Consider the following 53,753-nt stretch of genomic DNA (forward strand, 5'->3'; position numbering starts at 1 on the left):
CTTGTGGGCGGCGGGTCTGGATGTGTTCGCCACCGAACCCCTGCCATTGGACTCGCCCCTGCGCGGCCACCCGCGCATCACCGCCTTGCCCCACATCGGCTCGGCCACCCTGGAAACCCGGCATGCCATGGCCGAGTTGGCCACCACCAACCTGCTGCAGGCCTTGGCGGGTGAGCGACCGCAGGCGGTCTTTGAGGGATCGGGCGAAAGCCCGGGCTGAGCCCCGGCTCAGCCGGTGCGCAGGCCTTCGCTTTGCACGTAGGGCTTGAACATCGAGAACTTCTCGGCCTGCATGCGTTGGGTGGCGATGTTTTCCAGCGCTTCCAGCGTCTGACCATCGGTGGGCCACATGGCCATGCCCAGGCTGATGTCGAGCTGGACGGGCGTGTTGCGAACCTCCAGGGGTTGGGCCAGCAGGTTGCGCAAGCGGGCCACCGCGCCCCGCAGGTGCTCCTGGGTGGGGGTGTGGTGCAAGACCACTCCGAAAAGGTCTTCACCCAGCGGGCTGGCAAAGTCGGCATCACGGGCGTATTCGTCCAGGCGTTTGCTCAGCGCCACCAGCACTTCGTCTCGCAGGGCGCTGTCGTTGTGTCGGCCGGGGCGGTGGAACTCGTTCAGATCGACGAGCAGGTAGCTGAAACGAATTCCCGATCGCTCGCTTCGGGCGATCTCGCGTTGGATGAAATCGACCATGCGCTGGCGGCCGCTCAAGCCGGTGACGGGGTCCTTGTTCAGCATGAGCCGCAGCGAGGCCTGGGAGCGCACATAGCAGGCCATGTGCACGCTGTAGGTCCAGCCCATGATGCTCAGCACCACCACGGCCAGCGTCAGGGAGTGGATGGGGTGGTTCTGCAAGGCCTCGGGGCTGGCCACCTGGGCGGCCACCAGGCTGCGGGCTGCCATGGCGCCCGCAATGCCCATCAGGAAGAAGGCGACCAGGCTGTTGATCATCCGATCATCACCCTTCACCGGCCGCAGCATCGTGAAGGCCGCGACCAGCACCACCACCGAGTAGGCCGCATCGTGGAAGATGCGTTGCGCCAGCATCTCATCTTCGTACCACCAGTTCAGCAGCACGAACACGGGTACCAGCACCAGCCCAGCCTGCCAGCGCAGTTTGGACGGCCGTTGCATGAAGCGCAGCGATCCTTCCAGCACCATCAGCAGGGCGGCAAACACAAAGCCCCCGTTGATCAGCAGGGGCCAATCAGGGCCGTCCGTGCGGGGTGGGGGCAGGGTGGCCAGAAAGAAGCCGACTGCACCCGTGGCCCCTGCACCTGCAAACCACCGCACCCCGGCCATGTGCCGATTGGCCCGCCAGGTCGTGAACAGGAGCACGGCGGCGATGGACGCGGCCGTGACCATCAGAAAGGCGATGATCGATTGGTTCAGGAATCGCATGAGGTGAACGAGGCCATGACGGCAATGCCAGCGAAAAACGCGCCAGGGTCGGCGTGATTTTCATATCCATCAAGTTTACCGTCTTTCTCTGGATAAATGGTTAAATTGATAGGATTGCTCGTGAGCGGCGCGGGATGTGCGGCTGTCGATGCGTGGCCGATTTTTTGATGAATGCATCAATATGGTGCATTCTAGGGCCCCCGCAGGGCCCGTCAGGGCACTTCAGCGTTCGCGGTTCCGGCGCTGCCAGAGGTATTGGCCCACGAAGGCCAGGCCCAGCACCAGGCTGAACCAGCCCACCAACGATGAGCCGCCCACCGCCTGCTGCAGGGCCGGTGACTGGATGAAATGCGGAGAGATCAGCACGGCCAGGCCAATCAGCGCGCACAACACGCCCTTGTGGAGCAGCAGCTTGTTGGCCGCAGGCTGGCGACGCGACGTGGCATTGGTGGGCGCCGGGGTGGCGCGGGCAGGGGTCTTGGATTTCTTGGACATGGCGGGCGACATTGTGCGCGTCAATTCACGGGCCAGCCAGCAAGGCGGGATCGCTTTGTCACCCACGTGCACGACGGGGCCTGGGTGGGCTCTTAAACTGGCCGGTTACAGATAGATTTTTGCCGATCCACTCCAAGACAAGGAAGACATCTCATGAGCAAGCTCGATTTCACCGGCCGCGTGGCCATCGTGACCGGCGCCGGTGGCGGCCTGGGCAAACAGCACGCCCTGGCCCTGGCCCGGCGGGGCGCCAAGGTGGTGGTCAACGACCTGGGGGGCGCTCTGGACGGTGCCGGTGGTTCGGAGACGGCCGCGCAAGCTGTGGTGGATGAGATCCGTGCCGCAGGTGGCGAGGCCATCGCCAACGGGGCCTCGGTGACTGACTTCGCCGCCGTTGAGGCCATGGTGCAGCAGGCCATCGACGCCTGGGGCCGGATCGACATCCTGGTCAACAACGCCGGCATCCTGCGTGACAAGAGCTTCTCCAAGATGGAGCTGGCCGACTTCCGCCTGGTGGTCGATGTGCACCTGATGGGCGCCGTCAACTGCACCAAGGCGGTCTGGCCGCACATGAACGCCCAGAAATATGGCCGCATCGTGATGACCACCTCGTCCAGTGGCCTGTATGGCAACTTCGGCCAGAGCAACTATGGCGCTGCCAAGCTGGCACTGGTGGGCCTGATGCAGACCCTGAGCCTCGAAGGTGCCAAGAACAACATCCACGTCAATTGCCTGGCCCCCACCGCGGCCACGCGCATGACCGAAGGCCTGATGCCCGCCGAGGTGCTGGCCGCCCTCCGACCCGAGGCCGTGGTGCCCGCCATGCTGGTGCTGGCTGCCGAGACCGCCCCCACCCGCACCATCCTGTGCGCCGGTGCCGGCACCTACGAGGCCGCCCACATCACCCTGACCGAGGGCGTGCACCTGGGCCTGACCGAAGACACCCCCGAACGCCTCGCCGCCCGCCTGGCCGAGGTGACCGACCGCCACGGCGAGCAAGTGCCCCAAAGCGGCGCTGCCCAGGGCACCAACGAAGTCGGCAAGGCCATGGCCGCCCAACGCTGAGCCCTGCGGCTCCAGGCCTGCTGGCGCAGGGCTGGACAGGGCGAAGAGCGTCCGCGTCTCGCGGCCGCACGTGGGAGTGACACGAAGTGCACGACCGTGGGGGCCCCATCAGCCCGGCGCCCGGCCGCCCGAAGGCGGGCTGCGGCCCCCTTGGGGGGCAGGGAGTGACACGAAGTGCACGACCGTGGGGGCCTAATCAATCCTCATCGCCGCCACCGAGGATGCCACCCAGCAGGCTGCCGCCGGCCAGGCCACCCAGCAGCGAGCCTTCCTCCTTGGAGCCCCCGCGCTGCGGCGCAGCGGCAAAGATCCGCGAGGCCAGGCGCGAGAACGGCAGGCTTTGCAGCCACACGGTGCCCGGCCCGGTCATCTTGGCCAGGAACAGCCCTTCGCCGCCGAACAGCGCCGTCTTGATCTTGCCCACGTACTGGATCTCAAACGCCACGCTGGGCGTGTAGGCCACCACGCAGCCGGTGTCCACCAGCAGGGTCTGGCCGGCTTGCAGTTCGCGCCGAACCACGGTACCGCCCGCGTGCACAAAGGCCAGGCCGTCGCCGTCCAGCCTTTGCATGATGAAACCCTCGCCGCCAAAAAAGCCCGTGCTCAGTTTCTGCTGCACCGCGATGCCCAGCGACACGCCGCGCGCCGCGCACAGAAAGGCATCTTTCTGGCAGATCAGGGTGCCACCCAGCTGGCGCAGGTCCATCGGCAGGATCTTGCCGGGGTAGGGCGCGGCAAAGGCCACGCGCAGCTTTTGCGTGGCCTGGTTGGTGTAGATGGTGGTAAACAGCGATTCACCGGTGACCAGGCGCTTGCCGGCCCCCAGCAGCTTGCCAAAAAAACCGCCTTGCTGGGCACTGCCGTCGCCGAACACGGTGTCCATGGAGATGCCGGCGTCCATGAACATCATGCTGCCGGCTTCGCCGATGGCGGCTTCGCCAGGGTCGAGCTCGACCTCGACAAACTGCATTTCAGAGCCGCGAATTTCGTAATCGATGACGTCCATGGCCATGGCCAGATCTCCAGGTGGGTGGGGCATTGGGGCCCGGATGGGCCGACGCGCGGGGTGTTCGGCCCTGTGCGCGTGGCGATGGTACCCAAGTTGTGTGCCGCTTCCCGGGCTCAGTCACCATCCCAGAATCGACTTTCCTGCAGGCCGGGCCATTTTTGCCCCGCGGCGCGGGCTGGCTTGAGGCAGGTGGCTGCAACTGTCAGCAGACCGTGATAAGTTCCGCCGCAACACAAAGACAAGGTCCCCCGACATGAGCTCATTGCAGGCCCGCCTCAACGCCCTGACCCCCGCACGACTGGGCGGCATCCGCCGTGGCATTGAAAAAGAAAGCCTGCGGGCCCTGCCCGAAGGCGGTCTGGCCCTGACGCCGCACCCCCAGGCTCTGGGCTCGGCGCTCACCCACCCGTCCATCACCACCGATTACAGCGAGTCGCAGGTCGAACTGATCACCAGCGCCCACGCCCGGGTGGAGGACTGCCTGGATGAACTCACCCAGGTGCACCAGTTTGTGTACCGCGTGCTGCGCGAGCAGGGCGACGAGATGCTGTGGGTTTCCAGCATGCCCTGCGGCCTGCCCACCGATGAAACCATCCCGCTGGCGCGTTACGGCTCTTCCAACGTGGGCCGCGCCAAGAGCGTGTACCGAATGGGCCTGGGCCACCGCTACGGGCGGCGCATGCAGACCATCTCGGGCATCCATTACAACTGGTCGCTGCCCGGGGTGAGCAGCGAGCAGTATTTCGGCCTGATCCGCAATTTCCGCCGTCAGGCCTTTTTGCTGCTGTACCTGTTCGGGGCTTCACCGGCGCTGTGTCCCACCTTTGTGAGCGGGCGCGAGCACGAACTGCAGACCCTCAGCGACAGCGCCTTGTACATGCCGCATGGCACCTCGTTGCGCATGGGCCGACTGGGCTACCAAAGCGATGCCCAGGCCACGCTGGCCGTCAGTTACAACAGTCTGGAGGGCTATGCCGCCTCGCTGCACGAGGCCCTGACCCGCCCCTACCCGGCCTACGAGACGGTGGGCATCCGCAACCCGGGGGGTGACTACAACCAACTCTCGACTACCTTGCTGCAGATCGAGAACGAGTTCTACGGCACCATCCGCCCCAAGCGCACCATCTTCCCGGGTGAGCGCCCGCTGCATGCGCTGCGCGAGCGCGGTGTCGAGTATGTGGAAGTGCGCCTGATGGATCTCGACCCCTTTGTGCCGGTGGGCATCACGGCGCAGACCATGCGCTTCCTGGATGTGTTCCTGCTGCAGTGCTTGCTGGCCGACAGCCCGCCGGACACCCCGGCCGAGATCGCCGAACTCAAGCACAACCAGCACCACACCGCTGCCCGCGGCCGCGAGCCCGGCCTGACCCTGCGCCGGGCCGGTGGTGAGCAGTCGTTGGTCGACTGGGGGCGCGAGATCCTGGCCCAGTGCGAGCCCATGGCCGCGGCCCTGGATGCGGCGCACCGCAGCACGGATTACAGCCAGGCCGTGGCGGCTGCGCACGCCTTGCTGGCCGATCCCACGCAAACCCCGTCGGCCCGTGTGCTGCAAAGCATGGCCGCCTGCGACAACAGCTTTGTGCGCTTTGTGCGTGAACGATCGCTGGCCACCCGCGACACCTTGCTGGCCCAGCCCTGGTCGTTCGAGCAGCAGGCCCGCTTCCTGGCCTTGAGCCAGAAGTCGGTGGCCGACCAGCGCGCCATCGAGGCGGCCGATGTGCTGAGCTTCGAGGCCTACCGCGAGCAATACGTGTCGCCAGACCGGCTGGGCCTGCAGCTGCCGGCTGCGGCGGTGCTTGGGTAGGTTCTTGGGGCGGTGCCTGGTTAGAATTGCGCCCCCGTTCGTCCCGTTCGCACAGCAAGAAAGCCCTCTCATGGCCATCCAGTGGTTTCCCGGTCACATGCACCTCACGCGCAAGGCGATCGGGGAGCGCATCAAGGAAATCGATGTGGTGATCGAGATGCTGGATGCCCGCCTGCCGGGCTCCAGTGCCAACCCCATGCTGGTGGGGCTGACGGCGGTCAAGCCCGCTCTCAAGGTGCTCAACAAGAGCGACCTGGCCGACCCGGTGCACACCGAGGCTTGGCTGGCCCATTACAACGCCCAGCCGGGCACCCGGGCCATCGCCCTGGACAAGCAGAACGCGGCCCCGGCGCGTGCGCTGGTTGAGGCCTGTCGCGTGCTGGCGCCCACCCGGGGCATCAGTCTCGCCAAGCCGATGCGGGTGCTGATCTGCGGCATCCCCAACGTGGGCAAATCGACCCTGATCAACACCCTGGTGGGCAAGAAGTCGGCCAAGGCGGCCGACGAGGCCGGCGTCACCAAGACCGAGCAGCGCTATGTGCTTGAAGACGGCTTCTACTTGTATGACACGCCAGGCGTGCTGTGGCCGCGCATCATCGTGGCCCAGAGTGGCTACAACCTGGCCGCCAGTGGCGCGGTGGGGCGCAATGCCTTTGATGATGCCGAGGTGGCGCTGGAGCTGCTGAGCTACCTGAAACAGCACTATGCGCCCGCACTCGAGGCCCGCTACCAATTGGGCCTGCCCCCCGGCAGCGTGGCCGGGATGTCGGACGAAGACCTGCTGGTGGCCATCGGGCGCAAGCGGGGTGCCTTGCTGGCGGGCGGTCGCATCAACGAGCAGAAAGCTGCCGAGATCGTGATCACCGACTTCCGCACCGGCATCCTGGGCCGGATCAGCCTGGAAAATCCTGAGGAATTTGCGCGTTGGCTGGCCGAGGGCAAGCAACTGGACGCCGAACGCACGGCCCGCAAAGAGGCCTTTGACGTGGCCCGCAAGGCGCCCGGGCGCAAGACCCGCCAGCAGCGCTGGTGAGTCGTCCTGGGCTCAGCGACGCTGCGCCAGCCGCTGGTCCAGTCCCAGCGCGGCCCAGGTGCTGAGGGCCAACCCGGCGCCCAGGGTGCAGGTGCTGTGCCAGCCGCCGTGCTGCCAGGCCAGCGAGCCCAGGGCCGAGCCCGAGGCGGCTCCGATGAAATAGCTGGTCATGTAGACCGCGTTCAGGCGGGAGCGTGACGGGGGCTCCAGGCCATACACCACGTTCTGGTTGCTGATGTGCATGCCCTGCAAGGCCAGGTCGACCAGCAGCAGACCGGCCAGGAACCAGGGCAGGCTGGCTTCACCCAGCCACAGACAGCCCCAACCCAGCAGCAACAGCGCGGCTGCCACCGCCGTGGTGGCCTCCGCCCAGCCCCGGTCCGACAGCTTGCCCACCACGCTGGCCATCAGAGCGCCGGCCACAGCCACCAGGCCGCACAGCCCGATGGCGCTGTCACTCAGGCCGTGGGCGGGGCCCGACAGCAGCAGCGCCATGGTCGAGAACAGCACGCTGACCGACGCAAAGGCCAGGCCGCCGATCAGCGAGCGGCTGCGCAGGCGCGGGTGGCGGGCCAGCAAGGTGCCCAGCGAGCGCAGCACCTGGGTGTAGCTCACCTGCCCCTCGTTGCGCGACGTGGGCAACTGGCGCCACAGGGCCAGCGCCACGACCAGCATCAACCCCCCTGCCACCTTGTAGACCGTGCTCCAGCCGCCCAGCGCAGACAGCAGGCCTGCCGCACTGCGGGCGCCGAGGATGCCCGTGAGCAGGCCGCTCATGACCACGCCCACCGCCCAGCCACTGCGCCCGGGGGCGGCCAGTGTGGCCGCCATGGGCACCAGCACCTGGGCCGCCACCGAAAACAGGCCGGCCATCACCGTGCCCGCCGCCAGCCAGGGCAGGCTGGGGGCCCAGCCACTGATGAACTGGCCGGCGGCCGCCAGCAGCATCAGCGTGACGGCCAGACGCCGCCGCTCCAGCATGTCGCCCAGAGGCACCAGCAGCAACAGGCCCAGGGCATACGACACCTGGGCCAGGGTGACGGTCAGGGCCGCCTGCGCCTCGCTCACCTGCAGGCCCAGAGCGATCGAATGCAGCAGGGGTTGGTTGAAGTAATTGCCGCCCGCGCACAGCCCTGCGGCCACTGACATCAGCAGCAGCACGGGCAGGCTCAGGGGAGAGGGCGTTTTCGGGATCAAGGCAGGCATCCAGGGCAGGCATTCAGGGTTGAACCCACTGCCAGGCCGCAGGGGGGATGCCCGGGCCTTTCAAGAATCAGGCCACATAGGCCGCCACGCTGATGAACTGGCAGGCGCTGCCGGCCAGCACGAACAGGTGCCAGATGCCGTGACCGTGGCGGATCTTCTCGTCATGGATGAACCAGTAGATGCCCACGCTGTAGCAGACACCGCCCAGGGCGAGCCAGATCAGCCCACCCAGCGGCAGGGCCGCCACCAGGGGCTGGGCCGCGACCAGCACCAGCCAGCCCATCACCACGTACAGCAGCATGGACAGCACGCGGGTGCGCCGGCCCAGGGTCAGTTCCTGCACGATGCCGAACAGGGCCAGGCCCCAGCTGATGCCGAACAGGCTCCAGCCCCAGGGCCCGCGCAGGGTGACCAATGAAAATGGCGTGTAGCTGCCGGCAATCAGCAGGTAGATGGCCGAGTGGTCACATTTCTGCAGCCAGGCTTTGGCCCGCCCGCGCACGCTGTGGTACAGGGTGGACACGCCGTACAGCAGCACCAGGGTGGCGCCGTACAGGCTGAAGCTCACGATCTTCCAGGGGTCGGCCTGCAGGCTGGCCATGACCACCAGCGCCACCAGGCCGGCGATGGCCAGCACGGTGCCGATCAGGTGGGTGCTGCTGTTGAGGCGCTCTCCGGGGTACATCGTCTGTCGGGCAGGGCTTATTTGTCCTTGACCTTGCCGCGCGGAATCACGGTGGTGACCGGAGGCATGGGCCGGTCAGAAACCGAGGGTTTGCTGGTGGTCGAAGTGTCCTTCTTGGGCTTCTTCGCCATCTTGTTGCTGCGTTGCTCGCCTTTGGCCATGGTGCCTCCGTGGCAGGCATCGGAGTGACGCCTGAGGCTGCATGGTAAGGCATGGCGAAAGGGCATCCGCGCCGTGGGGCTGCCTTTCGGCCTTTGTTTGCGCAGGATCAGGCGCGGGATCCGGGCAGGGTTGCGGCGCGGATTGGGGCATGATCGGGCCTGCTTCGCCTGTTCTCAGTGCTTCCGGTCCCGCCATGAACCTGTCCTCACCCTCCCCATCGCGTCGTCGTCTGTTGACCCGCCTGTCACTCATGGTGCGGGTGCGGCCCAGGCTGTTCAGCTCGATCGGGCTGGGCCTGGTGGTGGCCGCTGCGCTGGCGTTGTTCATGCCCATGCGCACCTTGACGGCCTGTGTGATGGGCTGGAACGCGGGGGCCATTCTGTACCTGCTGCTGGCCCTGCACATGATGAGTGGGGCACAGCCGGAGCAGATCCGCCATCGGGCGTTGCGCCAGGACGAGGGCGAGATGACCATCCTGGCCCTGGTGGTGCTGTCGGCGGTGGTGTGCCTGCTGTCCATCGTGGCCGAGTTGTCGGTGGCCAAGGGCTTGGAGGGGGCCACCCGGGCCTGGCACATCGGCCTGTCGGTGCTGACGATTCTGAGCAGTTGGCTGTTCACCCAGACGATGTTTGCGCTGCATTACGCGCACCAGTTCCATGCGGCCCAGTGGCGGGGCGATCCGCCCGGGCTGCTGTTTCCGGGCGACGAAGCTCCGGCGTACAGCGATTTCTTCTATTTCGCGGCGGTCATCGGCACTTCGGGGCAGACGGCCGATGTGAGCTTCAGCTCACGGGCCATGCGCCGCATTGGTACCGTGCACTGCATTTTGTCGTTTCTGTTCAACACCACCGTGCTGGCGATGATGATCAACATCGCGGCGGGGCTGTTCTAGCCCCGCCTGCCAGCGGCGGTGGGAGCCGACTTATTCGGTCTCGGCCGAGACCACGCGGGTCTTGCGGTTGTAGCGCAGGGTGATCTTGTGCACTTCGCACAGGTCGATGTCTTCCCACACCACTTCAGAGCCATCGTCTTCGAACACCACTTTGATGTCCTGCACGCAGTTGGCGGCATCCGAGAAACGGAACAGCTTGGCCTTGCTGTTGTCCAGCGTGCCGTCGCCCATGCGGTCCTTGCCCCAGGCGTCTTTGTTGGCAGCCGAGACGTAGACCTCAGAGATCGAGTAGCCGGTGCGGTTGACCAGCGTGAAGTCGGCAGCCCCGGCGTGGGCGCCCATCGAGGCGGTGGCACCAGCCAACAGCAGGGCAGACAGAGCGAGGGTTTTGAAAGTGGAGATCATGATCGAGTTGGTAACAAAAATTTACAAACCCGATCATCCGGGGCAAACCCGGGCCTGTCCATTGACCTGACTCAAGAGTGTCGGGAAAAACGGACAAGCCGGTGTATGTTTATTTGCCCCAGCTGTCTTTCAGGCCGACGGCGCGGTTGAACACGGGCTTGCCAGCCTGGTGGTCCACCCGGTCGGCCACAAAGTAGCCATGGCGCTCAAACTGGAACTGGGTGCCTGCGGCGCAGGCCGCCAGGGCGGGCTCCACAAAGCCTTGCACCACGCTCAGGCTGTTGGGGTTGAGGCTGGCCAGGAAGTCTTTGCCGCCGGCGTCGGGCTGGGCTTCGCTGAACAGGCGGTCGTACAGCCGGATTTCGGCGGCCACGCCATCGGCGGCCCCCACCCAGGTGATCACGCCCTTGACCTTGATCGCGTCGGCGCCAGGGGTGCCGCTCTTGGTGTCGGGCACCAGCTCGGCCTGCACCTCGGTGATGCGGCCTTCGGCGTCACGCAGGGCACCCTTGCATTCGATCACATGGCCGTACTTCAGGCGCACCTTGTTGCCGGGGTACAGGCGGTGGTAGCCCTTGGGCGGGGTGTCTTCGTAGTCGCCGCGCTCGATCCAGAGTTCGCGGCCGAACTGGAATTCGCGGCGGCCCAACTCGGGGTGATGCGGGTGGACCGGCGCGCTGCAGGCGTCCAGCGTGCCGGCGCCCATCAGGGCATCCCAGTTGGTGATGACCAGCTTCACCGGGTCGAGCACAGCCATGGCGCGGGCCGCCTTGTGGTCCAGGTCGTCGCGCAGGGCGCCTTCAAGCGTGCTGTAGTCGATCCAGCTGTAGTCCTTGGTCACGCCGATGCGTTCGCAGAACAGCTGGATGGCCTCGGGCGTGTAGCCGCGGCGGCGCAGGCCCACGATGGTGGGCATGCGCGGGTCGTCCCAGCCGCTGACGTGGTGTTCGTTGACCAGTTGGGCCAGCTTGCGCTTGCTGGTGATCACATAGGTCAGGTTCAGGCGCGAGAACTCGTATTGGCGCGGCGGCGGCGAGACCAGCAGGCCGCTTTCAATCAGGCGCTCCATCAACCAGTCGTAGAACGGGCGCTGGTCTTCGAACTCGAGCGTGCAGATGCTGTGGGTGATGTTTTCCAGAGCGTCCTCGATCGGGTGCGCAAAGGTGTACATCGGGTAGATGCACCAGGTGTTGCCGGTGTTGTGGTGCTCGGCATGCTTGATGCGGTAGATGGCCGGGTCGCGCAGGTTGATGTTGGGCGAGGCCATGTTGATCTTGGCGCGCAGCACGGCAGCACCGTCAGGCAGTTGGCCATCGCGCATCTCGCGGAAGCGCGCCAGGTTTTCAGCGGGCGTGCGGCTGCGGAAGGGGCTGTCCACCCCTGGCTTGCTGAAGTCGCCCCGGTTGGCGCGCATGTCCTCGGCGCTTTGCTCGTCCACATAGGCGTGACCGGCCTCGATCAGGGCCTCGGCGGCCCGGTACATGAAGCCGAAGTAGTCGCTGGCCTGGTACAGGTGCGAGGTCGTCTTGCCGTCGATCGCGCTGTCCCAGCCGAAGCCCAGCCATTTCACGGCATCAAGGATGGAGTCAACGTACTCCTGGTCTTCCTTTTCCGGGTTGGTGTCGTCAAAGCGCATGTGGCACACGCCACCGTAGTCGCGGGCCAGACCGAAGTTCAGGCAGATGCTCTTGGCATGGCCCACGTGCAGGTAGCCATTGGGTTCGGGCGGAAAGCGCAGCCGCACCGGTGCCGGGTCCAGCGGGCCGGCGGCGTGGTGCGCCCCGTCACCCGGCGTACCGCCCCAATGACGCTGGGCATAGGTTTTTTGGGCCAGATCGTGTTCGATGATCTGGCGCAGGAAATGGCTGGGCTTGGCGGACTCTGGGGAATCGGAGGTGGGGGTGTTCGAACTCATCCGTCCATTTTAGGCGGGCGCGCCCACGGGGCTTGGTTAACGCCTGGAAACAAATAGAGGGCGATGACCTGACAACGAAGCCGGCACATGCCGCGTTGTGGGGTTCAGGGCCGCCTTTGGTCGCCCCGAATCGCTATTTGATCTGAAGGAGAGACTGCCATGCAAAACCTCAATGTCCGCCCGGATGTCCGCTCGGTGACGCGCAACTTCAGTCGCTGCGCGCGTGCCCTGGCCGGAGGCTGCAGCCTGGCCGCCCTGGCTTTCCTGGCCATGGCCACGCCTGCCCAGGCCCACGGCGTCAATTGGGCGGTGGGCGTGGGTGTTCCAGGTGTGAGCGTCGGGGTGTCCAACGGCGGGGCCCTGTATGTGGGGGCACAACCGGTCTATGCGGCGCCGGTGGCCTATGCCGCCCCCCCGGTGGTCTATGCTCCCCCGCCCGTGGCCTATGCGCCGCCGCCTGTAACCTACGCCCCGGCGCCGGTCTACTACGGCGGCGGCAGCTATTACCGCCCGGCCCCGGTCTACATGCCCCCAGTGGTGTATGGCGGCGGCTGGGGTCATTTCCACCACCACCACGGCTGGCGCTGAACCGGGCGCAGTGAGTCGGTCGAGGGGGCTGAGCGGCGGGGTGGGCCGGGTCCCCCGGCCCGGGGCAAAGCCCGGCAAAATAGGAGATGAGAGGGGCCTGCACTCTATTGGCCGGCCCCTGAACCTGTTTTTGCGAGCCCCTGATGATGGATCAACTGTTCCCCAACGCTGCCAGCCCCGATCAACCCCTGCACGAGCTGGTGCGTCGCCTGGGGGCCCAGGCGCGGCGTTGCGTCACCCCCTGCGGCCAGGGGGAGCTGGTCTGGCATGTCTGGGGTGAACCCCGTGCGGGCGTGGCGCCCCTGGTGCTGTTCCACGGCGGCAGCGGCAGTTGGACCCACTTTGTGCGCAACATCGAGCCCCTGTTGCAAGAAGGGCGCGAGTTGTGGGTGCCGGACCTGCCGGGTTTTGGGGATTCCGCGGTGTCGCCGCTCGGCGGCGATGCCGACAGCATGGTCGAGCCGCTGTACCAGGGTTTGCGCACCTTGCTCGGCGATCGCGTCTGCGAACTGATCGGCTTCTCGTTTGGGGGCATGACGGCTGGCTTGCTGCTGGCCGCCCACCCGGACGCCGCCTCGCGTCTGGTGCTGGTGGGGGCGCCTGCGATGGGGGTGGTGCCGCAGCGCCAGTTCGAGCTCAAGGCCTGGCGGCACCTGCCCGACGTGGCGGCGCAGGCCGATATCCACCGCTACAACCTGGCCGCCTTGATGTTGCATGACACGGCCTTGATTGATGGCCTCGAGGGCCTCGCGCTGCAACTTCATGTGGCCAACGTGATGCGCGACCGCCTGCCACGCCGGCGCCTGGCGCACACCGACATCCTGGCGCGTTCACTGCCGGCCTTGAATTGCCCGGTGCACGCCATCTACGGCGCCCACGATGCGCTTTACAAAAGCTGGATCCACCAACTGGAGGCTGCTTTTGCAGCCTCTGCCCGTGATTTCAGGGGCATGACCCTGATCCCGGACGCGGGCCACTGGGTGCAGTTCGAGCGCCCCGAGGCCTTCCATGCGGCCTTGATGAACGCGCTGGCCTGACGGTGAGCCGGTTCAGGCTCAGGCCCAGCCGGGCTGCATGAAGGCCTGGGCCAGGAAATCAACCATGGCCCGCACCTTGCCTGACAGGTGCTTGCGGCTGGGGTACACGGCGTGAATGTCGAGCAGCGGGCGGTGGTAGTTCGGCAGCAGTTCGATCAGCTGGCCCTGGCGCACGTCCTCTCCGACCAGGAACGCGGGCTGCATGATCACGCCCTGATCCGCCAGCGCGGCTGCACGGCAGGTGTCACCGCTGTTGGCCCACAGGCGCGGGTGCACGGTCACTGACTCGGACTTGCCGTCGGCATTGTCAAAGGTCCAGGTGGCGCCCAGTGAGGAGTACGAGTAGGCAATCACACTGTGTTCGCTGAGGTCCTGCAGGTTCTGGATGGGGCTGTGGCGGGCCAGGTAGCCTGGCGAGGCACACAGCACCATGCGGTCGCTGGCCAGGCGCCTGGCCACCAGCGAGGTGGCCTGCAGGCGGCCGATGCGCACACCCAGGTCAAAGCCTTCCTCCACCAAGTCGACCACGCGGTCGCTCAGGGTGATGTCCAGCTCGATCTCGGGGTACAGCTTGAGGAACTCGCCCCACAGCGGCGCCAGGTGCAGGTTGCCGAAGCTCAGCGGTGCATTGATGCGCAGCTTGCCTGTGGGGCGTGCCGCGGTGGCGCTGGCTTCGGCATTGGCCTCGGCCAGGTCGTCCAGGATCTGCTTGCAGCGCTCGTGGTAGGCCGCCCCCGAGTCGGTGAGCGACAGCCTGCGGGTGGTGCGATTGAGCAGGCGTGTGCCCAGGCGGGCCTCCAGTTCCAGTACCAGGCGCGAGACCACAGCCTTGGACAGGTCCAGCCGGTCGGCGGCCTTGACGAAACTGCCGTGCTGCACGACGGCGTTGAAGGCTTCGATCTGACGGAGTTGATCCATGGTGGCTCTCTGGCGTGTGGGGAGGGATTGTCAATGGGGCCGCAACAATCAATTGTTGCGCTGCCGATTGGTCTGTGAATGGCCGACGCCTAAAGTAGTTCCCGGAGCGTTAACACCATGATCACTCAATTTGACAACACCGAAAAGCCAGTGGAAACATCCGATAGGCAGAGGCTGCCCGCCCTGTTTGTGTCCCACGGGGCCCCTTTGTTTGCCCTGGAGCCCGGTGACACCGGCCCGGCGCTGACCCGCCTGGGCGCTGAGTTGCGCCGCCGCCAGCCGGTGCGCGGGGTGGTGGTGTTGTCGCCGCACTGGATGTCCCAGGGGCTGCGGGTGATGACCGGCGGCCAGCCGGCCACCTGGCATGACTTTGGCGGTTTCCCGCGCCCGCTGTACGCGTTGCAGTACCCGGCGCCCGGCGACCCGGCCCTGGCTGAAGCGGTGCTGCAGCGGCTGCAGGCAGCCGGTCTGCCCGCCCAGGCCGATGCGCAGCGCCCCTTTGACCATGGGGCATGGGTGCCCTTGATGCATCTGTTTCCGCAGGCCGATGTGCCGGTGGTGCAACTGTCGTTGCCCGCCACGGCGGGGCCTGCGGAGGTGCTGGCCCTCGGGCAGGCCCTGGCCCCCTTGCGCGATGAAGGTGTGCTGCTGCTGGGCTCAGGCAGCATGACGCACAACCTGGCAGAGTTCTTTGGTGGCGAGCGCGAACCGGCCCCCTACGTCGGCGCGTTCTCGCGCTGGGTGGAGGCGGCCCTGGAGCGAGGCGACCTGCCGGCCTTGCTCGACTACCGGTGCCAGGCGCCCCATGCCCAGCGGGCCCATCCGACCGAAGACCACTTTCTGCCGTTGTTCTTTGCCCTGGGCGCCGGTGGCGCCGCGGCCAGCCGGCCCCACTATGTGAGCCGCGAGGTCATGCACAGCATGCTCGCCATGGACACCCTGACCCTGGAAGAATCCCCCCATGTCTGATACCTCTCCTTTGAACCCTTTGGCTTCCCTTCCTGATGACCTGGGCCTGCAGGCTGATTTTCGCCCCGCCGCGCCGGGCACCGAGCCGCCCTGGCTGCTGGTGCTGATGCATGGCGTGGGCAGCAACGAGCAGGACCTGATGGGCATTGCGCCCTGGGTGCCTGCGCGCTACCACCTGCTGAGCCTGCGTGCACCGCACCCCATGGGCCCGAATGCCTGGGCCTGGTTTCAGTTCGGGGTGGCCGCCGATGGCTCGCGCGTGATCAACACCGCCCAGGAGAAGCACAGCCGGGCTTTGATCGAGCAGGCCGTCAGCCGGGCGGCGACCCAGCTGGGCGTGCCCGCCTCGCGGGTGGTGGTGGGCGGCTTCAGCCAGGGCGGCATCATGGGGCTGAGCCTGTTGCTGACCCGGCCCCAGAGCCTGCGTGCGGCCCTGTCGCTGCACAGCCGCCTGTTGCCCGAGGTGCTGCCCGAGCAGGCCCCCGCCGAGGCCCTGCAGGGCCGCAGTCTGTGGGTCAGCCATGGCACCGAGGATGCGGTGTTGCCCGCGGTTCACAGTGAGCGCATCGTGGCCCATGCGGCCACCTTGCCCTTGCAGGTGCACAGCGCAGGGTTCCCGGGTGGCCACACGCTCGGCCGGCCCGAGCTGGACGAGTTGTCGCGCTGGCTCAGCGCGCTGGCCTGAAGAAAGCGTCGAACAGCGTGAGCAGGCTCGGAAAGTGCTGCCCGAACTCGGTCCGGTTCACAAAGTAGGCCTCGCAGGCCACGGCCAGGAACTCGTCGAGCGACTGGGCGCCGTAGGCGTCCAGCCAGGGCTCGGGCTGGCCGAAGCGCTCGGCCCGGATCACCTGCTCGCAAAAGCCCTCCCAGGCCGGCGTCAGCACGGCCAGCCAAGCCTGGCGAGCGGCGCGCCCGCCTCGCTGGCCCAGAAAGCCCGGTGGCAGCGGCGGGCAGGCGTCGGCTGCGCCGTCGCGCAAGTCCATCTTGTGGATGAACTCGTGGATCACCACGTTGTAGCCCTGGGCGGCTGAGTCACCCGCGGCGGCCACATCGGGCCAGGACAGCATCACCGGACCACCGGGCATGGCCTCGCCGGCCAATTCCTCCTGCCATTGGTGGACGATGCCGTCGTCGTCGGTGAAGTCGCGTCGCGCCAGGGCCAGGCCCGGGTGCAGCACGATGCCCACAAAATCGTCGTACCAGGCCAGGGCCCTCGGGTCGCCGGGGGCCTCCGCACCGGGCCCCAGATGCAGCAGGGGCAGGCAGGCCTGGGCGGCCACCGTCAGGGCCATGGCGTCGCTCACCGCCAGCCCGTGTGCGCCGTGGAACTCTTTGCGCGCCAGAAAGTGCCCGCACAAGCGGCGCAGGCCGGCCTGTTCATCGGGCGCCAAGGCGGCCAGAAAAGGGTGGGCGGCGAGCGTGGCCTGCCACAGGGCTTCGGGTACAGGGCGGGCTTGGGGCAGGACCCGGGCGCCCAGCCAATGGCGCAGCCACTGCCAAAGGCCGGTTGTGCGGGGCAGGGCGGTGTTCACGGTCGGGCGGGCGGGACGCGATGCAGGCTGTGGGCCTCCAGGCGCAGCACCTCGGCACGCGCCACGGGCGCGTGCAGGTCCCAGTCGCTGAGCACTTCGCGGCTCAGGCCCTGGCCCAGCAGGTGGCGGGCCGGGCGGTGGGTGTGCCCATGGATCATTGTGAGGCTGTTGGCGGCCTGCAGCCAGGCCCGGGTGGCGGCCGGGTCCAGGTCGGCATAGGTGTCGCCGCTGCGTTTGCGCGCTTCGCTCTGGGCGCGCAGCTGGCGCGCCAGCGCCAGGCGTTCGGGCAGGGGGCGGGCCAGAAAGGCCTGCTGCCAGGCGGGGCTGCGCACTTCGGCGCGAAAGCGCATGTAGTCGTGGTCGTCCAGGCACAGGGCGTCGCCATGGCTGAGCAGCCAGCGCCGGCCTTCAAACACCAGCACACAAGGGTCGGCCAGCAGGGTCATGCCGCAGGCCTGCGCAAATTGCGGGCCCAGCAGAAAGTCGCGGTTGCCGGCCATGAAAAACAGCGCCAGGCGCTGGCTGGCCGCATGCAAGACCTGCTGGCAGGCGGCCTCGAAACTGCCGGGCTGCACCGCGTCATCACCGACCCAGACCTCGAAGATGTCACCCAGCAGAAACACCGCATCGGCCGGCGTATGGAGCAGGTGCTGGCGCCAGGCGTCGAAGGTGGCGGGCTCGGCCTCGTGCAGGTGCAGGTCAGAAATGAAATCGACCGTGCGCCAGGCCGCCGCAGCCTCAAGCTCGGCGATCCGGGGCACGGTCGGGGGCATGGTGGGGGAGCGCTGGCGACGCTTACAGCGCCACAGCCTTCTCGATCACCACGTCTTCCTTCGGCACGTCGTCATGGAAGCCCTTGCGGCCGGTCTTGACGGCCTTGATCTTGTCGACCACGTCGTTGCCCGACACCACCTTGCCGAACACGGCGTAGCCCCAGCCCGAGGCGGTGGGGGCGGTGTGGTTCAGGAAGCTGTTGTCAGCCACGTTGATGAAGAACTGGGCGGTGGCCGAGTGGGGGGCGTTGGTGCGCGCCATGGCCACGGTGTAGTTGTTGTTCTTCAGGCCGTTGTTGGCTTCGTTGTCGATGGGGCCGTCGGTGGGCTTTTGCTCCATGCCGGGGGCAAAGCCGCCACCCTGGACCATGAAGCCCGGGATCACACGGTGGAAGATGGTCTTGTCGTAGTGGCCCTTCTTCACGTAGTTGAGGAAGTTTTCCACCGACTTGGGGGCTTTTTCGGCATCCAGTTCCAGCGTGATGACGCCGTAGTCCAGGATGTGCAGTTCGACTTGGGGGTTGCTCATGGGGTGTTTCCTCAGGGCGGGTCTGTGGGAGGGGTTACTTGATCTGGGTGGCCGAGTTGATGGTCACCGGGGTGGCCGGCACGTTCTGGTGCGGGCCCTTGTTGGTGGTGGGCACAAGCTTGATCTTGTCGACGACGTCCATGCCGCTGACCACCTTGCCAAACACCGTGTAGCCGTAGCCATCGGGGTTGGGGGCATTCAGCATGCGGTTGTCGACCACGTTGATGAAGAACTGTGCGGTGGCCGAGTTGGGGTTGGCCGTGCGCGCCATGGCAATGGTGCCACGGTCATTGGTCAGGCCGCCCGAGGTTTCGAGGGCGACCGGCGCGCGGGTGGGCTTCTGGGTCATGTCGGCCGTGAAGCCGCCGCCCTGGATCATGAAGCCGTCCATCACACGGTGGAACACCGTGCCGTCATAGTGCTTGTCTTTGACGTATTGCAGAAAGTTTTCGACCGTCTTGGGGGCCTTGGCGGGGTACAGCTCCAGCACGATGTCGCCCTGGCTGGTGCTCAGCTTGACCTGAGGGGCCGTCTGGGCCGCAGCCATGTTGCCCAGGCCCATCAGGCCGGCGGCCGTGATGGCCAGCAGCGCGCGACGGCTGCTCAGGATTGAGCTCACATTCATCATCCGATGACTCCTTCAAAAAAGATTTTCCATTGCTGCCCCTGGCGCAGCCAGTACTGGCGCTTGGTGCTGCCGCGGTTGGTGCCGGCGACGAGTTCGCCGAAGGTTACCACCATGGTTTCGGTGTTGTCCGTCCAGCGCAGCATGGACAGGTCCTTGACCTCGAAGCCCCGGCCGCCTGCTTTGCTGATTTCCTGCTGCAAGGACGGGGTCCAGTCGTTCAGGCTCTTGCCGTAGCTGTTGAAGTCGCTGGTGTAGTAGCCCAGCAGGCGCGGCACATCGCCGGCGTTCTTGGCCGCACGCCAGGCGTTGAAGGCGTCTTCAAAGCTGCGCCCGGCCTGGCGCGCCTGGGCCTGGGGCACCCAGTTCAGCGAGGTGGCGATCACCACCGGGGTGCTGCGCACTTCGACCGTGGACAGCAGGCGCTCCAGATCGGGGTTGGCCATCACAACGCAGCCGTCGGTCGACTGCGGGGGGCGGGCGAACTGGGTCGACGGCGTGCCATGCAGCCAGATGCCGCTGCCCGTCTTGCCCCGGCGCGCATCGTAGGGGTTGGGGTAGTTGATGGGCAGGGCGCCGGCGCCGTAGAAGTCTTTCAGGGTGCGCGGGTCGAGGTTGCTGGTGATGAAGTACACGCCCAGGGGGGTGCGCTGATCGCCTTCGCTGCCCTTGTCGACGCCCAGCTTGCCCACCGAGATGTAGTAATCGGCCACCAGTCGCAGGCCGCTGCCGTTGTTCTCGAACAGATACAGGCGGGCCCGCGAGGTGTCCACTGCGATGGCATGGCGGTGCCGGCTGGTCAGGGCCACGAACTGGTCCGGCACGGTCTGGGCCGGGGGGCGCTCGCTGAGGGCCTTCAGCCGCAACAAGGCTTCATCGCGCAGGTCTTTGAGCTGGGGGGCGGCGGCTCGGGCCACGGTGTCGGGCACATCGCCTGCGGTGCGCAACGGGCGGGTCTGGGCCGAAAGCAAGTCGCCATACACCAGTTGCGCCAGCTGAAAGCCGGGGTGGTCGCGCACCAGGCCTTCGGCCAGGCGCAGCGCGTCGCGGGTGCGGGCCGCGCCGATCAGGCGGTAGATCTCGATCAGCCGAGCCTCGGCCTGGCCGTCACGCAGCACGGCACTGGCTGGGGTGGGGGCAGGGCTGTGGTGGGGCTGGCGTTTGGCCGCGTGCGCAGCGGTGCCGCCCAACAAGCCGAAAGCCAGCAGCAGGCCAGCAGCGCCTGCGCGCTGCAGAAAACGGGAAGCAAAGGCGAATCGCATCATGGTCACAACCGTGGCGAGGCCGCCAAACCCGGTGCGCGCCACCCGCACAGGGCAGCGTTCGGGGTGGCGGTCCCGCCCGGGACGATCAGCCGCCGGTGGATTCGCGAACGATCAACCAGCGGTCGCCCGCCTTGACCAGGTCCAGCGTCTTGCGGCTGGAGACATTCAGTGTGTCAGCGCTGTAGTCCTGGCGGAAGCGTGCCGTGGCCTTGCTGCCGTTGACGTTGATGGCCAGGTCATGCAGTTTGACCGCGATGCGCGCCTTGCCCAGGATGCGCGAGCGGCGCTCGTCTTCCCAGGACTTGCGGTTCATCTTGCCGGGTGGGTCGAATTCCTTGCCGTAGGCGGCCAGGTAGGCCGACACGTCACGGGCCGACCACACGCTGGCCCAATGGCGCACAGCGGATTCCACATCCTTTTCAGGGCCGGCAACAGCCGCGGCGGCTGGTGCGGGTGCCGGAGCCGGAGCAGCGGCGGGGGCTGCGGCGGTGGCCGGTGCCGCCACAGGAGCGGGCGCTGGTGCCGGTGCCGGGGCTGGGCTGGGGGCCGGTGCGGGCGCCGGAGCAGGGGCCGCCTTCGGGGCTGCTGCCACAGGAGCGGGCGCCGGTGCCGGGGTGGGCGCTGGCTTGGCCGCTGCGCCGGGCTTGCCATTGGTGGTGAAAAGATCGCGGATCAGGGCCAGCTTGGGCTGGATCGCCGGGTTGGTGTTGTCCAGTTGCAAGGCCTTGCTGTAGGCCTGGCTGGCCAGCTTGGCGTAGACGTCGCCGAGGTTCTCGTGGGCGGTGGCGTAGCTGGGGTTGGTCCGGATGGCCATCTCGAGCGCAGTGCGGGCCTTGTCGTACTGGTTCTGGCTCGCATACAGCACCGCCAGGTTGTTGTAGGGCTCGGGCAGCTCCGGGTATTCCTGGGTCAGGGCCACAAAGGTGGCGATGGCGTCGTTGGGCTTGCCGGCTTCGGACTGGATCACGCCCTTGATGAAGCGCATCTGGGGGTCTTTGGGCTTGCCTGCCAGGTATTGGTCGGCCTTGCTCAGGGCTTCGGTCGTCTTGCCCTGACGCAGCAGCTGGGTGACATCACCGTAGTCGTCGGCGTGGACTCCGAACGAGGCCCCCATCAGGGCGGCCAGGGCCAACATGCGAAGGCGGGCGGGAACGGTGCAGCGAGCTTGGGTCATGGAGCCTCGTGGGGTTTGCGCGATGGCAAGCGCCAACCGGGGCGCTTATACTGGGGCGGATTGTAGCCGAGGGGTGGAGGTGCTTTGTACCCTCCACCGTGGCGCTGCAACACTCCCATCCTCCTGATTTTTCGAAGATTTCCGGCCGTCATCCGGCTGCGGAATCGCTGTCTGCCCAATTTATCCATGAGCCTGCGCATCTACAACACGCTGACGCGTGATCTGCAAGCGTTTTCCCCCATCGAGCCTGGCCATGTGCGCATGTACGTCTGCGGCATGACTGTGTACGACCTGTGTCATCTGGGCCATGCGCGTTCGATGGTGGCCTTTGACGTCGTGCAGCGCTGGTTGCGGGTTTCGGGCTTTTCGGTGACTTATGTGAGAAATATCACAGACATCGACGACAAGATCATCCGGCGCGCCGTTGAAAACGGCGAGTCCATCCGTTCGCTGACCGATCGCATGGTCGACGCGCTGCACCAGGACGCCGATGCCCTGGGCGTGCAGCGCCCCACCCACGAGCCTCGCGCCACCGACTTCGTGCCCCAGATGCTGAGCATGATCAGCACCCTGGAGCAAAAAGGTTTGGCCTATCGCGCCGCCAGCGGCGACGTGAACTACGCGGTGCGCAAGTTTCCCCATTACGGTCAGTTGAGCGGCAAGTCGCTGGACGAGCTTCGCTCGGGTGAGCGCGTGGCCGTGAACGACGGCAAGGACGATCCGCTCGACCCGGTGCTTTGGAAGAGCGCCAAGCCCACCGAGCCGGCCGACGCCAAGTGGGACAGCGAGTTCGGCCCGGGCCGCCCGGGCTGGCACATCGAATGCTCGGCCATGGCCTGCTCGCTGCTCGGCGAGACCCTGGACATCCACGGGGGCGGGGCGGATCTGCAGTTTCCGCACCACGAAACCGAGATCGCCCAGAGCGAAGGGGCCACCGGCCAGACCTTCGCCCGCACCTGGATGCACAACGGCTTCATCAATGTGGACAACGAAAAGATGTCCAAGAGCCTGGGCAACTTCTTCACCATCCGTGAAGTGCTCAAGGTGTTTGATGCCGAGACCATCCGCTTCTTCGTGGTGCGTGCCCATTACCGCAGCCCGCTGAACTACAGCGACGCCCATCTGCAGGATGCCCGCAATGCACTGCGCCGCCTGTACACCGCACTGGACGCGGTGCCGCCCGGCGAAGGGCTGGCCGAGATCGACTGGGCCACGCCCCATGCCGCCCGCTTCAAGGCCGTGATGGACGAAGACTTCGGCACCCCCGAGGCGGTGGCCGTGCTGTTTGATCTGGCAACCGAGGTGAACAAAACCCGCTCGCCCGAGTTGGCGGCCCAGCTCAAGGCCCTGGGGGCCTGCCTGGGCCTGCTGCAGGGTGAGCCCAAGGCCTTTTTGCAGGCGGGCTCCAGCCTTGATGAGGCCGCCATCCAGGTGCTGATCGAGCAACGCGCCGAGGCCAAGAAAGCCAAGAACTTTGCCGAGGCCGATCGCATCCGCCAAGAGCTGCTGGCGCAGGGCATCGTGCTCAAGGATTCCGCTGCCGGCACCACCTGGGAGGCGGCCCAGTGACCCGTGCTTGTTCAGCCTTTTCCCCGGTTGCGCGGTGCCGTTTTGTGGCGGGGCCTGACGCATGATGGTGGCCAGCAAGAAGCCCGCGGCATTCGAGGCCGTGACGCTCGACACCCCGGCCCCCAGCAGCCCGGCCGACGACCGGGCGGAAGAACTGCTCACGCCAGGCTACTGGCAGGACGCCTGCAAGCACCTGGTCAAGAAAGACCGGGTCATGAAGCGCCTGATCCCGCAGTTCGGCAACGCCTGCCTGCGGATCCGCGGCGATGCCTTCACCACCCTGGCCCGCTCGGTGGTGGGGCAGCAGATCTCGGTCAAATCGGCCCAGTCGGTGTGGCGCAAGTTTTCGGCTTTGCCACAAAGCATGACGCCGGCCAATGTGCTCAAGCTCAAGGTGGACGACATGCGCGCGGCCGGCCTGAGCGCCCGCAAGGTGGAGTACCTGGTGGATCTGGCGCTCAATTTCGACACCGGCTCGGTGCACGTCAAGTCGTGGGAGTCGATGGACGACGAATCCATCATTGCCGAACTGGTGGCCATCCGCGGCATCGGCCGCTGGACCGCCGAGATGTTCTTGATCTTTCACCTCATGCGGCCCAATGTGCTGCCGCTGGATGACGTGGGTTTGATCAAGGGCATCAGCGACAATTATTTTTCGGGCGATCCTGTGAGTCGCAGCGATGCCCGTGAGGTGGCCGCAGCCTGGGAGCCTTACCGCAGCGTGGCGACTTGGTATATTTGGCGGTCGCTGGATCCCTTGCCGGTCGTCGGTTGACGATGCCTCGCACGGGTCTTGCGTGCTGCCTGAGGGCGGTGCGCCATGCTGGCCAGACCGAAGGGGTCGGCCGGCGGAAACAACAGGAGAATGACGTTGGCGAAAAAAACCTTTCTTGATTTCGAGCAGCCGATTGCCGAACTCGAAACCAAAATCGAAGAACTGCGCTACGTGCAAAACGAGTCTGCAGTCGACATCTCCGAAGAGATCGACCAGCTCAGCAAGAAGAGCCAGCAGCTCACCAAAGACATCTACAGCGACCTGTCGCCCTGGCAGATCACCAAGATCGCGCGCCACCCCGAACGCCCCTACACGCTCGACTACGTGCGTGAGCTGTTCACCGATTTCATCGAACTGCATGGCGATCGCCACTTTTCGGACGACCTGAGCATCGTCGGTGGTCTGGCCCGTTTCAATGGCCACGCCTGCATGGTGCTCGGCCAGCAAAAGGGCCGTGACACCAAGGAGCGCGCGCTGCGCAACTTCGGCATGAGCAAGCCCGAGGGCTACCGCAAGGCCTTGCGCCTGATGAAGACCGCCGAGAAGTTCAAGCTGCCGGTGTTCACCTTTGTTGACACCCCGGGCGCCTACCCCGGCATCGACGCCGAGGAACGCGGCCAATCCGAGGCCATCGGCCGCAACATCTTCGAGATGGCCCAACTTGAGGTGCCCATCATCACCACCATCATTGGTGAAGGTGGCTCGGGCGGCGCCCTGGCCATCTCGGTGGCCGATCAGGTGCTGATGCTGCAATACTCGGTGTACTCGGTGATCAGCCCCGAGGGCTGTGCCTCCATCCTCTGGAAGACCAGCGACCGCGCCCAGGATGCCGCCGATGCCCTGGGCATCACGGCGCACCGCCTGAAGGCCCTGGGCCTGGTCGACAAGATCGTCAACGAGCCCGTGGGTGGTGCCCACCGCGACCCCAAGCAGATGGCCGCCTTCCTCAAGCGCGCCCTCAACGATGCCTGGCGTCAGGTGGCCGACCTCAAGACCAAGGAACTGGTCGACCGTCGTTACGACCGTCTGCAAAGCTACGGCCGTTACACCGACACCAAGGCCGACAGCCGCTGACAGCCCCGGGCCTGGCGGCCCGCCGGCAGGTGCGCCTGAAGACCGCAGCGTGATCACCACCACGCACCTTTCATGAGCACCTCGTTCGACGCCGCTCTGGCGTCTTTCCAACCCCTCTTGCCCCTGGGCGTGGCCTACAGCGGCGGCGCTGATTCCAGCGCCTTGCTGCTGGCCTGTGCGCGGCGCTGGCCGGGCCAGGTGCACGCCCTGCACATCCACCACGGCCTGCAGGCCGCGGGTGACGCCTTCGAGGCCCATTGCCGGGCCACCTGCGAGCGTTTGAACCTGCCCCTGGTGGTGCGCCGCATCGATGCCCGCCATGCCCCTGGCCAAAGCCCCGAAGACGCGGCCCGCCGCGGGCGATACCAGGTCTTTGACGAGGTGCTGCAGCAAGAGTGGCGCGAGGCCGGCGTACGCACCGTGGCCCTGGCCCAGCACGCCGATGACCAGGTCGAGACCCTGCTGCTGGCGCTGTCGCGCGGCGCGGGTCTGCCGGGCCTGGCCGCCATGCCTGCCCGCTGGCAGCGCGGCGGCATCGACTTTGCGCGGCCTCTTCTGGGCGTGCCCGGCCAGGCCCTGCGTGACTGGCTGCAGGCCCAGGGCGAGGCCTGGGTGGACGACCCCAGCAATGCCGATCTGCGTTACACCCGCAACCGAATCCGGCACCAACTGCTGCCCGCCCTGGAGGCCGTGTTTCCGGCCTTTCGCGACACCTTCGCCCGCAGCGCAGCGCACGCCGCCCAGGCCCAGACCCTGTTGCAAGATCTGGCTCGCGACGACCTGCAACAGGTGGGCAACCCACCAGTCATTGCCGCGTTGCGCGCCCTGGCCCCCGAGCGCCAGGCCAACGTGCTGCGCCACTGGCTGCTGTCGGTGCATGGCACCACGCCCAGTGCCGCACAGCTCAAGGAGCTGCTGCGCCAGCTGCAAAGCTGCACCACCCGCGGGCATCAGATCCGGCTCAAAGTAGGACTTGGTTACGTGCAGCGCAAGGGGGCGGTGCTCGGTTGGTACAATTAGCGGGTTTTGGTCCCCACTTTTTGCACGAAAACGGGCGGCGCACCAAAACGACTTTGCAACCTGCGCCGCTGATTTCCGAGTTTCGTACCCCGACACACCAATGGCATTGATCGTTCACAAATACGGCGGCACGTCGATGGGCTCGCCCGAGCGCATCCGCAACGTGGCCAAGCGCGTCGCCAAATGGGCTCGCGCAGGTCACCAGATGGTGGTGGTTCCGAGCGCCATGAGCGGCGAAACCAACCGCCTGCTGGGTCTGGCCAAGGAGCTGGCTCCGTCCAAGTCTTCGGCCGCCTACAACCGCGAGCTCGACATGCTGGCCGCCACCGGCGAGCAGGCTTCGTCGGCTCTGCTGGCCATCGCCTTGCAGGCTGAGGGCATGGAGTCGGTCAGCTACGCTGGCTGGCAGGTGCCCATCAAGACCAACAGCGCCTTCACCAAGGCCCGCATCGAATCCATCGATGACGACCGTGTGCGTGCCGACCTGGCCGCTGGCAAAGTGGTGGTCATCACCGGCTTCCAGGGCGTGGACGAAGAGGCCAACATCACCACCCTGGGCCGTGGCGGCAGCGACACCTCGGCCGTGGCCGTGGCCGCCGCCATGAAGGCCGCCGAGTGCCTGATCTACACCGACGTGGACGGCGTCTACACCACCGACCCGCGCGTGGTGGCCGAAGCCCGCCGCCTGCAGACCGTGAGCTTTGAAGAAATGCTCGAAATGGCCTCGCTGGGCTCCAAGGTGCTGCAGATCCGCTCGGTCGAATTTGCGGGCAAATACAAGGTGCCGCTGCGCGTGCTGTCCAGCTTCACCCCGTGGGACATTGACATCAACGAAGAAGCCAAATCCGGCACGTTGATCACTTTTGAGGAAGACGAAAAAATGGAACAAGCCGTCGTATCCGGCATCGCGTTCAACCGTGACGAAGCCAAGGTTTCCGTGCTGGGCGTGCCCGACAAGCCCGGTATCGCGTACCACATCCTGGGTGCCGTGGCCGATGCCAACATCGAAGTCGACGTGATCATCCAGAACCTCAGCAAAGACGGCAAGACCGACTTCAGCTTCACCGTGCACCGCGGCGAGTACGCCCGCACCGTCGAACTGCTGAACACCAAGGTGCTGCCCAGCCTGGGCGCCGCCGAAGTGGTGGGCGACACCAAGATCTGCAAGGTCAGCATCGTCGGCATCGGCATGCGCAGCCATGTGGGCGTGGCCAGCAAGATGTTCCGCAGCCTGTCGGAAGAAGGCATCAACATCCAGATGATCTCCACCTCCGAAATCAAGACCTCGGTCGTGATCGACGAAAAGTACATGGAACTGGCCGTGCGCGCCCTGCACAAGGCATTCGATCTGGACCAGCCAGTTTCCTGAAACAGGCCAAAAACTAGGCTAGAATAGCGGAATTGCTGGAAACGTGACCGAGTGGCCGAAGGTGCTCCCCTGCTAAGGGAGTATGGGGTGTAGAGCCTCATCGAGGGTTCGAATCCCTCCGTTTCCGCCAGCAACTTTCAAAGACGGACCTTCGGGTCCGTTTTTCGTTGGTGCTGCGTTTTCTTCATCAGGCGCGGGTGGCTTGGTGCTCAAATCGGATGGATGGATGGATGGTTTTGAGCGCCATCGCTTGCTTGGCGTGCTGCGCGTCTGGCATGTCATCGTTCAGGTCCACGCTGTCGCGGCATCAGAGGCAGGGCAACAATCTTTCCGGCCATCGCCGCCATCGCCAACAACGCCGCGAATGCCGGCCTGCTCGCTTCTTCTTCCTCTCGTTCTCCTTCTGCTCGCGTGCAATCCCGTTTTGAGCGGGTGTCGCAACCCGTGAGGCTCAGCCTGCCCCCAGCGTCGCAGGGCTTCTTCTGGGTTTGATAGGCACCGGCGCAGCTGCCTGATCTATTTCTATTTCAGAAATATTAAAAACTCGAATTCCATTTATTGTTGCGGTGATTGGCTGGTTTGTCATATTCAATCCGTGAAAACCCTGCACAGTCTGGGCTGCTGGTTGTCACAGCCCTGCCTGTCACGGGCAACAGGGTGTGGCTGGCAATTTCTCCGATCCATTCACTCCATCAATCAAGTCGCCTGCCCAAGGCGGGCGACGCTAGTAGGACACATGATGAAAAAGACCCTGATCGCACTGGCCGCCCTGGGGGCGCTCACTTCGGTGGCACAAGCCCAATCGAGCGTGGCCCTGTATGGTCTGCTGGACAGTGGCGTGCGCCATGACAGCGCTGCCCCGAAAAACAGTGCGGGCGCCACCGGCACTCAGAACATGTTCACCTCGGGCATCCTGAACACCTCGCGCTTCGGCTTCCGTGGCACGGAAGACCTGGGTGGCGGCATGAAGGCCAACTTCAACCTGGAGTCGGGTCTCAACGCCGGCACGGGCGCTGGCTCCAGCACCAGCAACATCTTTGACCGCCGTGCCATCGTGGGCATGGAAGACAGCTGGGGCCGTGTCGACATCGGCCGCAACACCACTTTTGCCTACGACCTGCAAGCCGGCTACGTGAACGACCCGCTGGGCCAAGAGCTGACCACCAACCGCCAGAACGCCGCGGTGTCGGCCACCTCGGTGAACCCTCTGGGCACCCTGGTGGGCTCGGGCCTGGACACCTCGCGCCGCGACAACATGGTTAAGTACCTGAGCCCCAAGCTGTCGGGCACCAACCTGGGCCTGGCTTACTCGTTCGGCAACGTGTCGGGCTCTACCGCGGCCAATTCGTCGGTGCAGTTCATGGCCAAGTACGATGTTCGCCCGCTGCAACTGGGCCTGTCGTATGACCGCCTGCGCGACACCGCCGGCCGCAAGCAGACCGTGCTGACCACGGGTGGCAATTACATCTTCGAAGGCTACAAGGTCACTGGCGGTTACACGCAGATGCAGGCCGATGCCGGTTTTGTGAACAGCAACACCTCGATCCTGACCAACTCGGGTTCCAGCACCTCGCTGTACAAGTTCCTGGCGGGCGCATCGTCCAGCACCACCGGCCTGAAGGCTGCGGTGTTCGACCTGGGTGTGGGCTTCAATGCCACGCCGCTGACCCAGGTGGTGGTGGCTTACTACAACACCAAGTACAGCGCCGATGGTCTGTCGTCCAACCGTTACGACACCTTTGCCGCCCGTGCCCGCTACACCCTGAGCAAGCGCACCGATCTGTACGCCGCCATCGACTACACCAAGGCCAAGGGCCTGACCGCAGCCCAGACCGCCAGCGGTACCACCAGCAACACCGGCCTGTCGGTCGGTATCCAGCACCGCTTCTGATGCGGTGAACCGGGCGGGCGCTGCCACGCCGGCCCGGCTTATCAGGTGATTTTTCATTGCGTTTCACCCGCCACGCCTGCCAGCGTGGCGGGTTTTTTCATGGGCGGTGGCTCATCGGCCCACCGTGCGCTGAAGCCCCATGAAACTGGTCCATTTGCGCTCGGCCTCATCGCGCTCGAACTCGGCCACCATGAAGTCGATGAAGGAGCGGACCTTGGCAGACAGGTGTCGCCGGTTGGGGTAGGCGATGTTGATCTGGATGCGGGGCAGGTCCCAGTCGTTGAGCAGCGGCACCAGCCGCCCGGCCACGATGTCGTCGTACACGATGTAGCTGGGCTGCACCAGAATGCCCAGGCCGCTGAGCGCGGCGGCGCGCAGCACCTGGCCGTCATTGGATTCGAGCAGGCCCTGGATGGGCACGGTCTGGGTGTGCTCGCCCCGGCTCAGGCGCAACTCGTGGGCGTTGTTGGCATGCACATAGATCAGAAAGTCGTGGCCTGCCAGCGCTTCGGGGGTCTGGGGCTGGCCGCGCTCGGCCAGGTAGGCGGCCGAGGCGCAGAGCACCCGACGGGTGGAGCCCAGGCGTCGGATCGTGATGCTGCTGTCGGGTTCGAACTCACGGTTGCGAATGGCCACGTCGATGCCGTTGTCGATCATGTCCAGGTAGCGGTTGGCGGTTTCGATGTGGATGCGCACCTGGGGATAGAGCTGGTGATAGCGCACCAGCCGCGGCGCAATCTGCTGCATCGAGAACGACAGCGAGGCGCTGATGCGCAGCACGCCAGAGGGCTTCAAGGTGCTGGAGTGGACGGCCGCTTCGGCTTCTTGCAACTCAGCCAGCAGGCCCCGGGCGCGCTCGTAAAAAGCCTGCCCCTCGCTGGTCAGGTACAGGCGCCGCGTGTTGCGCTCGACCAGGCGGGCGCTGAGCCGGGCCTCCAGTGAGGCCAGGTAGCGGCTGGCGGCTGGGTTCGACAGGCCCAAGGCCTCGGCCGCGCCGCCCAGGCTGCCCAGTTCGGCCACTTTGACAAACAGTTCCAGCTCGGTGAGGCGATCCATATTTCCATTTTATGGAAATATGATTTCCTTTTAATGCTGTTTTATTCTTTCCAATGAAATTCTAAAGTGTCGTCCAGGGCCCGAGCAGAGGCCTCAAACCCAGGAGACACGGCATGCGCAACCTCAATCAAGACAACATCACCCAGGCGGTCATCGCCAGCTTTGGCGACACCCGCGACCCCAGGCTCAAAGAGATCGTGATCAGCCTGGTGCAGCACCTGCATGCCTTTGCCCGCGAGGTGAAGCTGACCGAGGCCGAGTGGTTTGCCGGCATCGAGTTCCTGACCCGCTGCGGCCACATCACCGACGAGCGCCGGCAAGAGTTCATCTTGCTGTCCGATGTGCTGGGCCTGTCGATGCTGACCGTGGCCATGAACCAGGACAAGCCCCATGGCTGCACCGAGGCCACGGTTTTCGGGCCCTTTCATGTCAAGAACGCCCCTCACTACGAGCTGGGGGCTGACATCTCCAACGGCGCCAAGGGCACGCCCTGCCTGGTGCGCGGTCGCGTGCTCGACACCCGGGGCCAAGCGATTGCCGGGGCGCATCTGGATGTCTGGCAATCGGACGAGGACGGCCTGTATGACGTGCAGCATGAGGGCCTGACCCAGGCGCAGGCGCGCGGTACCTTGAACGCCGACGCCCAGGGCCGCTACCACTTTCGCTCGATCGTGGCCGTGCCCTACGCCATTCCGCACGATGGGCCGGTGGGGGCTCTGCTGGAGGCCACCGGCCGCCATCCGTGGCGGCCTGCCCACCTGCACTTCAAGATCGACGCGCCGGGCTACCAGAGCCTGATCACCCATGTGTTCCGGGACCAGAGCGACTACCTCGATTCGGACGCGGTGTTTGGCGTGCGCCAGTCGCTGGTGTGTGACTGGGTGCCTCAGCCCGACGGTACTTACCTGCTGGAGTACGACTTCGTGCTCAACCCGGCTTCGGTGGCGTAACACCATGCTGTACGCCTTTCACCTCATCGACCGGCCCGGGTCGGCCGCGCTGCGCCTGCAAATGCGCCCCGAGCACAAAGCCTGTCTGGCCCTGCTTCAAGAGCGCATCGCCTTTGCCGGCCCCCTGCTGCAAGACGACGGCCAGACCATGATCGGCAGCCTGCTGGTCATCGACTTCCCGAGCCGCGCGGCGGCCGAGGCCTGGCTGGCTCAAGAGCCGTTTCACCGCTCAGGCCTGTACGGCAGTGTGCAGATCCACGCCTTCAGCAACCTTTGGCCGCAGCGGATCGGATTCGCACCATGAACCCAGGCTCATCTGTTCGCCACATCGTGATGTGGAACATCGCCGGGGCCACGCCGGCAGAAAAAAGCGCCAACATCGACCGCCTGCGCCGGGGCTTCGAGCGGCTCAGGGGCCGGATCCCCGGCCTGTTGCACCTGGACATCGGGGTCGACTGCAGCGGGGTCGACTACGCCTGCGATGTGGTGCTCTACAGCGAGTTTGCATCGCAAGCGGCCCTGGACGCCTACGCCATTCACCCCGAACACCTGCAACTGAAGGCCGCGCTGGGCGGCATGCGCACGGCGCGCCATCAGGTGGACTACGCCTGGGCCCCTTTGCCCGGGCCCGGCCCGATCGAACGACAGGAGCCCGGCACATGAAACATTTCATCTACCAGGCCCAATCACCGCGCGTCGTGTTCGGTGCCGGTTCACTCCAGCACCTGGAGCGCGAAATCGACCAACTGGGGGCCCGCCGGGCCCTGGTCTTGAGCACCCCGCAGCAGGCCGCAGCGGCCCAGGCCGTGGTCGATCGCCTGGGCCACCGTGCGGTGGGCCTGTATGCCCAGGCCGTGATGCACGTACCCATCGAAACTGCCCGCGCGGCCCGCGCCGAGGCGGCCCGTTTGCAGGCCGATTGCGCCATTGCGCTGGGCGGTGGCTCGACCATCGGGCTGGGCAAGGCCATCGCCCTGGAGTCGGGGCTGCCGATCGTGGCCATCCCCACCACCTATGCCGGCAGCGAGATGACCCCGATCTATGGCATCACCGAGGCCGGGCTCAAAAAAACGGGGCGCGACCCCCGTGTCTTGCCACGCACCGTGATCTACGACCCCGAACTGAGCAGCACCCTGCCCGTGGCCCTCAGCGCCACCAGCGGCATGAACGCGATGGCTCACGCGGTCGAGGGCCTGTATGCCAGCGACAGCAACCCCATCCTGGACCTGATGGCCGAGGAGGGCATCCGCGCCCTGGCCGCAGCCCTGCCGCAGATACGGCAGCAGCCCGCCCCATCCGCCCAATCTGTCCATCAGATGGCCTCGACCCCGCTGGGCGAAGCCCGCGCCCAGGCCCTGTACGGCGCCTGGTTGTGTGGCAGCGTGCTGGGGCAGGTCAGCATGGCCTTGCACCACAAGTTGTGCCACACCCTGGGCGGCACCTACAACCTGCCCCATGCCGAAACCCACACCGTGGTGCTGCCCCATGCGCTGGCCTTCAACCTGCCGCAGGTGCCCCTGGCTGCCCAGCGCATCGCCCGGGCCTTGGGCCTGCCCCATGCGGGGCTGGCTGCCGCGGGCCTGTATGACCTGGCCCGTTCGCTGGGCACGCCCCTGGGCCTGCGTGAGCTGGGTCTGCAGGAGCGCGACCTGGACCGGGTCTGCGAACTGGCTCTGACCCAGCAATACCCCAATCCGCGGCCCCTCGAAAAGAACGCCCTGCGCCAGCTTTTGCAGATGGCCTACGAAGGCATCCGGCCAGGCGCAGCGGACTGACCCCCACAACAACCAGGAGACAACATGAAACCCCAAGCCACCGCCCCCCGATCCAGCCCCAGGCTGGCCCAGCACCTTTCCCACCACCTTTCCTACCGCTTTCCCCGCCGGCTTTGCCACCTGGCGCTGCTCAGCCTGGCTGTGGCGGCCAGCGGCCAGGGCATCGCCCAGGACAAGTACCCCAGCAAGGTGATCAAGGTGATCGTGCCGTTCCCGGCCGGAACCGCCCCCGATGTGATGGCCCGGTTCTGGGGCGAGCGGCTGGGCAAGGCCCTGGGGCAGGGCGTGATCGTCGACAACAAGCCCGGTGCCAGCACCATTGTGGGCACCCAGCAGTTTGTGGCGTCACCCCCCGACGGCTACACCTTTCTGTACACCGCCAGTGGCACCGTGGCCATCAACCCCTACGTCTACAAAAAGCTGCCCTACCAGACCAGCGATCTGGTGCCCGTGATCCAGACCCTGTCGATCCCGCTGGTGATCAGCGTGGCGGCCAGTTCGCCCTACAAGACCCTGGGCGACCTGATCAAGGACGCCAAAGAGCACCCCAACCAGATCAGCTACGCCTCGTACGGCGTGGCCACGGCGCCCCATGTGTCGATGGCCTACTTTGCCAACAGCGCCAACATCACGCTGAACCATGTGCCCTACAAGGACGGTGGCCTCAACGACATCGTGGGCGGGCAGGTGGGCACGGCGTTCAGCCCGATCGCCGACGTGTTGCAGTTCATCCGCACCGGCCGTGTTCGCGCGTTGGCCGTGTCCAGCCAGCAGCGCCTGGAATCCCTGCCCCAGGTGCCCACCGTGGCCGAGACCTTCCCGGGCTTCCAGGGCGACTCCTGGCACGGCGTGTTTGCCTTGAAGGGCACGCCGCAGTCTGTCATCGATCAGGTGTCGTCGATCTCCCAGAAAATCGTGGCCTCGGACGAGTACCGCAAATACCTGGCCAGCATGGGCCTGGTGCCCATCGGTGGCAGCCCCGAGACCTTTGCCACCGTGTTGCAGGCCGACAGCAAACGCTGGATGGCCGTGGTCAAGAACAACAACATCAGCCTGGATTGAGTCCCGGGCCTGACCGGCAGGACCGGCCGCCCGAACACGCCCAGGGCCCCTCAGCCCTTGGCCGCTGAGCCCCGCTGGGCCTGGTCTGCCTCCAGAGCGCAACTCACCGCGTCGCGGAACGAGTCCACCACCATCACGCCCGGGGGCGCCGGGCTGTGGGTGGGCTGGCCGGTCACCCAGGCGGGCAACTGCACCTGGATCAGGCTGGCTTGCGGCAGGTCTTGCTGCATCTGCAGCACCAAGGTCTGGGTGGCGGCCTCGGATTCGCCGCCCTGGATGAAGACCCGGGCCACGCTGTCGATGCGGGCCTCGGGCGGGGCGGCGTCGGTGTCGGTCACCGACACATGACGTGCATCGAGGCCGGCGTCGCGCAGCGCGCGGGTCAGCAGTTCGGTCATCAGCTCGTCGCCGATGCTGCCCTGGCCGATGCACAGGTTCAGCGAGCCGGTGGGCACGCTCAGCGGGCCTTGCCAGCGGCCCATCTCGGCCTCGCGCTGGCGGCGCAGGGCCACGCCGGGGCTGCTGAGGTCGAGCACGGTGTGGGCGTCGCCAAGCGGGCGTCGGCGCCGGGGTTTGCCGTCCAGCGCACCGATCACATCCACCACCACCTGTTGCATGCGCTGGGCCTGCTCGGGCGTGATCAGGCCCAGTTCGTGGTCGCGTGCGGCCAGTTGCAGGGCCGGCAGCAGGATGTTGTCGCAGTAGCTGGCAAAGCTCTTTTTCTTCAGGTAGGCGCGGGCCTGGGCGATCAGGTCGTGCGCGTCGCCCGACAGGGTGCGCTGGTAAAAGCGCTGCGGGCGGGTGAGCGACGGCCCGTCGCCCAGCAGGATGTCGAGAAACTTCAGCGACGGCACGTAGCGCCCGGCCACCAGCAGGCACAGGGTCAGCGGGGTGGCCAGCAGCAGGCCCACGGGGCCCCACAAGGCGCTCCAGAAGATGGCGGCAATCACCACCGACAGCGGCGACAGGCCGGTGCTGTGCCCATACAGCAGGGGCTCGACCACCTGCGCCGCCAACACCTCGATCACCAGAAAAAGGGCCAGCGTCAGCAGCATCAGCGTCCAGCCGGGCTCGACGGCTGCGCCCAGCAGCACCGCGGGCACGGCCGCGATCAACACCCCGATGTAGGGCACGAAGCGCATCAGTGCGGTCAGCACGCCCCACAGCATGGCATGCGGCAGATCGATGGCCCACAGGCCCAGCCACACCGCGGCGCCCACGCCAAAGTTGACCGCAAACTGCGACACGAAATAGCGCGACAGGCGCTCGCCCACATCGTTGAGCACCTCGGTGCTGGCGCGCAGGTCGTGCCCGCCGATCAGGCGCAGCAGGCGGTCGCGCAGCGATTCGTGCTCGAGCAGCGTGAACAGCATCACGATCAGCACGATGCCGGCGGTGGCCAGCGGCTCCCACAGCGAGCCGGCCAGGTGGGACAGCACGCTGAGCGAGGTGGGCGGCGGCGGGTAGACCTCCACCTGCACGCGTTCGCCGTTGGCATTGGCCTTGAGCCGGCTGGCGGCGCTGCGGGCGGGGGCCGGGCGCTCGGGCTCGCTGAAGTGCTTGAACAGGCGCCCGGCCGTGCCCTGCAGCGAGTCCATGCGGTCGACCGTCAGCTCTTTCACGGTGACCACCTTGGCGCGTATCGACGATTCGTACTGCGGCAGGCTGGCGGTCATGTCCACCAGCTGCAGGCCCAGCATCACGGTCAGGGCGGCCATGCCGGCACACAGGCTGCCCACAGCGGTCAGCACCGCCGGTGTGGCGGGCAGGCCGAGGCGCCGGAAGCGCCTCACCAAGGGGGCGATCAACAGGCTCAGCATGGCCGCCAGGGCCACCGGGACCAGCACCTCGCGCGCCAGGTACAACAGGCCCAGCACGATGGCGCAGGCCACCAGCGGGCTGGTGCTCAGCCCGTGGCGCAGGCGCTCGGCGGTCGGGTGAGGATGGGGGTCAACGGGGGGCGTCACGGTGTTCGATCAGATGGGCGATTTTGGTGGATGGGCGGTATCCGAGGGATGGCGGATCATAGCGAGCCACTGTGCGTCAGGTCGGGGGGCGAGGGGACTCTCGCCCGCCTTGCTTGCCAGCCATGCCCGGCTGGAATACCAGCTAGTGCACCACCCCACTGGGCTGCAGCACGGCCAAGCAAGGACAATGCCCTGCCTGGGTCAGGCTGCTTGCTCAGCCTTGCCCCCGGTTTCTTCGATGATTTTTTTGCAACACCACAAGAGCGCTGACGCATGAGCACACCCATCACCGGCATTTCCTCCATGGCCACCCGCCTGCTTCTGGCCGATCTGGCGGCCGCCTACCAGCAACAGTTCCAGGTGCCGGTGCAGTTCGAATCGCTGGGCGGTGTCGAGGCGGCCAAGAAGGTGCAGCAAGGCGAGGCGGTCGACCTGGTGGTGTTGGCCAGCGATGCCATCGACAAACTGATGGCCGGGGGCTTTCTGCTGCCGGCCAGCCGGCGTGACCTGGTGCGGTCTTCTGTGGCGATCGCCGTGCAGGCGGGGGCCGCTCTGCCCGATGTGAGCAGCGAAGCCGCCCTGCGCGCCAGCGTGCTGGCGGCCCGCAGCATCGGTTACTCCACCGGCCCCAGCGGCACGGCCTTGCTCAAGCTGTTCGAGCGCTGGGGCCTGGGCGACACCCTGAAAGACCGCCTGGTGCAGGCTCGCCCTGGCGTGCCGGTGGGCAGCCTGGTGGCCCAGGGCGAGGTGGCGCTGGGCTTTCAGCAGCTCAGCGAACTCAAAGACCTGCCCGGCATCACCTTGCTGGGCGGCATGCCCCCGGGGCTGGAGATCGTCACCACCTTCACCGGCGCGGTGCGCGCGGGGGCGGCGCAGGCCGCGGCGGCCCAGGCCGTGCTCGACTTCATGGGTGCACCGGCGCAGACCGCGCTCAAAGAGCGCCATGGCATGGAGGCCGCGCAGGCCTGATGCTGAACGAGCAGGTCAGACAGGTCAGACAGGTCAGGCCGTTCGGGCCGTTCGGGTGGGGCGGGCGAGTCCGCGCGGCTCAGTCCAGCACCTGCCCGTCGTGCTCCACATAGGGCTGGTAAGGCCCGGTGCCGCTGTGTGAGGCCACCGCCGCCGGGATGAAGGCGCCTTGCTTCACGTCGAACACGTTCACCTGCCCTTGTTCGATCACGTAGTGCCAGCCGTTCAGCGTCAGGCGCCCGGCCTCGACCTCGCGGCGCACCATGGGGTAGTCCATCAGGCGCTCCAGTTGCAACACCACCGAGCGTTCCTCGGTGCGGCGCAGGGCCTCGGTGCAGGCCTGCACCGGCAACACGGCCTCGTGCAACAACTCCAGCCAGCTGCGCAAGGCCCTGGCCTCGTCCGGCACGCCCTCGTAGGCGGCGCGGATGGCGCCGCAGTGGCTGTGGCCGCAGACGATGATGCGCTCCACCCGCAGCGCCAGCACGGCGTATTCGACCGCCGCCATGGTGCCGTGCAGGCCCCGTGAGCCATCGTAGGGCGGCACCAGGGCCCCCACATTGCGCACGATGAACAACTCACCCGGGCCGGCCCCGGTCAGCAGGTAAGGCACCAGGCGTGAGTCCGAGCAGCCGATGAACAGGGTCTTGGGGTGTTGGCCCTGGGCCACCAGGTCCTGAAAGCGTTGCTGGTGCAGCGGAAAGTAATCGGATTGAAAGTGCCTCAGGCGCAGCAGCAACTCGTCGGCCGGCGGGGCGTCTGTAGCGGTCATGGCGGTGTCTTGGGGGCCAGATTGGGTGATGAGCGGCTTTGACAGGCAAGGCCAGGGTTTCAATTGGCACCGATTCTGGCGCCCATCGGCCCGGTTCCGACCGGGCCCGGGTGGCCGTTTCTTGCCCTGGATCAAGGCCAGGCCGCGTCAGCGGCTGGCCGGGCCGGGCCTCATTCGGGCTTGATGCCGGCCTCGCGGATCACCTGGGCCCATTTGGCAATTTCGGAGCGCTGGTGCGCCGCCAGCTGGGCCGGGCCCGCCACGATGGGTTCCATGCCCAGGGCACGCATGCGGGCCTGCACTTCAGGCAGGCTGAACACGCGCATCGCCTCGGTGGCCAGCCGCACCTGGATGTCGGCCGGCAGGCCGCCCGGGCCGAAGATGGCCAGCCACGAATCGGCCTCGAAGCCCTTCAGCCCTTGTTCGGCCAGCGTCGGGATGTCGGGGGCCGAGGCGCTGCGGCGCAGGCTGGTGATGCCCAGGGCGCGCAGCTTGCCCTCGCGGATCGAGGGCAGGGCCGAGGGCAGGTTGTCGAACATCAGCCCGATGTGCCCCGCCAGCAGGTCGGGCACGGCCATGGCGCGGCCACGGTAGGGCACGTGGTTCAGCTTCACGCCGGCCATGGCGTTGAACATTTCGCCTGCCACGTGGGGCGAGGTGCCGATGCCGGGCGTGCCATAGCTCAGCTGGCCGGGCTGGGCCTTGGCCAGGGCCACCAGCTCGGCCACGTTCCGCGCGGGCACCGAAGGATGGGCCACCAGCACATTGGGGGTGGAGGCCACCAGCACGATGGGCGTGAAGTCCTTCACCATGTCAAACGGCAGGTGCGGGTAGAGGGTGCCGTTGATCGAGTGGGTGGCAATGCCGCCCATCATCACCGTGTAGCCATCGGGCTTGGCCTTGGCCACCGTCTCGCCGCCCAGGTTGCCCCCAGCCCCGGTCTTGTTGTCCACCACCAGGGGCTGGCCCAGCGAGAAATGCTCGGCCAGCAGGCGGGCCAGGGTGTCGGGCACGCCGCCCGGCGGAAAGCCCACCACGATGTGCACCGGCCGCTCGGGGTAGTGGGCGGTCTGGGCCAGGGCCGGGTTGAAAGAACTCCCCAGGGCTGCTGCCATGAGGGCCAGCCCGATTTTTTTGAATTTCATGTGTCGATGTCCGGATTGAAAACGCCTGCGGTCCACCGCGCGTCCATGCGCGGTGGCCGGGGCGCAACGATTATCCCGGGGTGATGGGCGGCCTTGACACGATCTCGCAGGCTTTTCTGCGGGGCTGCGTTCACAGCGCCCGCATCAGCCCGGACAAGCGCTGGATCAGCGGTGCAAACAGCTCGGACGAGGTGTTGCCATAGCCCAGCACCAGCCCGTTGTCGCTGGGCCCGGGCGGCAGGGCGAAGCCCGACAGCGCCGAAGGGGCCATGCCGTGTTGGCGCGCCTGCTCGGCCACCCCCTGATCGGGCCAGGCCGACCCGAAGCGCACGCACAGGTGCAGGCCGCATTGGCCACCCTCGATCTGGTGCGGCACGGCCAGGTGCTGCTGCAAGGCCTGGCGCAGTGCGCTCTGGCGGCTGCGGTACAGGCGGCGCATGCGCCCCAGGTGGCGGGCGAATTCGCCGCTTTCCATGAACTGCGCCAGCGCCAGCTGGCTGTGGCGCTGGCCGCCGCGAAGCAGCTCGCCCAGCGGCCCCTGCAGGCTTGGCAGCAAGACCTCGGGCAGCACCAGAAAACCGAGGCGCAGCGAGGGGAACAGCGTCTTGCTGAAGGTGCCCACATACAGCACCGGGGCCTGGGGCACCAGGCCCTGCATGGCGCCGATCGACTCGCCGGCGTGGCGGAACTCGCTGTCGTAGTCGTCCTCGATCAGCCAGCAGCCGTGGCGGCGGGCGTCCTCCATCAGCTGCAGACGCCTGGACGCGCTCAGCACGGCGCCGGTCGGGTATTGGTGCGAGGGCGTCACGTAGATCAGGCGGGGCGGGTGCAAGGCCCAGTCTTGCGCCGTGGCGCACAGGCCCTCGCGGTCCACGGGCAGCGGGTGCAGCGTCAGGTCAGCGGCGCGCAAGGCGGCCTTGGCGCCCCGGTAACCCGGGTTCTCCACCCAGGCCCGGTCGCCGGGGTTGCTCAGCAGGCGTGCGCACAGCGACAGGGCCTCCTGGGCGCCTTCGGTGATCACCACCTGATCGGGGCTGCAGCGCACGCCCCGCGCCACGCTGAGGTGGCGCGCCACGGCAGCGCGCAGCGCGGGCTCGCCCAGGGGCTCGCCATAGGCCAGGGCACCGGGGCCGGCCTGGGTGATGGCCCGGTCCAGCGCGCGGCGCCAGGCCGCCAGCGGAAAGTGCGCCAAGGCCGGTACGCCGGGCCGCAGCGGCAGGCCGAACTGGGTGCCGGCCCCGGTGGGCAGGATCTGGGTCTGGCGTTGGGCCAGGTGTTGGTTCGGGTGGGGTGTCAGGGCAGGGCTTGCATCTCGCCGCTCCGGCACGTCCGGCAAGTTCGGCAGCGTCGCCGCCTGCCTCGACCTGGTACTGCCGGGCCGGGCCAGGGTGGCCACCCGGGTGCCCTGCCGGTCGGGCCGCAGGTAGCCCTCCGCGCTGAGCTGTTCGTAGGCCGCGATGACGGTGTTGCGCGACACGCCCAGGCCCTCGGCCAAGGCGCGTGAGCCCGGCAGGCGGCTGCCCGGGGCCAGGCGGCCCGCCAGGATGGCCTCTTGCAGGCGGCGGTGCAACTGGCGTTGCAGCGGCTCGGCATCGGCGCCGCGTTGCAGGGTGGCTTCCAGCAGCACCTGGGGCATCAGCAGGGCGGGGCAGGGCGACGATGAGGGCATGGATCTCCGCAGGGCTGAAACGCAGGCCCTGAATGGGCCAGTCGTGGCTCTGTTAAATCTGTTTGGCGTGGTACTTTTTAAGGTGCCACATCGGGGCTACTGTAGCGTACCCGCTGGTGCTCTTCTGGTGCCGGTCGGGCTTTTCAACACGGCAATTTGCCCCTCACAAGGAACCCCGCCATGGCCCTCTGGCCCGCCCCGATCACGCTCCAAGGCAGCACCTGCTCGCTGGAACCCTTGCACCCCGACCACCACGACGAACAGGTGGCTGCCACCCTGGACGGCGAGCTCTGGAAGCTCTGGTACACCGCGGTGCCCAGCCCCGAAGGCATGGCCGCCGAGATCCAGCGCCGGCTCGACCTGCAGGCCAGGGGCTCGATGCTGCCCTTCACCACCCGCGATGCCAGCGGCCGGGTCGCGGGCATGACCAGCTTCATGAACATCGATGCGGTGAATCGCCGCGTCGAGATCGGCTCGACCTGGACCCGGGCCTCGGCCCAGCGCGGGCCGTTCAACACCGAGTGCAAGCTGCTGTTGCTGGGCCATGCCTTCGAGGCACTGGACTGCATCGCGGTCGAGTTCCGCACGCACTTCTTCAACCAGCAAAGCCGGCGCGCCATCGAGCGCCTGGGCGCCAAGTTGGACGGCGTGTTGCGCAGCCACCAGCGCGCCGCCAACGGCACCTTGCGCGACACCTGCGTCTACAGCATCACCCAGGCCGAGTGGCCCACGGTCAAGGCCCATCTGCGCTGGCAACTCGACAAACCCCGGGCCTGAGCAACCCGGGCCTGAGAGAGCCCTGGCCTGCTGACGGCCTCAGCCCCCGGCGTAGCGGCCGGGGCGGTGGCTGATCCACAGAAACACGCCCATCACCACCGCGGCCAGCACCGAGTAGGCCACGCGCTCCAGCGGTACCACCCACAGGGCTGCCAGCAGCACGCTGCAATCGATCAGCAACTGCACCTTGCCGGCGCGCAGGCCATAGCGCTGCTGGGCATGCAGTGCCACGATGGTGGCCCCGCCCAGGCTGGATTTGTGGCGGGCCAGAAACAGGCAGCCCGTGCCCAGCAGCAGCCCGCCCAGCACCGCAGCGAACAGCGGGTGCAGGTAGTCCACCCGCATGACGTGCGGAAACAACTCGGTCAGCAGCGACAGCAGCGCCACCGAGCAGAAGGTCTTGAGCGTGAACTCGCGGCCCATGCGGGTCCAGGCAAACCAATAAAAGGGCAGGTTCACCACGAAGAACAGCTTGCCGAAGGACAGGCCCGTGGCGTAGTGCAACAAAAAGCTGATGCCGGCCGTGCCCCCGATCAGCAAACCCGCCTGGTTGAACAGCATCAGGGCCATGGCCACGAACAGCGTGCCGGCAAACAAGGCCTGGGCATCTTCGAAAGTGCCGTGGCGCAGGGGCACAGGCAGGGGGGTGGACAGGGCGTCGGGCGCCAGGGTCGAGGTGGACGATGAGGGTGTCATGGCAGTGTCGGGTCGGCAGCTATCGGGTGGACAGTGCACGCAGGGAGGCGCCAGGCCCCTTATGGGGGTCACGGCATCAAGCCGCCTATTGTCGCCGGAATGCGTGAAATACCTAGTAGAAACCCTAGCATTTGCCGTGCCTGAACCGTTCCTCAGTCGGCGGCTTGTGAGGCCCCGGCTTGGTGCATGATGGCCCGCCGTCCTGACCGCCCTCACCATGTCTTCCGCCCACCATCCCACCCTGAACCCCGCCCGTCTGGTCGAGCTGGCTCTGGCCAACCCGGTCAATGCCGAGCTGATGCGGCGCCTGCCGGCGCTCGACCTGCCCCAGGGGCACCTCACGGCGGGTTGCCTGTTCCAGGCCGTGTGGAATGCGCGCAGCGGCCGTGCACCGGGCTGGGGCGTGAAGGATTACGACCTGTTCTATTTCGACGACAGCGACCTGTCCTGGGCCGCCGAAGACGCCGTGATCCAGCGCGTGCAGGCCGCGGTGGCCGATCTGGGCGTGGTGGTCGAGGTGCGCAACCAGGCCCGGGTGCACCTGTGGTACCCGCAGCGCTTCGGTCTGGACTATCCGCCCCTGCGCGATTGCCGTGAGGGCATCGGCCGCTACCTGATCGCCTGCACCTGTGTCGGGCTGGACCTGGGCTCGGGCGAGCTGCATGCCCCCGATGGCTTGCAAGACCTGGCCGCCGGGCACCTGCGCATCAACCCGCGCTGGGCGCAGCCCGCGCTGTTCGCCGCCAAGGCCGCCAGCTACCAGGCCCGCTGGCCCTGGCTGACGGTACTGCCCCCGACCTGAGCCGGGGCGGGCGCTTGATCTGGCGCAAATTCGGCGCCGCCTGCTTTCATGGATCCGTCATGCGCGCTGCCCAGACTGGGCTGCATCGGCATGGATCGGTCTGAGCCGGCATCAAGGAACCCCATGGACAAGACATTGGCAGTGGCATCGTTGGGGCAGCAGCGTCTGTTGCTGCCGGTGTGGGTCAAGGCAGCGCTGGCGGCCAACGACCGTTTGAAGTTCTACCTATCCACCCTGCAGGCCGCCAGCCAGCATGCCGATCACCCGCGTGAGCCCGCGCTGGACCTGAGCCGTGAGCTGGCGGCCGCCGGCCTGGGTGGCGAGACCTGGCTGCTGGACCTGCCCGGCGGCGCCAGCCGGGTGGATGGGCAACTGATGCTGCCCGAACTGGAGCGCCTGCGCGACGCCCTGCACGAAGACCTGGGCCTGATGGCCCGCCCGGTGCTGGCCCAGGCCGAACCGGCTGCGGCCGTGTCGCCGGCCCGGGTGCAGCATTGGCTGGACACCCTGGCCGCCTTGCAGGGCGTGCGCCTGGAGGCCCTGCAATTGCGCCGCCTCACCCATGGCCAGCGCCAGGGCGGGCCCGAGGACGACAGCCTGCACCTGCTGGTGATGGACCTGCACAAGGCCATCAATCAGCTGGTGCCCCAGATGGCCAGCGAGCTGATGGCTGGCGCCCATGTCTGGCAGCTGGACGAGGCCGATCGCCCCCTGGTGCAGGCCTTCATGCGCGGCCTGCGCCGCACGGCCCCGCTCAAGTTCGATCACCCGGGTCTGGAGACGGCCGCCACCCGCGATGGCGCCCGCCTGCTGCTGCAAAACGACATCGGCACCAACGATGCCCATGTGCTGGTGATCCAGGTGCAGGAGCTGACCATCACGCTCACCTACTCTGACCTGCATCTGCGCCGCTTTGGCTTCTTTCAGGCCTTGCTGGCGCCGTTGGGCGCCAACTGGTCGGTGGTGGAAAGCCGCACCGAGGCCCAGCTCAACCAGGGGCAGGCCTACACCGTGGGCACCGCCACCTTCGCCTGTGCCGACCTGGCCCATCTGCAGGCCACCCTGGAGGGCCTGGGCGCCCGCATCGTGTTTTTGATCGACTGGAACCGGGCGCGCAAGCGACTGCTGAATTTCGTCAGCAAGCCGGCGGCAGAACAGCTGCTGCGCGCCGCGGCCGAGCAGGAGCTGGGCCACATGGCCTGGCTGCGCGCCGGGGGCGAGCGCCTGATTTTTGGTGCCATGCAGACCGTGGGCGAGGGCGTCTTTCGCCTGGGCGACCGGCTTGACGAGGTGCTGGGCCCCGACCAGGCCAGTGCCTTTCTGCTGGACGTGATGCGCCTGGCCACCGAGGCCTCGCTGCATGGCCAAAGCCCCTCGCTGGTGGCCGACGAGGCCCGATTGCTGCTGGCCCGGCAGATGCAGCGCCGCAGCGCCGGCTTTGATCTGCTTGACGAGCACGCCGCCTATTGCCAGGCCCTGGCCCAGGCCGTCAGTGATGCCCTGGACCACGGCCGCGACGGCCTGCAGGCCCAGGCGACCGAACTGGCCGCCCGGGCCAAGACCTGGGAGCGCCAGGCCGACCAACTGGTGATGCAGGCCCGTGAGCAGGCCGAACGCCAGCCCCGCTGGCAGGCGGTGTCGCGTCTGCTGGTGCTCAGCGACGACGTGGCCGATGCGCTCGAAGAGGCCGCCTTCCTCATCAGCCTGATGGCCGACCACCACCAGAAGGGCTGGAACCACGGGGTGCGCCAGGCCTTGGCGGCCCTGGCCCAGGTGGTGCAGCAGGCCACCCAGGACCACGTCAAGGCCTTGGCCATCGCCCGCAACCTGGGCAGTGACAGCGATCGCCAGGACCAGGATGAGTTTCTGACCGCCTCCTGGGCCGTGCTGCATGCCGAGCGCCGGTGCGACGACCTGCTGCGGCAGGCGCGGCGTGTGCTGCTGGCCGAGCTGCAGGATGCCGCCTCGCTGATGCTGGCCAACGACCTGGCCCAGACCCTGGAGCTGGCCTCTGACCGGCTGCTGGCCGCCGGCTACGGCCTGCGTGAGCTGGCGTTCAACCAGTCCGGGGTGCAGGCATGAGTGCGGGGGACGAGCTGTTCCTGATCGGCTGCCGTGCAGACGATGCAGCTGATTCAGCCGCGCTGGCTGGCGCTGAACGCATCGGTTTCAAGGCCTGGAACCTGGCCCGCATGGCCGCGCTCGGCCTGCCCGTGCCACCGGCCTTTGTGTTGGGCACGGCCTGGTGCGCCGATCCAGAGCGGCGCCGCCGCGCCAGTCAGGCTGCCACCTGGGGGCCGGGTCTGCAGGCCTTGCAGAGCGGGCTGGCCAGCCCGCTGCGCTTTGGCGATGCGCGCCGCCCACTGCTGCTGTCGGTGCGCTCCGGCGCGCCGGTGTCCATGCCCGGCATGATGGAGACCCTGCTCAACATCGGCCTGTGCGATGCCACCGTGCCCGGCCTGCTGCGCCAGACCGGGCAGCCCCGCCTGGTGTGGGATGCCTACCGCCGGCTGGTGGCCAGCTATGGCGAGGTGGTGGCCGGCCTGGATGCGGCCCTGTTCGAGCCCGCCGCCGCCGGCCTGGGCGGTCAGCGCGATGAACGCGAGCTGGATTTTGCCGAGCTGCGTGAGCTGACCCGGCATCACCTGCAGGCCTTTGCCCGCGCGGCTGGCCGCCCTTTTCCGCAAGACCCCCGGCAGCAATTGGCCGAGGCCATTGGCGCCGTGCTGGCCTCGTGGCAGGCCCCCAAGGCGTTTGAGTACCGGCGCCTGCACCAGTTGCCCGACAGCTTGGGCACGGCGGTCACGGTGCAGGCCATGGTGTTCGGCAATGCAGGAGGGCGTTCGGGGGCGGGCGTGGGCTTCACCCGCGACCCCTCGAGTGGTGAGCCCCAGCCGTGGGTGGATTTTCTGTTCGACGCGCAGGGCGAAGACGTGGTCTCGGGCCGGCGCAGCGCCCCCGGCCACGAGGCCCTGGCCAGGGTGCTGCCCGAGTGCTGGGCCCAGTTGGTGCAGGCCACCCACACCCTGGAGCAGCACCTGGGTGACATGCAGGATTTCGAGTTCACCGTGCAGGAAGGCCGCCTCTACCTGCTGCAGACCCGCAGCGGCAAGCGCTCGGCCTACGCCACGGCCCGCATCGCGCTCGACATGCTCGATGAGGGCTTGATCACGGCCGATGAGGCGCTGCGGCGCACCACCGGGCTGGGCCCCGAGCAGTTGAGCCAGCGCCGGGTGCTGGCCGCCGATGGCCAGGCCCTGACGCCCGCGGCGGTGGCCGCCAGCGCCAGCCCGGGGGTGGTCAGCGGTGCGCTGGCCCTGGACGACGCCGCAGCCCGCAGCCTGGTGGCGCAGGGCCGGCCCGTGGTGCTGGTGCGCCGCGATGCCGAAACCAGTGACATCGCCACCCTGGAGCTGGCGCTGGGCCTGCTGACCCAGCGCGGTGCCCGCACCTCGCACGCCGCGGTGGTGGCGCGGCAGATGGGCAAGGTGTGCCTGGTGGGCTGTGAGGCGCTGCAGATCGACCTGGGCGCGCGCCGCATCGAACTGGGCCCGGTCACCCTGCACGAAGGCGACGCCGTGTCGCTGGATGGCCATCTGGGCCAGGTCTACGCGGGGGCGGTGCAGACCCGCGATGAACTGCCCCAAGCCCTGCTGCAGCGGCTGGACAGGTTGCGGGGGGCTGGCAATCCGGGCGCAGGCGGCTAGTATTCGGGCAGAGCCAGGACGCAGTCGCCTGCTGCCCGCCACCCGTTGCCCAACCTCCACCATGACCCTGAGCCCCCCTCGACTTCCGCGTGCCTGCTGGGCTTTCTTTCTTGCGCTGCCCTGGCTGCTGCTGGCAGGCTGCTCCAGTGCTCCGCCGCGCCAGCCTGCCGACCCACTGTCTACCGTGGCCGTGCCGGCCGCCTTGTCCGAAGAGCAGAGCCAGGCTGTCACCGTCTATGCACTGGGCCTGGTCGGCACACCGTACCGCTATGGCGGCAACACGCCTGATTCGGGTTTTGACTGCAGCGGCCTGATCCGCCATGTCTACGGCCTGCAGGCGGGCCTGCCGGCACCGCGCACGGTGGCGCAGCTGCAGGGCTGGGGTCATGCGGTGCCCATCGAGGCCTTGCGCACCGGCGACCTGGTGCTGTTCTCGAAGGGCGGGGCGCCGTCGCATGCGGGCATCTATGTGGGCGAGGGGCGCTTTGTGCATGCCCCGTCCACTGGTGGCCAGGTGCGGCTGGACCGCCTCAAGTCGGGCTACTGGGCGCAGCAGCAGGTGGCGATCCGCCGGCCTTGAGCCGGGGCCGGCGCGTCAGGGCCTCAGGGCCTCAGATTGACGCCGACCAGCGGTCGTTCCAGTCGCGGTTGGCTTCGATCTGGCGGCGATCGCGTTTGGTGGGGCGGCCCTCCTGCAGGCTGGCGGCCGGCTCGGGGGCCAGGCGCCGCTGCTCCTGGGCCCGTTCACGCGTGGCGATGCTTTCGGGGGTTTCCTGGTACAGCTGCTGGGCCACCGGGGCGGGGCCCCGCTGGGCACTCAGGCCCATCACCACCACCGTGCGGTGGATGGGGCCCTGGCGCAGGTCCACCGTGTCGCCGCAGCGCAGCTCGCGCGAGGGTTTGGCGTTGGCGCCATTCACCGAGACTCGGCCTTTGCCGATCTCTTCCACCGCGAGGCTGCGGGTCTTGTAGAAGCGGGCGGACCAAAGCCATTTGTCCAGCCGCAGGGAGGCAAGTTCGCTCATGGCGTGATTTTGCCTTGATCCGGCCCCCCCCTGGGTGCACCGGGCTGGGCCAGCGGCAGCCGCACGCAGGCGTCCAGCCCGGCCACGCGCTCGCCGGGCCCTCCCACCTCGCCGTCCTGGCGATTGAGCAGGGCAATGCGACCGCCCAGGGCACGCACGATTTCATGGCAGATGGTCAGGCCCAGGCCCGAGCCCCCGGGCACATCGCCGGTCCAGAAGGGCTGAAACAGGCGCTCGCGCTGGGCGCTGCTGATGCCCGGGCCCTGGTCGCTGACAGTCAGCGTCGCCTGGCCTTCGTCGACCCGCAGGGTGATCTGCAGGCGGGCGCCGTCCGGGCTGTGGCGGATGGCGTTGTGCAGCAGGTTGCGCACCAGCTCGCGCAGCATCCAGTCGTGGGCCAGCACGCACAGCGGCTCGTCTTGCAGCTCAAAGTCGAGGTTGCGCTCGGCCACCAGGGGGGACAGGTCCAGCGCCACCTCGCGCACCACGTGTGACAGGTCCAGGGCCTGGGTGTCGGTCTGCTGGCGCAACTGCTCCACCTTGGCCAGGGCCAGCATCTGGTTGGCCAACTGGGTGGCCCGTTCCACGGTGGCGTTGATTTCGACCAGGGCGGTCTGGGCATCGACATCGCCGCGCAGGGCCGATTGCACCTGGACCTTGAGCACCGCCAGCGGCGTGCGCAACTGGTGCGAGGTGTCGCGCACAAAGCGCTTCTGGTGGTCCAGCAGGTTCTGCAGCCGCCCCATGAGCTGGTTGGTGGCGTCGATCAGCGGCAGCAGTTCGCGCGGGGCGTCGGGGGCCCGGATGCGCGTCAGCTCGCCTTCGGGGCGCTGCTGCAGCTCGGCACTGATGCGGCGCACCGGCCGGGTGGCGCGCTGCACCACGGCAATGACGATCACGATGACCCCGGCCACCAGCAGGCCCTGGCGCAGCAGCGAGGCGATCATGATGTCGCCCACCAGGGTCTGGCGCAGGCCCAGGGTCTCGGCCACCTGCACCATGGCCATGCCGCGCCCATGCTCGCTGACCACCGGTTGCAGCAGCACCGCCACGCGCACCGGGTCTCCTCGGTAAAAGTCGTCGTAGAAATCAACCAGCGCCGAGTAGGGGCTGGGCGGCAGGCCTTTGCCGGGCCAGGGGGGCAGGGCCTCGAAGCCACCCACCCAGTCGCCGTTCATGTCTGACACCCGATAAAACATGCGGCTGCGCAGGTCGGTTTCGAAGGCCTCCAGTGCGGCGTGCGGCACGCTCACCTGCAGCTTGGCCTGGGCGTCGTAGCCTTCGACCGTGAGCAGCTCGCCGATCGATTTGGCCGAGGCCAGCAGGGTGCGGTCGTAGGCGGTCTGCACCGCCTGCCGGGTGTCGATGTAGAGGGTGAGGCTGTTGATCAGCACATACACCCCGATGGGCAGCAGCAGGCCCAACAGCAGGTAGCGGCGCAGCGACAGGCGGGTGGGGCGCGGGCCGGGGTGTGCCGGGCTCATGGTGCGGCCTTCAGCAGGTAGCCAAGGCCGCGCAGCGTCATCAGGTTGACCTGGGCCTGGTTGAGCTTTTTGCGCAGGCGGTACACCACCACCTCGATGGCTTCGATCTGCACCGAGTCGTCGCCCGGAAACACCAGGGCGAACAGGCGCTCTTTGCTGACGGCGTGGCCGGGCCGGCTCATCAAGGCCTGCAGCAGGGTCTGTTCACGCGGGGTCAGGTCCAGCACCTCGTCGCCGAGGTAGAAGGCGCCGTTTTCTTTGTCGAACTCCAGGTCGCCCAGGCGCTGGCGGCTGGGGGGCGCGCTTTGGTCGACCGGCTGCAGGCGGCGGTACAGGGCGCGCAGCCGGGCTTCCAGTTCGTCCAGGTCGAAGGGCTTGGCCAGGTAGTCGTCGGCCCCGCTGTTGAGGCCGATCACGCGGTCGCCCACGGTGCCGCGCGCGGTCAGGATCAGCACCGGGGTGCGCAGCCCGGCGCGGCGGGCGCGTTCCAGCACATGCAGGCCGTCGAGCCCGGGCAGGCTCAGGTCCAGCACCACCACATCGGGCTGGCGTTGCAGCCACAGGTCCAGCGCGGCCGCCCCGTCGGCACAGATGCTGACCTCGATGCCATGCCTTGACAAGGCACGTTGCAGCGCGGTCTGCATGGAGCGGTCATCTTCGATCAGCAGGAGTTGCATGCGGGCACCGGTTGGCAGCAGGCCAGGTCTTTCTGGTCCGGGGCACGATCATAAACAGAGGGCGGCTGGCTCTTGGACAGCCGATTGACAGCTGCGATTTCTACGATCGCGCGGCAGTCCTCCAAGACGCATAGCCCCATAGGAGACATTTGAAATGAACAAAACAACCCTGGCCCTGGCGGCCGCTGCCCTGTTGGCCACCACGGGCGCCAGCGCCCAATCGGTCGAGATCTTCGGCCTGATCGATTCCGGTTACCTGCGCGTGAACAGCGACGGCAACGGCTCCCTCAGCAAAGCCAACAGCGACGGCAACCTGTCCAGCCGCCTGGGCTTTCGCGGCTCGGAAGACCTGGGCGCCGGCCTGAAGGCCAGCTTCTGGCTGGAAGCCGCCCTCAACCCCACCGATGGCAGTGCCGGCACCACCAGCACCACCAACCAGCCCGGTGGCTCGGCCGGCGGCGGCGGTCTGGCCTTTGGCCGTCGCTCCACCGTCAGCCTCAGCAACCAACTGGGCGAGCTGCGCGTGGGTCGCGACTACACACCGGGCTTCTGGAACCTCTCCGCCTTCAGCCCCTTCGGCACCAACGGCATCGGCTCCACCGGCTTTCTGTTCTACCCGGTGCCCAGCGCGGCGCGCATCACCCACGTGCGGGCCTCCAACTCGGTGGGTTACTTCCTGCCCAAGCTGGGTGGCTTCTATGGCCAAGCCATGGTGGCCTCCGGCAACAACCCGTCCACCGCGGGCGCCAAGAGCGACGACGGCAACGTGACCGGCTTGCGCCTGGGCTACGAAGCTGGGCCTTTCAACATCGCCCTGGCCACCAACCGCACCCAGAACGTGTCGATTGGCAACTACAAGCAGAACAACCTGGGTGCCAGCTACGACTTCGGCCCGGTCAAGACCATGGCGCTGTGGGGTGAGAACGTCACCGCCACCACCAAGACCAGCACCAAGTTGATCGGTGCCCAGGTGCCCGTGGGCGCGGGCCAGATCCGCGTGGCCTACTCGACCCTGAGCGCCAAGGGCGTGGCCAACGACGCCAACCACCTGGCCCTGGGCTATGTGCACAACCTGTCCAAGCGCACCGCGGTGTACGGCCACTACGCCCGCATCAGCAACAAGAACAATGGCACGGCCTTTGATCTGGGCCAGGGCGTGACGCGTGCCGGCGGCAGCAGCACCGGTTACGAGTTCGGTATCCGACACACCTTCTGATCGACTTCTCCCCGGCATGGGCCGGGGCACGGTTTCCCTTTCGGAGCGGGCACAATGGTCACGGGCGAGTTGCCGGGATCGTCGGCCCGTCCATGACAGAGCGGGAAACCTCATGATGCGTCGAAGCCATTTCATCCGATCGTTGCCGGGCATGGCCCTGGGCGGCAGCATGGCTGCGGGCGCAGTCCCGGCGCTCGGAGGCCTGCGCATCATGGTGCCAGCCAACCCTGGCGGCGGCTGGGACACCACCGCCCGGGCCTTCGGCAAAGCGCTGCTCGACAGCGGCGGCGCCACCTCTGTCCACTACGACAACAAGGGCGGCGCGGCCGGTGCCATCGGGCTGGCCCAGTTCATCCACACCCGCAAAGCCGACCCGCGGGCACTGCTGATGATGGGCTCGGTCATGCTGGGCGGCATCATCACGACCAAGCCCCCGGTGTCCTTGTCGCAGGCCACGCCGCTCGCCCGCCTGGCCACCGAGTACAACGTTTTCGTGCTGCCAGCGAACTCGCCATTCAAATCGATGACAGAACTGCTGGCGCAGCTGCAGAAGGACCCGGCCAGCGTGAAGTGGGGCGGCGGCTCGCGCGGCTCTACCGAGCACATTGCCGCGGCCTTGATCGCCCGGGCGGTGGGCGTCGATCCGAACCGCCTTCAGTTTTTGCCTTTCCGCGGCGGGGGCGAGGCCACGGCCGCGGTGCTGGGCGGCAATGTCACGGTGGGGGGCAGCGGTTACAGCGAGTTTGCCGAGTCCATCCAGAGCGGGCGCATGCGCGCCATTGCTGTCACCTCACCCCAGCGCCTCAAGGGGCTGGACGTGCCCACCCTCAAGGAGCTGGGCCTGCCGATTGAGATCGGCAACTGGCGCGGTCTGTACGGCGCCCCCGACATCTCGCCGGCCCAGCGCCAGGGCCTGATTGAGCAGATCGTGGCCGCTGCACGCCATCGCAGCTGGCAGGAGATGCTGGACAGGCATGCCTGGACGCCGGCCTTGCTCACGGGGGATGCCTTCAGCCAGTTTGTGGACGACGAGTTCAGCAGCCTGAGGCTCACCCTGATCAAGTCCGGCCTGCTGTGAGCTGCGCCGGCATGGGTTGACCCGCCGCATCCCTGCGACTTGCCGCGCTACCATCGCGCCATGCCAGCGCCATCCCATTCCGAGCCCGCCGAGGCCGCCGAGGCCACCATGGACCCCGTGCCTGTTCCGCCATCCCCCGATGCCTTGCCGCTGGACGGTGACAGCATCCTGGCCTTGGCGGCGCAGTCGATGTTTCACCTGTTTTCGAGCATCAGCCAGGGCATGTTCCTGGTGGACCGCAGCGGGTGCATCGTGTGGGTCAACGAGGGGTATCGGCGCTTTTTGCCGGCCCTGGGTTTTTCGTCGATCGACCAGTTTCTGGGCCACCGTGTCGAGGATGTGATCCACAACACCCAGATGCGCCGCGTGCTGGAGACTGGCGAGCCGATCCTGATCGACCTGCTGACCAACAAGGCCGGCACCTTTGTGGTCAGCCGACTGCCGCTGCGCGACGACGTGGGTGGTGTGATCGGGGCCATCGGCATCGTGCTGTTCGACCACCCCGAGACCACGCTCAAGCCCCTGATCAGCAAGTTTGCCCGTCTGCAGCAAGATCTGGACGACGCCCGCCGCGAGCTGGCCGTGCAGCGCAAACGCCAGCTCAGCGCCCCCGATGGCGAACGCCGCGCCAAGTACACCTTTGCCAGCTTTGTCGGCACCAGTGCCGCGGCGGTGGAGGTCAAACGGCAGGCACGCCGTGCCGCGCAATCGGCCAGCCCGGTGCTGCTGCTGGGCGAGACCGGCACCGGCAAAGAGCTGCTGGCCCACGCCGTGCATGCGGCCTCGTCGCGGGCGAGCGGGCCTTTTGTCAGCGTCAACATCGCCGCCGTGCCCGACACGCTGTTGGAGGCCGAGTTCTTCGGCGTGGCCCCCGGCGCCTACACCGGCGCCGACCGCAAGGGGCGCGACGGCAAGTTTCGGCTGGCCGACGGCGGCACCTTGTTCCTCGACGAGATCGGCGACATGCCCCTGAACCTGCAGGCCAAGCTGCTGCGCGCCCTGCAGGAGGGCGAGATCGAGCCCCTGGGCTCGAACCGCCTGCTGCCCTTTGACGCCCGGGTGATCGCCGCCACCTCGCGCGACCTGCTGGCCCTGGTGCGCGAAGGGCGGTTTCGCGAAGACCTGTACTACCGCATCGGCGTGTTGCCCATCCGTGTGCCCCCGCTGCGCGAGCGCGCCAGCGACATCGTGGCCCTGGTCGAGGTGCTGGGCGAAGACATGGCGCTGCGCAACGGCAGCCCCCCGCCCGAGCTCACCCCCCAGGCCCTGGCCCTGCTGCAGGCCCAGCCCTGGCGCGGCAACATCCGTGAGCTGCGCAACGTGCTGGAGCAGGCGGCCCTGCGCAGCGAGGGCGGGCCGTTGGAGCTGGAGTTGCTCAACCGTGTGCTGCAGGACTCGGGCCTGACCCCGGTGCACCCGGCGCTGGCCAGTTGCTCCCAGACCCCGACACCGTCGGCTGGCATGCCGTCCCTGGGAGGCACCTCGTCGACAGCTGTGCATCAGAGTCAGCGGCCTGCCAGCCTGCGCCCCCTGGCCGAGCAGGTTGCCGAGTTGGAGCAGCAGGCCATCGCGCAAGCCATGCAACATACGGGTGGCAACAAGGTGGCTGCTGCCAGGCTGCTGGGCATCTCGCGCGCCAAGCTCTACGAACGCCTGGGCGAGTCGCGCTGAGCGCTGTGCGCGGAAAAAGACCTGAGCCAGGTCCTAACGACGTCCCTTGTGGCTGGCGCGGCCCTGCTGCTGCCA

General features: G+C 67.3%; 54 protein-coding genes and 1 tRNA gene (2 of these 55 cut by a window edge). 30 read left to right on the top strand and 25 right to left on the bottom strand.

Annotated features, from left to right (window positions below; genetic code table 11):
• A protein-coding gene (locus AC3WUT_RS19685) for a 2-hydroxyacid dehydrogenase (protein WP_492348779.1) crosses the window boundary here: on the top strand, positions 1–220 show its end. Its footprint begins 800 nt before the window's first position; only the last 220 of its 1,020 coding nucleotides appear in the window; its start codon lies off the left edge, out of view; it ends in the stop codon at positions 218–220.
• An 8-nt stretch (positions 221–228) separates the two neighbouring features.
• Here the strand turns inward: AC3WUT_RS19685 and AC3WUT_RS19690 are convergent, their stop codons facing one another.
• The gene (locus AC3WUT_RS19690; protein WP_492348780.1) at positions 229–1,401 is read right to left on the bottom strand and encodes a GGDEF domain-containing protein; all 1,173 of its coding nucleotides are present in this window, start codon (positions 1,399–1,401) and stop codon (positions 229–231) included.
• A 222-nt stretch (positions 1,402–1,623) separates the two neighbouring features.
• Positions 1,624–1,896: a hypothetical protein gene (locus AC3WUT_RS19695; protein ID WP_492348781.1), complete on the bottom strand. Its 273-nt coding sequence runs from the start codon at positions 1,894–1,896 to the stop codon at positions 1,624–1,626.
• A 153-nt stretch (positions 1,897–2,049) separates the two neighbouring features.
• Between AC3WUT_RS19695 and AC3WUT_RS19700 the strand changes: the two genes are divergently transcribed.
• Positions 2,050–2,961, top strand: coding sequence for an SDR family NAD(P)-dependent oxidoreductase (locus AC3WUT_RS19700; protein WP_492348782.1), 912 nt, complete (start codon positions 2,050–2,052; stop codon positions 2,959–2,961).
• A gap of 196 nt (positions 2,962–3,157) precedes the next feature.
• On the opposite strand, the gene AC3WUT_RS19705 is transcribed toward AC3WUT_RS19700, so the two are convergent.
• Entirely contained in the window at positions 3,158–3,973 is an 816-nt protein-coding gene (locus tag AC3WUT_RS19705; RefSeq protein WP_492348783.1) for a TIGR00266 family protein, read from the bottom strand.
• A gap of 250 nt (positions 3,974–4,223) precedes the next feature.
• On the opposite strand from AC3WUT_RS19705, the gene gshA reads away from it, so the two are divergent.
• Together gshA and ylqF are read left to right on the top strand one after the other, a co-directional pair.
• Positions 4,224–5,774 (top strand): glutamate--cysteine ligase, encoded by a 1,551-nt coding sequence (gene gshA / locus AC3WUT_RS19710; RefSeq protein WP_492348784.1) that lies wholly within the window; start codon positions 4,224–4,226, stop codon positions 5,772–5,774.
• A 70-nt stretch (positions 5,775–5,844) separates the two neighbouring features.
• Positions 5,845–6,807 (top strand): ribosome biogenesis GTPase YlqF, encoded by a 963-nt coding sequence (gene ylqF, locus AC3WUT_RS19715; protein ID WP_492348785.1) that lies wholly within the window; start codon positions 5,845–5,847, stop codon positions 6,805–6,807.
• 12 nt (positions 6,808–6,819) lie between these two features.
• Here ylqF and AC3WUT_RS19720 read toward each other — a convergent pair whose 3' ends face one another.
• The 3 genes from AC3WUT_RS19720 to AC3WUT_RS19730 form a co-directional block, all read right to left on the bottom strand.
• Positions 6,820–8,013, bottom strand: a complete 1,194-nt coding sequence (locus AC3WUT_RS19720) for an MFS transporter (protein ID WP_492348786.1) — start codon at positions 8,011–8,013, stop codon at positions 6,820–6,822.
• 67 nt (positions 8,014–8,080) lie between these two features.
• Positions 8,081–8,698: a PAQR family membrane homeostasis protein TrhA gene (trhA, locus tag AC3WUT_RS19725; RefSeq protein WP_492348787.1), complete on the bottom strand. Its 618-nt coding sequence runs from the start codon at positions 8,696–8,698 to the stop codon at positions 8,081–8,083.
• Positions 8,699–8,715: 17 nt separating this feature from the next.
• The gene (locus AC3WUT_RS19730; protein ID WP_492348788.1) at positions 8,716–8,859 is read right to left on the bottom strand and encodes a hypothetical protein; all 144 of its coding nucleotides are present in this window, start codon (positions 8,857–8,859) and stop codon (positions 8,716–8,718) included.
• Positions 8,860–9,053: 194 nt separating this feature from the next.
• Between AC3WUT_RS19730 and AC3WUT_RS19735 the strand changes: the two genes are divergently transcribed.
• Entirely contained in the window at positions 9,054–9,752 is a 699-nt protein-coding gene (locus tag AC3WUT_RS19735; protein ID WP_492348789.1) for a DUF1345 domain-containing protein, read from the top strand.
• Positions 9,753–9,782: 30 nt separating this feature from the next.
• On the opposite strand, the gene AC3WUT_RS19740 is transcribed toward AC3WUT_RS19735, so the two are convergent.
• Both AC3WUT_RS19740 and AC3WUT_RS19745 read right to left on the bottom strand, forming a co-directional pair.
• A complete protein-coding gene (locus AC3WUT_RS19740) occupies positions 9,783–10,157 on the bottom strand; it encodes a hypothetical protein (RefSeq protein WP_492348790.1) in 375 nt (124 codons plus the stop codon).
• A 109-nt stretch (positions 10,158–10,266) separates the two neighbouring features.
• Positions 10,267–12,072, bottom strand: a complete 1,806-nt coding sequence (locus AC3WUT_RS19745) for a glutamine--tRNA ligase/YqeY domain fusion protein (protein ID WP_492348791.1) — start codon at positions 12,070–12,072, stop codon at positions 10,267–10,269.
• Positions 12,073–12,231: 159 nt separating this feature from the next.
• On the opposite strand from AC3WUT_RS19745, the gene AC3WUT_RS19750 reads away from it, so the two are divergent.
• Together AC3WUT_RS19750 and AC3WUT_RS19755 are read left to right on the top strand one after the other, a co-directional pair.
• Entirely contained in the window at positions 12,232–12,660 is a 429-nt protein-coding gene (locus AC3WUT_RS19750; RefSeq protein ID WP_492348792.1) for a hypothetical protein, read from the top strand.
• Positions 12,661–12,803: 143 nt separating this feature from the next.
• Positions 12,804–13,697 (top strand): alpha/beta fold hydrolase, encoded by an 894-nt coding sequence (locus AC3WUT_RS19755; protein ID WP_492348793.1) that lies wholly within the window; start codon positions 12,804–12,806, stop codon positions 13,695–13,697.
• An 18-nt stretch (positions 13,698–13,715) separates the two neighbouring features.
• On the opposite strand, the gene AC3WUT_RS19760 is transcribed toward AC3WUT_RS19755, so the two are convergent.
• Positions 13,716–14,615 carry a LysR family transcriptional regulator gene (locus tag AC3WUT_RS19760; RefSeq protein ID WP_492348794.1) on the bottom strand — a complete coding sequence of 300 codons (900 nt, stop codon included), beginning with the start codon at positions 14,613–14,615 and terminating at the stop codon, positions 13,716–13,718.
• A 117-nt stretch (positions 14,616–14,732) separates the two neighbouring features.
• Here AC3WUT_RS19760 and AC3WUT_RS19765 point away from each other — a divergent pair, with 117 nt between their 5' ends.
• Both AC3WUT_RS19765 and AC3WUT_RS19770 read left to right on the top strand, forming a co-directional pair.
• Positions 14,733–15,584 (top strand): DODA-type extradiol aromatic ring-opening family dioxygenase, encoded by an 852-nt coding sequence (locus tag AC3WUT_RS19765; protein ID WP_492348795.1) that lies wholly within the window; start codon positions 14,733–14,735, stop codon positions 15,582–15,584.
• Positions 15,577–16,269, top strand: a complete 693-nt coding sequence (locus tag AC3WUT_RS19770) for an alpha/beta hydrolase (protein WP_492348796.1) — start codon at positions 15,577–15,579, stop codon at positions 16,267–16,269. The genes AC3WUT_RS19765 and AC3WUT_RS19770 overlap by 8 nt, the downstream gene beginning before the upstream one ends.
• Here AC3WUT_RS19770 and AC3WUT_RS19775 read toward each other — a convergent pair.
• From AC3WUT_RS19775 to AC3WUT_RS19800, 6 genes are all read right to left on the bottom strand, one after another.
• Positions 16,253–17,116 carry a M90 family metallopeptidase gene (locus AC3WUT_RS19775; RefSeq protein ID WP_492348797.1) on the bottom strand — a complete coding sequence of 288 codons (864 nt, stop codon included), beginning with the start codon at positions 17,114–17,116 and terminating at the stop codon, positions 16,253–16,255. The two genes, AC3WUT_RS19770 and AC3WUT_RS19775, sit on opposite strands and share 17 nt — an antisense overlap.
• Positions 17,113–17,889, bottom strand: coding sequence for a UDP-2,3-diacylglucosamine diphosphatase (locus AC3WUT_RS19780; RefSeq protein WP_492348798.1), 777 nt, complete (start codon positions 17,887–17,889; stop codon positions 17,113–17,115). The genes AC3WUT_RS19775 and AC3WUT_RS19780 overlap by 4 nt, the downstream gene beginning before the upstream one ends.
• Before the next feature lie 22 nt (positions 17,890–17,911).
• A complete protein-coding gene (locus tag AC3WUT_RS19785) occupies positions 17,912–18,418 on the bottom strand; it encodes a peptidylprolyl isomerase (protein WP_492348799.1) in 507 nt (168 codons plus the stop codon).
• A 34-nt stretch (positions 18,419–18,452) separates the two neighbouring features.
• Positions 18,453–18,980 (bottom strand): peptidylprolyl isomerase, encoded by a 528-nt coding sequence (locus AC3WUT_RS19790; protein WP_492348841.1) that lies wholly within the window; start codon positions 18,978–18,980, stop codon positions 18,453–18,455.
• A gap of 62 nt (positions 18,981–19,042) precedes the next feature.
• Complete coding sequence (locus AC3WUT_RS19795) at positions 19,043–20,305, bottom strand: L,D-transpeptidase family protein (protein ID WP_492348800.1); 1,263 nt, start codon at positions 20,303–20,305, stop codon at positions 19,043–19,045.
• Positions 20,306–20,393: 88 nt separating this feature from the next.
• Entirely contained in the window at positions 20,394–21,482 is a 1,089-nt protein-coding gene (locus tag AC3WUT_RS19800) for a tetratricopeptide repeat protein (protein WP_492348801.1), read from the bottom strand.
• A 186-nt stretch (positions 21,483–21,668) separates the two neighbouring features.
• On the opposite strand from AC3WUT_RS19800, the gene cysS reads away from it, so the two are divergent.
• From cysS to AC3WUT_RS19835, 7 genes are all read left to right on the top strand, one after another.
• Positions 21,669–23,051 carry a cysteine--tRNA ligase gene (gene cysS / locus AC3WUT_RS19805; RefSeq protein WP_492348802.1) on the top strand — a complete coding sequence of 461 codons (1,383 nt, stop codon included), beginning with the start codon at positions 21,669–21,671 and terminating at the stop codon, positions 23,049–23,051.
• 61 nt (positions 23,052–23,112) lie between these two features.
• Positions 23,113–23,826, top strand: a complete 714-nt coding sequence (locus AC3WUT_RS19810) for a DNA-3-methyladenine glycosylase family protein (RefSeq protein WP_492348803.1) — start codon at positions 23,113–23,115, stop codon at positions 23,824–23,826.
• Positions 23,827–23,922: 96 nt separating this feature from the next.
• Positions 23,923–24,900 carry an acetyl-CoA carboxylase carboxyltransferase subunit alpha gene (locus tag AC3WUT_RS19815; RefSeq protein WP_019574432.1) on the top strand — a complete coding sequence of 326 codons (978 nt, stop codon included), beginning with the start codon at positions 23,923–23,925 and terminating at the stop codon, positions 24,898–24,900.
• 72 nt (positions 24,901–24,972) lie between these two features.
• Positions 24,973–25,920, top strand: coding sequence for a tRNA lysidine(34) synthetase TilS (tilS, locus tag AC3WUT_RS19820; RefSeq protein WP_492348804.1), 948 nt, complete (start codon positions 24,973–24,975; stop codon positions 25,918–25,920).
• Positions 25,921–26,020: 100 nt separating this feature from the next.
• A complete protein-coding gene (locus tag AC3WUT_RS19825; RefSeq protein WP_031254750.1) occupies positions 26,021–27,289 on the top strand; it encodes an aspartate kinase in 1,269 nt (422 codons plus the stop codon).
• Between the two features lie 37 nt (positions 27,290–27,326).
• Positions 27,327–27,419: transfer RNA gene (locus AC3WUT_RS19830), tRNA-Ser, on the top strand.
• A 609-nt stretch (positions 27,420–28,028) separates the two neighbouring features.
• Positions 28,029–29,180 (top strand): porin, encoded by a 1,152-nt coding sequence (locus AC3WUT_RS19835; protein ID WP_492348805.1) that lies wholly within the window; start codon positions 28,029–28,031, stop codon positions 29,178–29,180.
• Positions 29,181–29,291: 111 nt separating this feature from the next.
• Here the strand turns inward: AC3WUT_RS19835 and AC3WUT_RS19840 are convergent, their stop codons facing one another.
• Entirely contained in the window at positions 29,292–30,236 is a 945-nt protein-coding gene (locus tag AC3WUT_RS19840) for a LysR family transcriptional regulator (RefSeq protein WP_492348806.1), read from the bottom strand.
• 113 nt (positions 30,237–30,349) lie between these two features.
• On the opposite strand from AC3WUT_RS19840, the gene AC3WUT_RS19845 reads away from it, so the two are divergent.
• The 5 genes from AC3WUT_RS19845 to AC3WUT_RS19865 are packed head-to-tail and all read left to right on the top strand — an operon-like array spanning position 30,350 to position 34,023.
• Positions 30,350–31,186, top strand: a complete 837-nt coding sequence (locus AC3WUT_RS19845; RefSeq protein ID WP_492348807.1) for an intradiol ring-cleavage dioxygenase — start codon at positions 30,350–30,352, stop codon at positions 31,184–31,186.
• Positions 31,187–31,190: 4 nt separating this feature from the next.
• A complete protein-coding gene (locus AC3WUT_RS19850) occupies positions 31,191–31,490 on the top strand; it encodes a YciI family protein (protein WP_492348808.1) in 300 nt (99 codons plus the stop codon).
• Complete coding sequence (locus tag AC3WUT_RS19855) at positions 31,487–31,849, top strand: Dabb family protein (RefSeq protein WP_492348809.1); 363 nt, start codon at positions 31,487–31,489, stop codon at positions 31,847–31,849. Before AC3WUT_RS19850 ends, AC3WUT_RS19855 begins: the two co-directional genes overlap by 4 nt.
• Complete coding sequence (locus tag AC3WUT_RS19860) at positions 31,846–32,961, top strand: maleylacetate reductase (RefSeq protein WP_492348810.1); 1,116 nt, start codon at positions 31,846–31,848, stop codon at positions 32,959–32,961. Before AC3WUT_RS19855 ends, AC3WUT_RS19860 begins: the two co-directional genes overlap by 4 nt.
• A gap of 24 nt (positions 32,962–32,985) precedes the next feature.
• Positions 32,986–34,023, top strand: a complete 1,038-nt coding sequence (locus AC3WUT_RS19865) for a Bug family tripartite tricarboxylate transporter substrate binding protein (protein ID WP_492348811.1) — start codon at positions 32,986–32,988, stop codon at positions 34,021–34,023.
• A 50-nt stretch (positions 34,024–34,073) separates the two neighbouring features.
• Here AC3WUT_RS19865 and AC3WUT_RS19870 read toward each other — a convergent pair whose 3' ends face one another.
• Entirely contained in the window at positions 34,074–35,990 is a 1,917-nt protein-coding gene (locus AC3WUT_RS19870) for an AI-2E family transporter (protein WP_492348812.1), read from the bottom strand.
• Between the two features lie 273 nt (positions 35,991–36,263).
• Here AC3WUT_RS19870 and AC3WUT_RS19875 point away from each other — a divergent pair, with 273 nt between their 5' ends.
• Complete coding sequence (locus tag AC3WUT_RS19875; protein WP_492348813.1) at positions 36,264–36,959, top strand: substrate-binding domain-containing protein; 696 nt, start codon at positions 36,264–36,266, stop codon at positions 36,957–36,959.
• A gap of 79 nt (positions 36,960–37,038) precedes the next feature.
• Here the strand turns inward: AC3WUT_RS19875 and AC3WUT_RS19880 are convergent, their stop codons facing one another.
• From AC3WUT_RS19880 to pdxR, 3 genes are all read right to left on the bottom strand, one after another.
• Positions 37,039–37,731 carry a carbonic anhydrase gene (locus AC3WUT_RS19880; protein ID WP_492348814.1) on the bottom strand — a complete coding sequence of 231 codons (693 nt, stop codon included), beginning with the start codon at positions 37,729–37,731 and terminating at the stop codon, positions 37,039–37,041.
• A 170-nt stretch (positions 37,732–37,901) separates the two neighbouring features.
• A complete protein-coding gene (locus AC3WUT_RS19885; RefSeq protein WP_492348815.1) occupies positions 37,902–38,876 on the bottom strand; it encodes a Bug family tripartite tricarboxylate transporter substrate binding protein in 975 nt (324 codons plus the stop codon).
• Between the two features lie 130 nt (positions 38,877–39,006).
• Positions 39,007–40,512, bottom strand: a complete 1,506-nt coding sequence (gene pdxR, locus AC3WUT_RS19890; protein WP_492348842.1) for a MocR-like pyridoxine biosynthesis transcription factor PdxR — start codon at positions 40,510–40,512, stop codon at positions 39,007–39,009.
• Between the two features lie 213 nt (positions 40,513–40,725).
• Between pdxR and AC3WUT_RS19895 the strand changes: the two genes are divergently transcribed.
• Positions 40,726–41,322: a GNAT family N-acetyltransferase gene (locus tag AC3WUT_RS19895; protein ID WP_492348816.1), complete on the top strand. Its 597-nt coding sequence runs from the start codon at positions 40,726–40,728 to the stop codon at positions 41,320–41,322.
• A gap of 39 nt (positions 41,323–41,361) precedes the next feature.
• On the opposite strand, the gene AC3WUT_RS19900 is transcribed toward AC3WUT_RS19895, so the two are convergent.
• Complete coding sequence (locus AC3WUT_RS19900) at positions 41,362–42,018, bottom strand: YitT family protein (RefSeq protein ID WP_492348817.1); 657 nt, start codon at positions 42,016–42,018, stop codon at positions 41,362–41,364.
• 217 nt (positions 42,019–42,235) lie between these two features.
• Between AC3WUT_RS19900 and AC3WUT_RS19905 the strand changes: the two genes are divergently transcribed.
• From AC3WUT_RS19905 to AC3WUT_RS19920, 4 genes are all read left to right on the top strand, one after another.
• On the top strand, positions 42,236–42,820 hold the full coding sequence (locus tag AC3WUT_RS19905) for a nucleotidyltransferase family protein (RefSeq protein ID WP_492348818.1): 585 nt from the start codon (positions 42,236–42,238) through the stop codon (positions 42,818–42,820).
• Between the two features lie 123 nt (positions 42,821–42,943).
• Positions 42,944–44,902, top strand: coding sequence for a DUF47 domain-containing protein (locus AC3WUT_RS19910; protein ID WP_492348819.1), 1,959 nt, complete (start codon positions 42,944–42,946; stop codon positions 44,900–44,902).
• Positions 44,899–46,527, top strand: a complete 1,629-nt coding sequence (locus AC3WUT_RS19915; RefSeq protein WP_492348820.1) for a PEP/pyruvate-binding domain-containing protein — start codon at positions 44,899–44,901, stop codon at positions 46,525–46,527. The genes AC3WUT_RS19910 and AC3WUT_RS19915 overlap by 4 nt, the downstream gene beginning before the upstream one ends.
• Positions 46,528–46,588: 61 nt before the next feature.
• Positions 46,589–47,107 carry a C40 family peptidase gene (locus tag AC3WUT_RS19920; protein ID WP_492348821.1) on the top strand — a complete coding sequence of 173 codons (519 nt, stop codon included), beginning with the start codon at positions 46,589–46,591 and terminating at the stop codon, positions 47,105–47,107.
• 31 nt (positions 47,108–47,138) lie between these two features.
• On the opposite strand, the gene AC3WUT_RS19925 is transcribed toward AC3WUT_RS19920, so the two are convergent.
• Genes AC3WUT_RS19925 through AC3WUT_RS19935 form a run of 3 tightly spaced genes read right to left on the bottom strand, consistent with a single transcriptional unit; the run spans position 47,139 to position 49,713 of the window.
• Positions 47,139–47,552 (bottom strand): RNA-binding S4 domain-containing protein, encoded by a 414-nt coding sequence (locus AC3WUT_RS19925; RefSeq protein ID WP_492348822.1) that lies wholly within the window; start codon positions 47,550–47,552, stop codon positions 47,139–47,141.
• The gene (locus AC3WUT_RS19930; RefSeq protein ID WP_492348823.1) at positions 47,549–49,036 is read right to left on the bottom strand and encodes a sensor histidine kinase; all 1,488 of its coding nucleotides are present in this window, start codon (positions 49,034–49,036) and stop codon (positions 47,549–47,551) included. The genes AC3WUT_RS19925 and AC3WUT_RS19930 overlap by 4 nt, the downstream gene beginning before the upstream one ends.
• Positions 49,033–49,713, bottom strand: coding sequence for a response regulator (locus AC3WUT_RS19935; protein ID WP_492348824.1), 681 nt, complete (start codon positions 49,711–49,713; stop codon positions 49,033–49,035). Before AC3WUT_RS19935 ends, AC3WUT_RS19930 begins: the two co-directional genes overlap by 4 nt.
• 154 nt (positions 49,714–49,867) lie before the next feature.
• Here AC3WUT_RS19935 and AC3WUT_RS19940 point away from each other — a divergent pair, with 154 nt between their 5' ends.
• From AC3WUT_RS19940 to AC3WUT_RS19950, 3 genes are all read left to right on the top strand, one after another.
• Positions 49,868–50,929, top strand: a complete 1,062-nt coding sequence (locus AC3WUT_RS19940; RefSeq protein ID WP_492348825.1) for a porin — start codon at positions 49,868–49,870, stop codon at positions 50,927–50,929.
• A gap of 115 nt (positions 50,930–51,044) precedes the next feature.
• On the top strand, positions 51,045–52,007 hold the full coding sequence (locus tag AC3WUT_RS19945) for a tripartite tricarboxylate transporter substrate binding protein (RefSeq protein ID WP_492348843.1): 963 nt from the start codon (positions 51,045–51,047) through the stop codon (positions 52,005–52,007).
• A gap of 108 nt (positions 52,008–52,115) precedes the next feature.
• Positions 52,116–53,678 carry a sigma-54 interaction domain-containing protein gene (locus AC3WUT_RS19950; protein WP_492348844.1) on the top strand — a complete coding sequence of 521 codons (1,563 nt, stop codon included), beginning with the start codon at positions 52,116–52,118 and terminating at the stop codon, positions 53,676–53,678.
• A gap of 33 nt (positions 53,679–53,711) precedes the next feature.
• Here AC3WUT_RS19950 and AC3WUT_RS19955 read toward each other — a convergent pair whose 3' ends face one another.
• On the bottom strand, positions 53,712–53,753 hold the 3' portion of the coding sequence (locus tag AC3WUT_RS19955; protein ID WP_492348826.1) for a DUF2164 domain-containing protein. The gene runs 237 nt beyond the window's last position; 42 of the gene's 279 nt are visible here — the last part of the coding sequence; its start codon lies off the right edge, out of view; the stop codon is at positions 53,712–53,714.

It is taken from the genome of Curvibacter sp. EU05-FHT14A10, assembly GCF_058791075.1.

Bases quoted from the DNA above. Each gene is read 5' to 3' on its own strand.
- AC3WUT_RS19690 (WP_492348780.1), bottom strand. From the start codon at position 1,401: ATGCGATTCCTGAACCAATCGATCATCGCCTTTCTGATGGTCACGGCC.
- AC3WUT_RS19695 (WP_492348781.1), bottom strand. From the start codon at position 1,896: ATGTCCAAGAAATCCAAGACCCCTGCCCGCGCCACCCCGGCGCCCACC.
- AC3WUT_RS19700 (WP_492348782.1), top strand. From the start codon at position 2,050: ATGAGCAAGCTCGATTTCACCGGCCGCGTGGCCATCGTGACCGGCGCC.
- AC3WUT_RS19705 (WP_492348783.1), bottom strand. From the start codon at position 3,973: ATGGCCATGGACGTCATCGATTACGAAATTCGCGGCTCTGAAATGCAG.
- gshA (WP_492348784.1), top strand. From the start codon at position 4,224: ATGAGCTCATTGCAGGCCCGCCTCAACGCCCTGACCCCCGCACGACTG.
- ylqF (WP_492348785.1), top strand. From the start codon at position 5,845: ATGGCCATCCAGTGGTTTCCCGGTCACATGCACCTCACGCGCAAGGCG.
- AC3WUT_RS19720 (WP_492348786.1), bottom strand. From the start codon at position 8,013: ATGCCTGCCTTGATCCCGAAAACGCCCTCTCCCCTGAGCCTGCCCGTG.
- trhA (WP_492348787.1), bottom strand. From the start codon at position 8,698: ATGTACCCCGGAGAGCGCCTCAACAGCAGCACCCACCTGATCGGCACC.
- AC3WUT_RS19730 (WP_492348788.1), bottom strand. From the start codon at position 8,859: ATGGCCAAAGGCGAGCAACGCAGCAACAAGATGGCGAAGAAGCCCAAG.
- AC3WUT_RS19735 (WP_492348789.1), top strand. From the start codon at position 9,054: ATGAACCTGTCCTCACCCTCCCCATCGCGTCGTCGTCTGTTGACCCGC.
- AC3WUT_RS19740 (WP_492348790.1), bottom strand. From the start codon at position 10,157: ATGATCTCCACTTTCAAAACCCTCGCTCTGTCTGCCCTGCTGTTGGCT.
- AC3WUT_RS19745 (WP_492348791.1), bottom strand. From the start codon at position 12,072: ATGAGTTCGAACACCCCCACCTCCGATTCCCCAGAGTCCGCCAAGCCC.
- AC3WUT_RS19750 (WP_492348792.1), top strand. From the start codon at position 12,232: ATGCAAAACCTCAATGTCCGCCCGGATGTCCGCTCGGTGACGCGCAAC.
- AC3WUT_RS19755 (WP_492348793.1), top strand. From the start codon at position 12,804: ATGATGGATCAACTGTTCCCCAACGCTGCCAGCCCCGATCAACCCCTG.
- AC3WUT_RS19760 (WP_492348794.1), bottom strand. From the start codon at position 14,615: ATGGATCAACTCCGTCAGATCGAAGCCTTCAACGCCGTCGTGCAGCAC.
- AC3WUT_RS19765 (WP_492348795.1), top strand. From the start codon at position 14,733: ATGATCACTCAATTTGACAACACCGAAAAGCCAGTGGAAACATCCGAT.
- AC3WUT_RS19770 (WP_492348796.1), top strand. From the start codon at position 15,577: ATGTCTGATACCTCTCCTTTGAACCCTTTGGCTTCCCTTCCTGATGAC.
- AC3WUT_RS19780 (WP_492348798.1), bottom strand. From the start codon at position 17,889: ATGCCCCCGACCGTGCCCCGGATCGCCGAGCTTGAGGCTGCGGCGGCC.
- AC3WUT_RS19785 (WP_492348799.1), bottom strand. From the start codon at position 18,418: ATGAGCAACCCCCAAGTCGAACTGCACATCCTGGACTACGGCGTCATC.
- AC3WUT_RS19790 (WP_492348841.1), bottom strand. From the start codon at position 18,980: ATGGGCCTGGGCAACATGGCTGCGGCCCAGACGGCCCCTCAGGTCAAG.
- AC3WUT_RS19795 (WP_492348800.1), bottom strand. From the start codon at position 20,305: ATGCGATTCGCCTTTGCTTCCCGTTTTCTGCAGCGCGCAGGCGCTGCT.
- AC3WUT_RS19800 (WP_492348801.1), bottom strand. From the start codon at position 21,482: ATGACCCAAGCTCGCTGCACCGTTCCCGCCCGCCTTCGCATGTTGGCC.
- cysS (WP_492348802.1), top strand. From the start codon at position 21,669: ATGAGCCTGCGCATCTACAACACGCTGACGCGTGATCTGCAAGCGTTT.
- AC3WUT_RS19810 (WP_492348803.1), top strand. From the start codon at position 23,113: ATGATGGTGGCCAGCAAGAAGCCCGCGGCATTCGAGGCCGTGACGCTC.
- tilS (WP_492348804.1), top strand. From the start codon at position 24,973: ATGAGCACCTCGTTCGACGCCGCTCTGGCGTCTTTCCAACCCCTCTTG.
- AC3WUT_RS19825 (WP_031254750.1), top strand. From the start codon at position 26,021: ATGGCATTGATCGTTCACAAATACGGCGGCACGTCGATGGGCTCGCCC.
- AC3WUT_RS19835 (WP_492348805.1), top strand. From the start codon at position 28,029: ATGAAAAAGACCCTGATCGCACTGGCCGCCCTGGGGGCGCTCACTTCG.
- AC3WUT_RS19840 (WP_492348806.1), bottom strand. From the start codon at position 30,236: ATGGATCGCCTCACCGAGCTGGAACTGTTTGTCAAAGTGGCCGAACTG.
- AC3WUT_RS19845 (WP_492348807.1), top strand. From the start codon at position 30,350: ATGCGCAACCTCAATCAAGACAACATCACCCAGGCGGTCATCGCCAGC.
- AC3WUT_RS19850 (WP_492348808.1), top strand. From the start codon at position 31,191: ATGCTGTACGCCTTTCACCTCATCGACCGGCCCGGGTCGGCCGCGCTG.
- AC3WUT_RS19855 (WP_492348809.1), top strand. From the start codon at position 31,487: ATGAACCCAGGCTCATCTGTTCGCCACATCGTGATGTGGAACATCGCC.
- AC3WUT_RS19860 (WP_492348810.1), top strand. From the start codon at position 31,846: ATGAAACATTTCATCTACCAGGCCCAATCACCGCGCGTCGTGTTCGGT.
- AC3WUT_RS19865 (WP_492348811.1), top strand. From the start codon at position 32,986: ATGAAACCCCAAGCCACCGCCCCCCGATCCAGCCCCAGGCTGGCCCAG.
- AC3WUT_RS19875 (WP_492348813.1), top strand. From the start codon at position 36,264: ATGAGCACACCCATCACCGGCATTTCCTCCATGGCCACCCGCCTGCTT.
- AC3WUT_RS19880 (WP_492348814.1), bottom strand. From the start codon at position 37,731: ATGACCGCTACAGACGCCCCGCCGGCCGACGAGTTGCTGCTGCGCCTG.
- AC3WUT_RS19885 (WP_492348815.1), bottom strand. From the start codon at position 38,876: ATGAAATTCAAAAAAATCGGGCTGGCCCTCATGGCAGCAGCCCTGGGG.
- pdxR (WP_492348842.1), bottom strand. From the start codon at position 40,512: ATGCCCCAGGTGCTGCTGGAAGCCACCCTGCAACGCGGCGCCGATGCC.
- AC3WUT_RS19895 (WP_492348816.1), top strand. From the start codon at position 40,726: ATGGCCCTCTGGCCCGCCCCGATCACGCTCCAAGGCAGCACCTGCTCG.
- AC3WUT_RS19900 (WP_492348817.1), bottom strand. From the start codon at position 42,018: ATGACACCCTCATCGTCCACCTCGACCCTGGCGCCCGACGCCCTGTCC.
- AC3WUT_RS19905 (WP_492348818.1), top strand. From the start codon at position 42,236: ATGTCTTCCGCCCACCATCCCACCCTGAACCCCGCCCGTCTGGTCGAG.
- AC3WUT_RS19910 (WP_492348819.1), top strand. From the start codon at position 42,944: ATGGACAAGACATTGGCAGTGGCATCGTTGGGGCAGCAGCGTCTGTTG.
- AC3WUT_RS19915 (WP_492348820.1), top strand. From the start codon at position 44,899: ATGAGTGCGGGGGACGAGCTGTTCCTGATCGGCTGCCGTGCAGACGAT.
- AC3WUT_RS19920 (WP_492348821.1), top strand. From the start codon at position 46,589: ATGACCCTGAGCCCCCCTCGACTTCCGCGTGCCTGCTGGGCTTTCTTT.
- AC3WUT_RS19925 (WP_492348822.1), bottom strand. From the start codon at position 47,552: ATGAGCGAACTTGCCTCCCTGCGGCTGGACAAATGGCTTTGGTCCGCC.
- AC3WUT_RS19930 (WP_492348823.1), bottom strand. From the start codon at position 49,036: ATGAGCCCGGCACACCCCGGCCCGCGCCCCACCCGCCTGTCGCTGCGC.
- AC3WUT_RS19935 (WP_492348824.1), bottom strand. From the start codon at position 49,713: ATGCAACTCCTGCTGATCGAAGATGACCGCTCCATGCAGACCGCGCTG.
- AC3WUT_RS19940 (WP_492348825.1), top strand. From the start codon at position 49,868: ATGAACAAAACAACCCTGGCCCTGGCGGCCGCTGCCCTGTTGGCCACC.
- AC3WUT_RS19945 (WP_492348843.1), top strand. From the start codon at position 51,045: ATGCGTCGAAGCCATTTCATCCGATCGTTGCCGGGCATGGCCCTGGGC.
- AC3WUT_RS19950 (WP_492348844.1), top strand. From the start codon at position 52,116: ATGGACCCCGTGCCTGTTCCGCCATCCCCCGATGCCTTGCCGCTGGAC.